This is a genomic window from Planococcus sp. 107-1, assembly GCF_021513255.1.
Classification (GTDB): Bacteria; Bacillota; Bacilli; order Bacillales_A; family Planococcaceae; genus Planococcus.
The window spans coordinates 2,419,304-2,476,974 of the sequence record NZ_CP090977.1; the positions used below are offsets into that span (position 1 = coordinate 2,419,304).

The window sequence follows — 57,671 nt, forward strand, 5'->3', positions numbered from 1 at the left end:
GATTTTGCGGCTATTGAGGATGATGCACCTGAAGAAGTGAAGCGAGACGCCAAGAAGGCGGAAGAGCTTCACTAAAATTTTATCTTAGAACAAAATAAGGCCCCGAGAAAGCCATGCTTTCTCAGGGTCATTTTTTGCTCATTCCATTAATTCGGCAATGATTTCATAAGAACGCAGACGATCTTTCTGGTGGAAAATCTGCGAATTGATGATTACTTCGTTCGCTCTTGTTTTATTGATGAAACTGCGCAGTTTTTCACGAACCACATCCGGTGTCCCGACAATCATCGATTCCGAATCCAATTTCTCACGGAAAATCGCAATTTCACGGTCCGTCCATTCCTCTTCCAAATTATCGATTGGCGGCATGAAAGTTGTTGGCATTCCGCGCATCAAAGCAAACATTTGCGCTTGGCTTGAAGTCGCTAACCACTCAGCCCGTTCTTGAGTATCGGCTGCGATCACATTGACCCCAACCATTGCATAAGGCTCTTGCAAGTCTTTCGATGGTTTGAAATTCTGATGGTACAATTGCATGGCTTGCATCGTAAAGTCCGGTGCAAAATGGCTGGCAAACGAAAAAGGCAATCCTTTCACTGCTGCAAGCTGGGCGCTATAGCCGCTTGAGCCCAATAGCCATAAAGGAATATTCAAGCCGATTCCTGGATAAGCCTTGACGCGGCCAACCGGGTTATCGGAAAAATAATTCTGCAGTTCAGCGACAGACTGCGGAAATTCATCCACATTGCTCTGCAAATTTCGGCGGAGCGCATAAGCCGTTGCCTGGTCGCTCCCTGGCGCCCGTCCCAATCCAAGATCGATCCGTCCTGGATAAATCGTCTCGAGCGTTCCAAACTGTTCAGCAATGACGAGCGGTGCATGGTTAGGCAGCATAACCCCACCTGACCCCACTCGGATCGTATTCGTATGGCCTGCAATATGGCCAATTAATAAAGAAGTCGCAGAACTGCCGATTCCTGGCATATTGTGATGCTCAGCAAGCCAGTAACGGTTAAAGCCCCATTTCTCTACATGCTGGGCAAGTTCTACACTATTTGCAAAAGACTCAGCCGTTTCGCTGCCTTCATTGATCGGCGCTAAATCCAAAACGGATAAGGGAACATTTTCAAATTTCTTTTGATTCATCTGATCTTCACTCCTTGTCACTAATATTGTAGCGATTTTGCCAAATAAAGGCATGCAATCAGCTCAGACGAGAAAAGCGCAAGCGCCCATCTAGCCCCGACAGGCTTAAGGCAGAACACACAGGAAATCCTGATTTCCGCAGTGGGCTGACTTAAGACCCCGAGGGGCTGGGCGCTGGAAACTGGACAACGAAAAGCGCAGGCAGCTCGCCAGCCGCGACAAGCGCTGGAAGCCTTAGCGGTAATGGCGGGTTTTGCCATTGCTGATAAGGCTGAAGCGACCTCGAGCGGCTAGCTGCCGGAGTCTGGACAATCAGAAAAGCGGAGCCGCCTTGACAGCCGCGACAAGCTTAGGTCCCCCCATATCCCCACGCTAATTTCTGCCACATAAAAAAGCCGACTCGGGATTTTTCGAGTCAGCTTTTGCTGGTTTCTGGGCGCAAAGCAATTACTTCCTGCAAAGAAGAAATAAACTTTACGGACAATAGCGATTGAAGATGATGAAGCTTTTTAGCATGAATCGGTTTCACTCCGCAAATAATGCTTTCTGTTCCCATCACGGAGATTGTCTGCAAAAGAGATTCTAAGCTGGTCAATCCCTGACTTGTAATTTTAGTCATTGCAGTAAAGTCCAGAATGACCATTTCCGCATCTACTTGATAAATATTTTCCAACAAGCGGGAACTGACTGCTTCCACTTTTTCTCTGGATAATTCCCCAAATAACGGTATTAAGAGCCGGTCCCTATCCAATTGGATGCAAGGAGCGGATAACTCTTGGACTTGCTGCAACAAGTCCGCAGTCCGTTCTTTTTCCAAAAATAAATCATAATCGGTTTCATTTAGACGGGAACGGAGCTGGCCAAGCTGCTGGATGACTCTCTCCATTTTACCGTCTTTAGGCACAAGTATTACAGATAAGCTAAATTGGCTGTCCCATTTTGCAAAAACATCTGCCAAAATCAGATTGCTTGGCTGGGCGATCACATTCAGTTCAAATTTTTCGACCACCGTTCCAGAAGCAAGCATCTTCTTTGCTTTGTTTGCACTCGCTTCATCCACGATTTCTAAGAATGACGAAATCTCGCCAAACAAACGCCGAGCTTCGTCGGAACAATTGACCACGGAGAGCTTTTCGTTTAACCGAAAAGCCGGGAGCGGCAATGCATCATATTGATATTCTGTATTCATCATCCGGCTCCTCTCCCGTTTTAATCCAGTGTTCCAGTTGCTCGAGGTCCTTCACTAAAATGGCGCCTTCATCAATCAGGATGCGGCTGCTTTCAAATGCAGCCGCTCGGCCACCGACGATGATTGCAGGAGCATGCGCCAGCTCTTTGAAACTTTTGATATAAGCTTTTAAAGTTGGCAGACGATAGACAAGCGCCGCTGATAAAGCGATGGTGTCTGGCTGCCAGCGATTGGCCGCTTCTATAGCATGGTCAAGCGGCATATTCGGCCCTAAATAATGGACAACCCAGTCGTTTTCACGGAAAAGGCTTGAGACCATCTTCAATCCGATATAATGTTCTTCACCCTCAGGCCCTAATACCATGACTTTTCGTTTTGAAGAATGCGTTTCTTCTCCCCGCTTATCAATTATCGAAACGACAAAATCGCAAATCGCCGTAGCAAGATGTTCATCTGCCACTGAAATGGTATTCGTTTCCCATAACTCACCGATATGGTACATGGCAGGTGTTAATAGCTGATCAAAAAGTTTTTTCCGGTTATGGCTGTCGAGAAATTGCTGAACTTGCACCAGCGCTTCCCGGTCGTTGCCTTGTAAAAAAAGTTCGGCTAATTCGGTTGGTTGGATCATCTGATCAACCTCCCTTCTTCAAATTGCTGCCTTTCAACAAATCGATCGCCTCTTGAAGGCATTGTTGCATAAATTCTCTTTCTTTCAGTTCAACTTCTGCATCCAATAATCCAATGAGTCTTTCAAAATTATCTATGATCAAGTCTGACTCGACATTTCGGCTCGTTAATACCTTTTCCAGCCATAATGTATATTCAAGAAACACCTGTCTATCGTTCAAACCATACGCCGTCTCCAAATGGTCGAGATGATGCATATTGTCTTTTTCGGTATGGTCAAATCCGCGTTCTCCAAAACGATCCCATAGGGTTGGATATGCTTCATATATTTGAATCGCGATGCTTTTGGCAATTTGCTTCTTTAAATCTTGCTTCATTCTGCCACCACCTCATACTGATGGACTTTTGGCACTATGCCGGCAAGCGCTTTGTCCGGATAATGCTTTTCGAGATCATGGATTTCCTTGAACTCATTGCTTCTTACCCATTCCATGTAGGCCTCTTTTGAATGCCATTCCAAGTGGACAGTCAATTCATTGCGTTTCTTTGTATTCTGGATCAGCCGGAAAGAATGGAATCCAGGAGCTTTATCTACTCGTCTTGAACGTTTGCGATAAATATCAATGAGGTCCTGAGTCTTCTCTTCAGGCACCACAACAGTGGATGTCACAATATACATCAGATTACCCCTTTGAAATAAAGTGTTAATATCCATTATAACCTTTCGTCTTTCGAATTAAAAGAAATCGCCCATTTGCCTATAAAGCGTTTAAATCTTAAAACGTTTTTTCCATTTAAAAGAATATTTTCACAATTTCTCTTGCAGTTTCTGGTGAGATGGTTTAAGCTTGAAGACATCGCAACATCCATAACTTCATATTATTTATTTCTTATCAAGAGAGACGGAGGGATTTGGCCCTTTGATGTCTCAGCAACCAGCCTGACGAAGGCCACGGTGCTAATTCCAAAAGGCATATGCCTTAAAGATGAGAAGAACGCGTTCCCTATAAAACGGGGCTTTCTTCTTGCTGAAGAAAGCCCCGTTTTTCTATGCATTAACCAGAACCGTTCTCTACAACTAATAGGAGGTTTTCATGATGGCAAATCATTTAGAGACTCGTTTTATCCATTCAACTGGCGTAGACAAAGAAACAGGGGCAGTCAACGTCCCTATTTACTTGTCCTCCACTTATCATCAGCCCAATATCGATGAGTTCGGACCATTCGACTACAGCCGTTCAGGCAATCCAACGCGTCAAAAATTAGAGGAAACGATTGCGAAACTCGAAAACGGCACCCGTGGATTTGCCTTTTCTTCCGGCATGGCTGCGATCTCCTCTGCTTTCATGCTTTTATCTGCCGGAGACCATGTTCTCGTTTCTGAAGATGTCTACGGCGGAACTTATCGTTTCGTCACAGAAGTGCTGAATAAATTCAATATCGACTACACATTCGTCAATATGACCGATCTCAGTGAGATGGCCGCTGCCATCCGCGAAAATACAAAAGTCATCTATATTGAAACGCCTTCTAACCCGGTGATGAACATCACAGATATTGAAATCGCAGCTAAACTTGCAAAAGCGAACGATTGTTTAACTTTTGTCGATAATACATTCATGACGCCTCTTTATCAAAACCCACTTGACCTTGGAGCAGACATCGTCTTGCATAGCGCTACAAAATTCCTTTCCGGCCATAGTGACATCATTGCCGGACTCGCTGTGACAAAAGACGAAGAGCTCGGCAGCCGGCTCGCTTTTATCCAAAACACATTCGGTTCGATTTTAGGGGCGCAAGATTCTTATTCACTTATCCAAGGCATTAAAACACTTGGTGCCCGTATGAAACAGTCGTCCGCATCAGCTCGAATTATTGCCGATTATTTGCATAGCCATCCCGTAGTAGAAGAAGTATATTACCCCGGTTTCCGTTTCCATCCGGGAAATCCGATACATGAACGCCAAGCACGTGGAGCAGGTGCAGTTCTGTCCCTGCGCCTCGCCGATAAAGCCGCAGCCAAAATTTTCGTCGACAGCTTGCAAATTCCGGTTTTCGCAGTATCGCTCGGGGCAGTTGAAACAATTCTTTCCTACCCAGCGACCATGTCTCATGCATCTATGCCAAAAGAACAGCGTGAGCAGCGAGGAATCACCGACGGTTTACTGCGATTGTCCGTTGGTTTGGAATATGCTGATGACTTGCTCGAAGATCTCGAACAAGCATTAAAAAAAGTACGCGAAGCTAGCCCACAACCTGTATTAACTAAATAAAGCAAGATACGAACCCGGACAGACATCAAGTTTTCTCATGCTTCTACACAACCTAAAAAGCCGTTCACCTTTACAAAAGATGAACGGCTTTCTTCTATATATTGTTATTCTCTGACAATAGCTGCAGTTAAATCATCTTTGTTTTCATTAACTTGATTTAGGCAAGCAGCATAGTTGGCAACGCCTGTTTCGATTGCCGCAGCAGCTACCGCTTTAGCAACTGCTGTAGCCACGCGCAGATCAAAAGGAGTTGGAATGACATAATCCTCGTGGAGTTCATCTTCTTCAATCAAATCGGCAATGGCTTCAACTGCTGCAATTTTCATCGCATCATTGATTTCACTGGCTTGCACGTCTAACGCCCCTCTGAATATGCCTGGGAAAGCTAATACATTATTCACTTGGTTTGGAAAATCCGACCGTCCTGTACCAATTACTTTGGCTCCTGCACGCTTAGCCTCATGCGGCAAGATTTCAGGATTCGGATTTGCCATCGCAAAAATAATGGGGCCTTCCGCCATGGTTCTCACCATTTCTTCAGTTAATGCACCTTCTGCAGAAACACCGATAAAAACATCCGCGCCGATAACGACCTCGTGGAGCAAACCTTCGTTGCGCTCGAAGTTGGTTATCTCTGCAACTTCTTCTTTAAACGGATTCATACCATAAGTTCGGCCTTTGAAAATCGCACCTTTTGTATCGCACATGATTACGTCGTTAAAGCCGAATTTACAAAGAAGCTTAACCACAGCAATTCCCGCAGCACCTGCCCCGTTAACGATGATTTTCGTCCCTGCAATCCCTTTTCCTATCAGCTTTAGCGCGTTAATCAAGCCGGCTAAAGTGACAATGGCGGTTCCATGCTGATCATCATGGAATACAGGTATATTCATTTCTTCTTTTAAACGCTGTTCTACGATAAAGCAAGTCGGTGCAGAGATATCCTCTAAATTCACACCGCCAAATCCAGGTTCCAATAATTTCACGGTCTGGATAATGGTTTCGGCATCTGTCGATCCAAGGCAAATTGGAAAAGCATCCACTCCAGCAAACTCTTTAAAAAGTACGGCTTTTCCTTCCATGACAGGCAAGGCAGCTTCAGGACCAATATTTCCGAGTCCAAGTACAGCGGTTCCATCTGTGACAACGGCTACTGTATTGCCTTTCATCGTGTAATCGTAGACTTTGGCGGGCTCCTGCGCTATTTCCTTGCACGGTTCGGCCACTCCAGGAGAATACGCAAGACTTAGATCGCGTCCATTTTCCACCGCCACTTTCGACCGTACTTCCAACTTCCCTTTATGCTGCAGATGCAATTGCAAAGAGTCATTTCTCAGATTCGACATCGCTTCATCTCCTTTAACACATAATGGTTCATTATAGAGTGATTTCTGGAAATTGAAAGTCTTTTTCGTAATATTCGGACTTTTGACTGAGAGTTTAAAAATTGAAAACGCTTTCTTTTCGGTATTTTGGATCACAAACAAAAAAGCCCCATTAGGAGCTTTTTAGCTTCATGTTAAGATTTTCATAAATGAAACGATTCATCGTAAATCGGTTTCATATGCAAATCGAATTTGCCTTTTACTTCCTCAATATCGTAAATGTTTCCGGGAACTTCACCTTTTTCGATTTTATCAATATGCGTCTTTACAAGATCGGCAAAATATTTTCCGCAAGCGACGTCATTGGGGTATTGCGCTTTTACTCTTTCCACAAGTTCTTCACTCATAATTTCCTTAAAGGCATAATACAAGGCTGCATTTATAAGCGTCAATGAATCTTTGCCAGCATACGAAACGAAATAATAATTGCCATACCGGTCTTTTAACAAATCCCTTTTCGCTACAACTTCCATTTCATCCACTCTCCTTATGTCCTTTGTGATTCCATACCCTTAGCCCTTCTTCAAAAAACGTTTACCCCTAGATTCTCAATCGGAGTAAGCTTTTCCTCCATAGAAAAAGCCAGTGGCACTTGCCACTGGCTCCTTTGTATTATTTACACGGAAATCAATCCGCCAAATAACGATATCAGCAGTAAACTGACCATCCCGACGGAAATGGCTGCGATAAATCCGATATAGAATGGCTTAATGCCCATTCCTTTAAATACTTTCAAATTCGTACCAAGCCCTACTGCTGCCATCGCTAGGCCGAGCATGTAAGTAGAACCGAACGAACTCCAAAAACTATAGAAACTTTCCCAAGTACCCGGATCCCATATTCCAAAAGCCGAGCCGGAAGAAGCCATTGTAGAATCACCGATTGTCCGCAACAATGACAAGAATAAAAATCCTAAAATAAACAATGGGAATAATTTATACCATTTCGGCAATTGGGCTGCCTGTCCATTTTCTTTGTTGTTCCGGTAGAACAAGAACGAAACAAACGGGATGACTGCAATGATAAAAACATTGCGGGTCAGTTTGGTGATGGTTGCAACATCTACCACTGTTGATGAATTATATAATTGATCGTATATTAAGGCTGCACCTGTGACTTGCGCAGTGTCATGGATAGCCGTTCCAAGGAATAACCCGGCTTTTATCGGCTCATCCGCGAAAAAAGCATTGGCCAAGTACGGATAAAAAAGCATGCCAAGCAAACCGAAAATCGTGATATTGGCGACTGCATAAGAAATCTCATTTTCCTTCGCTTTAATGACGGGTGCTGTCGCCATAATGGCTGTAACGCCGCAAATCCCGGTGCCTGTAGCGATTAAAGTCCCTAATCGCTTGGATTGATTCATTTTTGCTGTAAAAAATAATGTGACAAAAAGTCCTACGGAAATACATGCCACAATGAGCGGCAATCCCCATGCCCCTAATTTTAAAGCTTCGGTCATGCTCAGACGCAAACCAAGCAAAATAATTCCCGCACGCAATGCATATTTAAGGGCAAAACTGATTCCTTTAGCAAATGCATCCGGCAAACCGATAAGATTGCGGATCAGGATTCCGAGAACGATGGCTACAAAAATGCCTGATATCGGGCTAGCACCGCCTTCCGGTAAAATTCCCGCAGCCTGCAATCCGATGCCAATCCAATCCGCACCGATGATTCCTGCCATCATGACAATAAAACAAAGCACTAAACCTGGAATCAGGCGGAGAATAGATGCTTTCTTACCATTTTCAACCATAATACTTCTGCTCCTCATCTCTAACTAGTCTTTTTCTATCGTAACATTTCCAAAGCATTTCGGGGAACGAACAGGCTTCTGAAGCACACCATGAAAAAAGAACAGGAATTTCTTCCTGTCCCACCTTTGAAATCATACTTTAATTAGCCAGTTTATTAATGATGAGCTGAAAATCTTCGTCCATATTTTTAGGCATTTCTTCAACCACCCGGATATTAAATTTCATATCCTGGCTGAATGCAGACTGCAAGTTTTGATGAATCGTTTTGGAGAGTTCATTTGTATAGGTTTCCCCGGCTTCCACAAACACTTCAATCTCTTCCTTTTTATGCTGGACAAATTGCATTTTCTTTACACTTTCGGAAAACGCAATGTCGGTTTCATCCAACTGAGGCAATTGCACTTTTATATTATCCGCTATGGTTAAACAGCTTGAATCGGATTCTTTGCGGCATTCAATGATGGGCTGAGACGATCCACATGTACAATTTGCAGCCCCATTATTCAGCTCAGCATATACCCCAGTTTTACAACGGATGATCGGCGTTCCGTAGCTCATAAAATTGGTGACAATCATTTCCCCGTCTTCAGCCAATTCAATGATACCGGCTCTTGGGTGGATGTGAAACTTTCCTGTTGAGCATTCGGACATGATCGGAAATTCGTAAGAAGGGACAAAATAAGTGCGCACGGGACAGGTAAAAGCTTTTTCGATTTCTATTTGCTGAGCCGGTTCCATCAACCCACCTTGCAGAAAGATTGCTTGCGGCGAGAATGCCAGTTTCTCCTTTGTTTCGTTCAAAAAAATGGCAAGCTTATATAAGATCGGAGAAGTTCCAGTGATAAAGGCAGGTTGAAATTCATTCAGGTTTCGTATATACAATTCGGCATTCTCTTGTGTGCAATGATAGTTCGAATATAACCGAATATTTTCCGGACGGTTATCCCGCCAATAGGCTTTCTTTTGCTGAGCTTTTGGAACAATCTTTCTGGAAGTAAAAATCGCTTGTTTCATTGCCCTGGAGGCTCCACCATCCTGCTGTTTGTAAAAATCCATAAACGCATTGCGCTTTTGAATATCTTCTTTTGTGAGCAGAAACTTCAGCGGAACCCCTTCTCGGTCAATTTCGTGGGCAACGGCAGCAGCCGCGCCCTCTACTGCATGCATCTGATGAATATGCTGTTGAATGGCTTCTCTGTCCAGTAAGGGAAGTTTCGGCAAATCACCGATTCCCTGAATCGCCTTTAACTCAATCCCTTGATAAATCTTCCGATAGAATGGGCTCTGCCCGATTGAATGCTCCAGCAGTCTGCGAAATTCATTCCACCGGGCTTCTTCTCCACGTTCAACATTTGTTTTGGACATAAGTTCGCGCATCAAGGCCGCATAAGTATCCCCATATCGCTCTTCTTTCACCTTTTTGTTTTCAACGCTTATATAAAGATTTTGGAAGTATATCGGCAAATGATTATAGATAATCGATAAGAAATTTTGCAATGCACTTCCTCCTTTGCTACTGATGGTAGTCCTCATAATATTGGTTATTCTCCAATTCATGATTGTTTAAGATAACACCTAAAATAGTGGCTTTTGAGGAGATTAATGCCTCTTTTGCTTTCACGATTCTTTTTTTATCGGTTTTCCCGCTGCTCACTACCAAAACGGTGCCATCGCATTTGTTGGCTAAAATCTTCGAATCTGCAATGGTCAAAATAGACGGCGAATCGAAAATGATGACATCGTAATATTTTTTCATTTCCGTCATTAATTGTTCCAAAGCGGCAGTTCCTAAAAGTTCTGCAGGATTGGACGGGACATGGCCACATGGAAGTACTTCCAAGCCGACAATGCCAGTTCGCTTAACCGTATCCAGAAGTTCGCCTTTTTTCAGAAGCAAGCTCGAAAAACCATTGCGGCTTGCAATACCGAAAAAATGATGGACTGAGGGCCTGCGCATATTCCCATCCACCAATAGAACTTTTTTGCCCGATTCTGCGTAGACAATGGCTATATTCAAAGCAGTTGTGGTCTTCCCTTCCCCATTCTCAGCGGAAGTGAATAGAATGGTTCTTACATTCGAATGCGGCATCGTAAAATTCAAGTTTGTGCGTATGCTTCTATATTGCTCAGCAGCAAGCGAATTCGTTTTTGGTATTTCAATCGGCTTACTCCCGCTTGCCCGCTTCGTTTTCTTTTGAATCCCCATCGGGTGCCAACTCCTCCGTACTGCAAGATTTCCGCTCGCCTTTCTTAAACGAGCAGTTCCTCTTGGCAAACATCGTTTGCTTGAATGTCATTGAAGCTTCAATTCATGTTATGGGCGAATTTATAGCCGAACCCTCGAATGGTGCGGATATAAATTGGATTAGCAGGATCTTTTTCGACTTTTCTTCTCAGGTTGCTAATATGGACCTTTACCGTTTGAAGTTCGCCAGCGGAATAATAGCCCCATATTTGGTTATATAGCTGTTCAGCTGTCCAAACCCGATTCGGTTGTTGGGCCAGCAATAAGAGCAGCTGAAACTCTTTGTGATTTAAGTGAATAGGGTTGCCACCTATATACACTTGCCTTGCATCTGCATGAATATGTAAATCCCCGTAACGAAGTACTGTTAAATCGACCGTTTCCTGCGTCCATCCCGTTCTTCTTAAAACAGCTCGGATTCTTGCTTCCAGCTCGTTGAAATCAAAAGGCTTTGTAATGAAATCATCTCCGCCTGCATCTAGGCTTTGAATTTTGAAAGACAACTCTTTCCGATAACTGATGAAAAGGATAGGCAGCCTTGAACGGGAACGAATTTTTGCACAGACTTCCAAGCTATTGATGCCTGGCATTTCCGCATCCAATAAAATCAAATCCGGTTCTCTTATTTTAAGAAGTTCAATGACTTCAGAACCTTCGTTTACCTCTATGACTTTATATCCTTTCTCCTTTAAAAACGTATGGATCAACTCCCGTACCCACTTTTCCTCTTGGATTACCATGACTGTCGCGCTTATCATCCCTTTTCCTCCTATCCGAAATCCGCCAGACCGGTAATATCTAAATCATTCTAGTTTAATTAATAAAATATTCAGAAATTATAGAATCACCAATATTCCATTTTATGGACCGAGTGTAGGTTTATTCGTACAAAAATCATACCATTTTTATCATTAAAAAAGTATATTAATTTTTCGGAAAATTCAAATAAAACTATTGACCTAATTAAGAAATCGGTTTACCCTATAAAAAAGAACCTTAGTGGTTCAAATGTCTCTCATTCCTTTTCTTAGAAATTTCCTAAAAGGAGAATGCAAATGGCTAATTATCCTGTAAAGCCTAAAAAGAAAAGATACACAAAGTGGCTTTTGATTGCTCTCGCTTCTTTCGTCCTTGTAATATCCCTTGGCCTGATGGCTTTGTTTCCAAAAGCTACAAGTACCTTAGACGAAATTCACGAACCTTTAACCCGCCAAGTATCAGCTAAGCGGCCTGAAAAGATTGTATTAGAAGAGAAAGAACCGCTGTCCATCTTGCTGCTGGGGGTTGATGAGCGGGAAAATGATAAAGGGAGATCGGACACGATTGTGGTTCTTACGGTTAACCCCTCTGCCCAGTCGATTAAAATGGTCAGTATTCCAAGAGACACTTATACCGAAATAGCGGATATGGGCAGATACGATAAAATTAATCATGCATTCGCTTTCGGTGGTGCCGAAATGTCTTTGGAAACGGTAGAACAGTTATTGGATATTCCCATCGACTATGTGATGCAAATCAATATGGAAGGTTTTAAAGACATTATTGATGCTCTTGACGGAATCACCGTCAACAATGAATTTGCTTTCGATGGATTTAGCGAAGGTGAAATTTTACTGAGCGGCGAAGATGCCTTAGACTTTGTTCGAATGAGAAAAGAAGATCCTGATGGTGATTTTGGAAGGCAGAATCGCCAAAAGCAAGTTTTGAAAAGTGTTTTAGCAAAAACCGCTTCCGCCAATACCCTTTTCAATTATTCCAAAATCATGGATGCTCTAGGAGACAACGTTAAAACCAATATGAGCTTTTCAGAGATGATGGATGTTCAAAGCAATTACCGTTCAGCCATCAACTCCATTGAACAGCTCAATTTTGAAAGAGGCAGCGGAGAAATAATGAATGGCATTTGGTATTACCGAATGGATGACGGAGAACTTACGGAAGTACAAAATCTTTTAAAAGAACATCTAGAGATGGAATAAAAATAAGCAAGGCTTCTGCTGTTCGCAGAGCCTTGCTTATAATTGGTTTATTGTGGGTTAGCTTTATTCAACCTTGCCATTTGTTATAAGATCACCTTGGTTACTTTTTCGGAGCAAGCTCCACCGCTTGTCGCAGAGCTTCTACTAAACTCTTTTCATCGGCAATTCCAGTGCCAGCAATATCAAAAGCTGTGCCGTGATCAACACTTGTACGGATAATCGGCAAACCTACAGTAATATTCACTCCTGCTTCCAAACCGAGAACTTTGACAGGCGCATGCCCCTGGTCATGGTACATCGCAACCACTATATCAAAATCGCCTCGCACCGTGCGGAAAAACAAAGTGTCAGCCGGCAATGGCCCTTGAACGTTGATGCCTTGGGCTATTGCTTTTTCTACTGCCGGTATCACCTTCTCTTCCTCTTCGCCATAACCGAATAATCCATTTTCCCCTGCATGTGGATTAATTCCACAGACTGCAATTTTCGGGTTTTCAATTCCTGCTTTCGTCAACGTTTCATGAGCCAATTGAATAACATGAAGCACACGTTCCGGATTTATCATTTTAATCGCATCAACAATGCCTACATGAGTAGTCACATGAATTACTTTTAAATTTGGCGCAGAAAGCATCATCGAATAGTCTTTCGTTCCGGTCAATTCTGCTAAAATTTCCGTATGGCCAGGATAGCGATGACCGCCTTTTTGCAATGCTTCTTTATTTAGCGGAGCTGTACATATTGCGTCAATTTCCTTGTCATTTGCTAAGTTGATAGCTTTTGACAAATATTGAAATGCCGCATCTCCCGCTGCGGCTGATACTTCTCCAATTGGCAGATCAATTGGCAATAACTTTAAGTCTAAGCAATCAATCGTATCTTTTTCAAATTTAGCTTCAGAAGGATGCGATATGCGGTTTATGATTTTAGTACTGCCTGTATATTGTTTAGCACGTTCTAAAATGTCGGCATCTCCAATAACGAATGAATGGCTTGTTTCGAATACGATGTCATGCTCGAAACTCTTCAAGATAATTTCTGGCCCTACTCCAGCTGCATCCCCCATCGTAATGCCTATAACCGGTTTAGTTGTCTGCATCTAATCCTGCTCCCTTCAGATAATTCACTGTGTTCGATAATGATTCGGCAACTCCGAACCCTCCCGCTTTTGTAACGACAATCAGTTCTTTTCCATTTCTGCTCACCCGGCCAAGAGGTAATCCAGCCTCTACTTCAAAACGCAATTCCAGATCGTAAATCCCCAATACATTGCAAATGTCTTTGGCAGTGTCTCCGCCCGTCATTACGAGAGCATTAAATGCTGACAAACCCATAGCTTCTTGTACAAGATGGCCCAATCCTTTTGAAATTCCTTTAGCCGTTTGATTTGCAGAATGGCCATGGATGGTTGCCCACTCTTTTACTTTATCGCGATTCTGTTGGTAAGCGCCAACGTAAATAACTGCACTGTCCCACCCATCTTCACGTTTCAATGATTCAAGCATGGCAACTGGCTCTTGAGAATTTTCAAGCAGCATGATTGGATCTATCTCGATCATTTTAGTGCGCGATCGCTTTTTTAAAATTTCTATTTGCTCTCGAGTTTGAGCGGATAAGCTCCCCGATATAACAAGAACTTTTTCGATTGGCACCTCAAGAACGCGGTGAATTGGCTTTCATCTCCAAACTCTCCGTATAGATGATTAATCATACCAGCTGATCCAGCCCAGCCCAGGTTCAAATTTAGGTTTTTTTCAATATTTGCCAGTAAAGCGAAATCAGCTTCTTCCTTAACATCACAAACGATCCATTGAACACCTTTCGCTACTTGATCAAGCACCCATTTCTCAGGATGATCTCCATGCAGCTGTTCTGTTTTCAACACAGCAATATCAACGTTTTCACGAGCTACTAAATCGGGAATGTAACTATGCCGAACTGGCGTTTTAGGGTCTCGTCCAAACTCTGTATCGGCTACAGGTACGCCGTTTACATATAAAATACCATTTTCCACCGTTCTTCCCATGCTAGGAAAGGCGGGTGCAATAAGTATGACATCCACTTCCGCGGCATCTTGCATGGCTTTGAGTTCTGCAGAAACAGATCCTCTTAGAGTCGAATCCACTTTTTTATAAAACTGGCTGACTCCACGGGCTTTAAGCTGGTTAATCTCTTTTACAACCGTTTCATAAGCCTCGTTCTCTTCCATTGCCCGGCTATTCGTATCTACAATCCAGACATCAATCTCGTTATTCGGCCTAGCAATTTCGTTTTCAACATTTGCCAAGACGACTCGGGATTTAAGTCCTTTTTGAGCGAGCCTAACCCCCGAATCATTAGCTCCTGTAAAATCATCTGCAATGATGCCAATCTGAGTTGCCAAATTCCGCCACTCCTTTAAACTTCTTTTTTTATCAAATCTCCATTATCAAACAAATAGCCTTTTTTTTCGAGTCTCTTCACTAAAAATGCAACATAAAGCGGCAATAGAATCGCTGTTGTTACAGTCGATGCCGCTACTTGTACAGTGGCAATATCCACAACTGAAGCAAACCCGGTGCTTGCTGCTGCAATGGCGGCAGGTGTTGCTACAGCATTTCCGGCTGTCGATCCTTCCGCTGCCCCGACAATCGGATTCCATTTTAATGCTTTAAATACAAAATAACCTGCAGTACCCGTTATAAATACCGTCATTAAACCGAGTGCAATTCCTCCAAGTCCCCCTTCAATAATCGCTTTAAAGTTAATGCCCATCCCCAAAGCGAAAGCAAAGAACGGAATTAGCATAGAACTGCCCTGATCTAAGAAAGAACGCATATCTTCATCCAAATTTCCGATGATCATCCCAATCACAATCGGCAATAATACAGCGATAAAAGAAATCGGAGAAAATAGGCCATCTACAAAGCCCATAGCGCCAAAGATTGTCAATGCTACCATCGTTAAGAATGGCCCGTCATTCAATGCTAGTAATGAATAGGCAGCCCGATCCTCTTTGTTTCCATATTGGCCAACTAAAGCAACGAAAAGACCGCCATTGCTATTCGTCATTGCAGCAATGACTGCAATTGGTGCAATACCTAGCCACAATCCATTATCACCAGCCAGCATATAGGCAATCAACCCAAAAATTGCGCCGACCACCCATTTAGTTGTCAGCAATGTGGCTCCTTTTGCCAACGAAACGCCAAACGTTTTAACATTTATTTGTGCACCTGTACAAAGCAAGAAAAGTGCAATCAATGCATTTGCGCTATCAACAAAAAGAGCCTGCGTGAAACCGCCAATACGTAATAAATCTGGTGCCAATGTGTTGATTATAGCCGCCAACAACAATGGAACAACCATCATACCCCCTGGAATACGTTCAAGTGTCGCTTTAATCTTCATCCTATACCCCTCTTTTCTATAAATATAAAACTATGCGAATTTTTCATGAGTAATCGCTTTCATTTGTAACTATAAAAAGAATTGTATAATAAAGCAACAGTATTTATATAATATCTTTCTTATTTCATAAAATAGTTTAAAAATGCAACACTTTAGATAAAAAAACACAAACTCATTTATTGAGTTTGCGCCATAAAGTTGCCCGGTTTATTCCTAAACGTTGAGCAGTTTTAGTTTGATTGAAGTCTTCTTCTTTAAGAACCTGTTCAATAATTTGCTGTTCAATTTCTTTTAAGCTCTGGTTTCCATAGGAAATTTTCGGTTCTTTTGAAGAACACGCGGAATGAAAAGGGATACTTAGCAAAGTCGTTTTTTCGATAACATAATCTTTCTCGACTAAGGCTAATTTTTTCACATACATTTTTAAATCCATCAAATTTCCTGGCCATTCGGTTTGCTTGAGTTGATCCATTGCATCTTCACGGACTTTTATCGCTTGTGTACCCAAGCTTTGATGGAATTCCAATAGAAATTGGCGAACCAAAAAAGGGACGTCTTCTTTTCTTTCAGCTAAGGAAGGTAAAATAATCCGCATCGCATCGGATATTCCTGTTTCCATTAAGAATTCATTGCTGATTTTTGTACCAGCAAATATAACCTGAACGTTTTTTCCCTGCGCCCATGAAACTGCAGAACGCACAGAAACTATCTGATCATCGGTAGTTTTGCTTTTCAACTCTATCAACAGTGTGGATGCTTCCTCTATGTCAAAACGTGGGGGGAAAGTTTCAAATTCTTCCAACGAAAGATGGATAATCGCTCCGCTTTTTTGATGGAAATGATGGAGGTACCGCACAATTTCTTTTTTTCCAGTTCCTATTTCCCCTTCTAGCAACAGGGCTTCTTTGGCCATGGCAGGCTCTTCAATCAGTTTTTTTATGCCTTTCATCACTGGACTCTCGGTTACGAGAGAAGGAAGTAATGAAATATGCTCCAAATGCATCCCTGGAATAACCGCTTTATAATTTTCAGGATGTTTTAAAGCGTAGATAAACACATCGCCATCGCGGTCTTTCATTCGATCTGCTTGTATTTCAACTAACACTCCATTTTTATCAGCCATTTTAACAATAGTCTTTTCTTTCTCTAGAACTTGTTGATGAATTTCCTGTAGAGCAGCCGAAGAGAGAGGCGATTCGCTAAATGAAACCCAATTCTCAAATAGAACCCGTCCATCTTTTGAGAGAATCACTATATCCTGTTTTTTTATCTTCAAAAGGTTGCGCATCACTCGGAGTAATTGTTGGCTATCTTTTTGCGACTTAAATATTCTTTTCGCTTCTTGAAAAGATTCCAATATCGATTCTTTCCCCGATTGGAGCAGTAAGCCATTCATTCCTAGCTTTCCAGCCGCTTCAACGGTTACCACATCTCCAAGAACACTCCTGTAGCCCTCTTCTTTTAATTTTAGCAAGACCGCTTCTACTTCTGTCGCTTCTTTAAGCGTTACAACTTCCATTTCAATATCCAATAGACTCACGATAGAAGCTGCCCCTAAAGTAATATTCGAAAAACCGACTAAAGCTTTTTTTCGTCTGAGTAGCCGTTGGCGAGCATAATTGAACGCAATAAATCATAACCCGATATGTGGACATCAATAACTGGTACAGATACAGCTTCGCGAACTAAGTTCGCTGTACCGCCACGGCTAATTAAAATATCGATTCCTTGCTTTTCCATGGCCAGCGCATAATTGACACCCGCTTCCAGATTCCCGACTTGCACAATGATATCAAAATCATCGTTGCCCTTATTTAATTCCTCAATTAGCGGAACCATCGCCACATATGGCGAAATAAATCCTAATCTGATTTTTCTCATTGCGGCAGCCTCCATTTTAAGAACTCTTTTGCCATTATATCAAGCTGTTGAAAACCAGCAATAAAAAACGAATAGAAAAAGCCATCCTGCTAAAAACAGGATGGCACAAGGTAAGGCACACATAACATAAAGTTAGTGTATCAAATCGTTTTAGGGGATTCAAGGTATAATTGTGGTTATTTCTAAAAATTTTCTGTCAAATTATTCCTTGCCATCTTAAAATTACCTCTGCAATTAATGCAGATCCTAAAAAGGTTCCAAGGAAGACAGCAAAAGCGACGATTACACTTCGGAATCCGAGCTTTTTAAAATCTGCCCAGTTTGAACCGATGGATATTCCAGCGTACGCCAGAATAGGCGTTGCTAGTGCTAAGATGCTTATTTTCTCGGTCCATTCAACGAATAATGCCGATCCCGGAAACATAGGTAAAGATATGGCGATTGCTATCAACCCGATATAGCCGACTGCCGGGATATTTACAGGGATAATTTTTTCAAGCACCAAGCCAATCACGCTGACAGCTACAAGCAAAAGCATACCTGGCACCGCTTCCCATGGCAGGACGCCATAACCAAGCCAGTTGCCGAAAAGAGCCGAAAATCCGAACACAACCAAAACGAGTATCCATTCAGTAATTGTTTTAAGCATTCGGCTTGCCCCCCTCTTCTTTTAAGCGGTCTTTTTTATCTTTTCTTCTTGTCATGATTTCATACAGCTTCTCAGTCAGCGGCAAGCCGATAAAGATACTTACATATAGTCCGGTAGATAACGAAAGAAGATTGCTTGCACCGGCAAAGGCGACAATTTGATCTTCCATCTCCGGAAATGCAGCGATCAACGAACCACTAGCAGCAGCCATCATACTCCCGCTTCCTACACCGGATGCCATCGCAAAAGATAAAGGATGAAGCGGTGTAGCTGTAGCTAATAAACCAGATATTAAACCTAAAAAAGCTGCACCAAAAACGGTGCCGAAAATATAGATGGCCATAACACCGCGTCCCTCGGGCGACTCAAAACCGAATTTATTGACAATGAGCCCTACGTTCGGCTCACGTGCTATGGAATGGGTCATCCCCACAGCTTCCCTTTTGAATCCAAGCCACACTGCTAACGGCAAGGCTAAAAAGATCGTCCCTAAATTCCCAAGTTCCTGAAGTAAAAGAGCCGGCCCTGCCGCGATTATCGCTTCAATCTGCGGTCCAATCGTAAACCCGATTTTAGCAATCAGCAACGTAACCCCTAATACAATCAGCGGTTCCGCATTCTTGGAATTCTTTTCATTGATCATGGGTGTAAAATACAACCCTAGTCCGATGAAAAATGCATACAGCATAGGCAATAGCAAAATGACGCCTGGCCCTAAACTGATGCTGAACTGCCCGATAGCTTCCGTAATGCATACTAATATAAAGACAACGCCGTGCAGCCGCCAGTCTTTAAGCACAGTCAACAGATCTTTTTTCTCCATATTCCCGCCTGCCTTCTCTATGTAATCGCGGTTTTTAAAAAACCACCTTCCACTAGTCTAACTGTTTTTTCAGACAATTTATACTGAATTTTAATTTTTATTCTATTTTATTTATTTTTATTCAAATCTTTTTTTCTTATTATAAAGCTATTACGGAAATAAAAAACCGCTAAAAGCTTATGCTTTTAACGGTTTAGCTGAAAATTATTTTTTCCGGAGTTTTTCGCTTCGTATAATGCATGATCTGCATTTTTCAGGACATCAGAAGGATTGAAAGCCTCTGCAGAAGCAATGTGAATTCCAATACTCGTCGTAATCTTTAAATCAGTGTCCCATGCATTCCAGGATAATTCCATAGATTGGCGAATAAGCCCCGCTTTTTCCATAACCTCTTCAGGAGAAATCGGGCCTTTATAAAGAATGACAAACTCATCTCCACCGAGCCTTGCTGCTAAGTCACCTTCCCCAATGTTTCGGGTTAACCTTTGCGCAAATTCCTGGATGACCTGGTCCCCAACTTCATGGCCCCATTCGTCATTAATTACTTTAAAATCATCGATGTCTAATATCATTACGGCAAATTCTTCATTTTGCTCAATTTTTCTAAACATGGCTTCTTTGAGCATCCTGCGGTTTGGCAATCCGGTCAAAGAATCGTGGTAAGCGAAAAATTCAAGTTTGGATTCATACTCTTTTTGCTTCGAAATATCGCGCAAGATCAAGACTTTATGAATAAACTCCCCATCTTTATCGAATACTGGCGTACCCAAGAGCTCAGACCAAACCCAGCCTCTTGTCTTATGTTGGACACGCAATTGCATTTTACAGAGCTTGCCGGTTAAAATCGATTCTGTAAGTTTTCTGTCTAACTCTTCATTGTCTTCTGGATGGATAAGCGAAAGAAGGGCTTGGGCTTCGATTTCTTCTCTAGTCGATCCGTACACATTTAAACACGAAGGGGAGATATACATAAATTGACCACTATTATTCAATAACACGATAACATCGTGCGCATTTTCCGCGATAATTTGAAAGAGATTTTCACTTTCAGCAAACTTTCCGGCCATTTTGTCGAGCTCAGTCATATCTTTCAAAATGGCATATATCCCTACTCTATTGCCGCCGACAATAATTGGGACGAGTTTGAGCAAACAATTCACCTCATTGCCGGCGCTTGTTAAAAATCGGATGCGGCTATCTTCTAACGGCGTCGACAGCGCTTGTTCCAAGTAAAGCCGGAATCTTTCAGGATCATCTGCTGCTACATAATCCAGAAAACGGTTTTCTTTCAATTCATCGATAATGAATCCAGTCAGTTTCGACGCCGTTTGGTTCCCTTCCAAGATCCGGCCTTCCAAATCGAGAGTAAACACAGCATCCGTATTATTTTCATAAAGTGAGCTGTATCTTGAACGGCTTTCTTCTAAATGCCTCCATGTTTCACTGGCTTTCTGTTCTGCTTTTTTTCTTTTGTCACGTCTTTTACAAATGCAGAGATATGCGTGCATTCCTGTTGATCATTTAAAAGTGGCGTCAAGGCAATTTGGTAAAAGTGAATTTCACCGGAACTCAATTTATACGCATCTTCGAATTCCATTTTTTCTCCACTTTCGACTACTTGTTGATAATGGCTTTCCAAGTATTCCCCCATTTCAGAAGAGTGCACTTCACGCATATTCTTTCCAATGGCACTTGCATCGAATCCAATTTGTTTTATCGCTTCTTGATTAAAAAATTCATAAAAGAAATTCCCGCAGCCATCCACTTTTACGATGAACACCATCTCTTGTGTACTATCCATTAATACCCGTTCGATCAAAAGCTCCTCAGTTGCCCCCACAGCCTTGTTCCTCCCTAATCTTCATTCAATCGCAAATTGATACTGCTTGCGCAGATACTTCTCTTCAAAATTCTCTACTGTTAAAGGTTTATCAAAGTAATAACCTTGAAAATGGATGCAATCGTGTTTCTTTAAAAAAGCCACTTCCTCAACCCGTTCCACGCCTTCAGCGAGCAATTCGCATTCAATGCTTTTGGCTAAATGAATAAGTGATGTTAGCACCGCTTCCGACTTTTTGTCTTCTCCTATTTTTTGAACAAAAAATTTATCGAGTTTTATTTTATTGATTGGAAATTGAGTCAAATAAGCGATCATCGAAAAACCTGTACCAAAATCATCTATGGCGATGGAAATGCCTTTTGATTTGCAAAGCTGCAAGTTTTCCAAGGTACAGTCGGAGTAGGTCAATTCAGCCTGTTCTGTAATTTCAATTTCAATCAGTTCCGGTTTTATTTCGTAGCGGTCAATCAATGCAAAGAATTCTTTGAAGAATTCCGGATTGGCGAGTAATGACGGCGTCATGTTAATCGCTGTCTTTAAGTTCCACCCAAAACGCAATTGCCAATCCTTCAATTGGGTAAAAACTTCGTTTAATAGATGCGTTGTCAATGCGACAATCGTCGAAGACTGTTCAGCGACTTGGATAAATTCCAAAGGCGACAGTTCACCTAATTCCGGATGATTCCATCTGGAGAGAATTTCAACCCCCGTAATACTTCCGGTAACTCCATCAATTTGAGGCTGAAGCGTGAAATAATAGCCAAGGCCATTCAAATTTTCGAGCAGCCCTTTTTCAATTATAAGTTTTCTTTCCCGTTCTGAATTCATTTCTTTCCGATAAAATCGGAAACTTGTTTCTTTTGTTTTTTTGGCTTCGAACATCGCCGTTTCAGCGAAGGAAAGCACTTCACCTAGATTTTTTGAATCATAAGGAAAACAGGCAATTCCGATACTGGCTGTGATATTGACGGATTGTTGGTTTTCCAGCAGAAAAGGATGCATGAAAATCTCTTTCAGTTTCTCCGCGAAATCCTCAAGTTTCTCTTTGCCTTGCGGCTGGCGAACCACTATAAATTCATCCCCGTCTAACCGTCCAACTTTGCAATTCGGATCGGCCAATTCTTTTAATTTCGCAGCAACAGAAACAAGAACTTTATCGCCAGAATTGAAATTATGCATGGCGTTCACAATTTTTAAATTATCGAGATTGACAAAAAACAATGTGAACTTTGTTCTGCTGTGGATTAAGGAATTCGCCAGTTCGGACATTGCTCTGCGATTCGGCAAACCGGTCAAGAAATCGGTATATGCATATTCCCAAAGCTTTTCTTCATTTATTTTTCGTTCATTGATATTCTGAAAATATAAAGCTATTCCTCCACTTGCCAATGGATAGGCGTTCAGACGGAACCAAGTCGTTAGCGGTGCATAATATTCTTCAAAATGAACAGTGGCTCCTTGATGGATCACTTTGTCAAACTCCTTCTGGAATTTCGAACCGACAGCTTCAGGAAATAAATTCCACCAGTTCATTCCGACATTTTCTTCACGAGGGCATTTTAATACTTCTTCGCCATATGCATTCAGGTAATGGATTTTGTAATTCTCATCCAATAGCGCGAAACCTTCTGCCATATTTTCGAGCACATTTTCTGCGGTGATGGCCTGGATGCTATGAAGGTTTACCAGCCTCAGTGAAATAACCGTTCCCTTTGAATTTTCATTCAAGGTTTTCATCGGACGCGCTTTGATCGAGAACCATTGCAGTGAATTGTCTTTTAATATGACCGGTATCATATCTAAATATTCCTTTAGTTCTTTATCTATGACTTTTTGCAGCGTCTTTAATTCGTCGCCTTTCCCAAAGTCCTCGATAAAGGAAAAAAAGTTTCCGTTAGTCTTCCAGTATTTCTCGATTAATCCATGTTCTTTCCCAAACTCATTCCATCCTTCGATATTTCGAATAATCGATCCAGTTTCGTCAAGAATGAGAACGAGTTCTTTGTTAGGTTCAGTCAATTCCCTTAAGGTTTTTTTATCGTTCTCCATCTTTTAACACCGCCTTCACACATCTTGAAAAATCAAATATATACTTTATTAATAGTTATTATATACTAATTTTAAATAATTTATTGGATTATTTTTCCTATAATAAATAAAATTTCTTATACATTTCTACTTATCTATTCCCCAAAAACTTTTCACTAATCAATTACTTCCATTTTAATCTCACATTTTTCAAACTTCTTTTCTGTTTTCATTTTATTTCCTTCTATATAATGAATACAAAAGGAGTGAAGGCGATGTGCTTAATCAATTTTAGTTTTCATGCTCACCAGCGCTACAAACTGGTCATTGCCGCTAACCGCGATGAGTTTTATAAACGGCCAACAGAAAAAGCGCATTATTGGAACGATGAACCAGACATTTTGGCTGGCCGTGATCTCTTGCAGATGGGCACGTGGCTTGGCGTCACAAAAACGGGTAGAATTGCAGCCCTCACTAATTTCCGGGATCCTTCTATGCCAGAAGCGGGAAAATTATCACGAGGTGCCCTTGTCCGGGATTTTTTAGCAACTGACGAAGCGCCCGAAGTTTTTATCCATTCTTTAGCTGCCGAAGACTATACGGGATTTAACTTAATTGCTGGCACAGCGGATGAACTCTTCTACTACAACAATATCGATAAAAGGCTTTCTGCGATCCATAACGGCGTACACGGACTAAGCAATCACTTTTTAAATACTCCCTGGCCGAAAGTAATTAAAGGCAAAAATCAATTGGACCGGTATCTCTCAGAACACGAAGAGCTTGATTTAGGCCTGATTTTTGAACTGTTGGCGGATGCAGAACAAGCTGACGAAACAGATTTGCCCAATACAGGCGTTGGCTTGGAATTCGAAAAAATGCTCTCACCGATGTTCATTAAAACCGCTGACTACGGAACCCGCTCTTCAACCATCGTGGCTGTGGATGTGGAAAATAACCTTACCTTTGCAGAACGCGTCTATAAGGACGGGGTATTGAAAGAAGAACAAGTTTTCAATTTCAAGATCAGTAATCTCTAGCATTTAAAAAGGAGTTGTCCCAAATTACTTTTGGGACAACTCCTTACACATTCCCGCATTAAGTTTTCTTATCCTAAGGAACCGGTAAGGCTATCCAGCAGCCGCTGATACGCGGGGAGTTCTTTTTCCCATTCTTGTTCTCGGACTATTCCCTTCTCATCCAATTGCGCTTGGATTACATCGAGACACACATGCCAGCCGGCAAGGTCTTTTGCGGTGTGTGGCGTCAGTTGGCGAATCGTTTCGATTAAGATGAGTTGAGTTTTGCCTTCCAACGGCTGCACCTCAAAATGGACTTCGTCTTCTCCCCACTCAAATCCCAGGATGCTTCCTTCTTTATAATGCAAAATGGCCATTTCTTCATAAGATCCATTGCCGAAATCGAATCGAATGGCGCCTCCTTCCTTCAACTCCTGAATCGATAATTCTGGAAACCATTGCTTAATCTTTTGGTTGTCGACCAGCATTTTCCACACAGATTCTGGTGCATGCGACAATATGCGCGCAAATGTAGCTGTATATCCATGCTCATCTTGAATAATTTCTGCTCTCATCCATTTTCCTCCTCGATTTAGATGCTTTATTATTCCTTACCCTTGTAGAAGGGATTTTCTCCAAAAGCCCTAAAATTTTTTGAAGCCGATAAATGAAAGAAAATCTGGGTATACAGCGTTTAAGGAGTTGAATAATATGAGACTGGGTTATGCTTGTATGAATACTGAATTGAAAACCGTGTTCCGGACTTTGCGTGTTGCAACAGCGGAAGCTGAAGGCATCGCGAAGATTAAAGACTTAACATTGAAAAACATGCAGACGACTTTGGAGATTCTCCAATGGAATCTTGAACATGATATTTATTTCTACCGCGCTTCAAGTTCGATGATTCCGCTTTCCACCCACCCCATCAATGATTGGATTTGGTGGGAAGATCCTGATTTCCTATCGATTGCCGCTCAAATAAGAGAGATTGCAGAAACGCATGAGATGCGTGTTTCGATGCATCCTGGCCAATACACGGTCCTGAATTCCCCAAAGCCCGAAGTGGTGGAGAAATCCGTCCAGGATTTGGTGTATCACGACCGGCTTATTGCATTGTTAGGAGGCAATGACTTGATTGTCCATACAGGCGGTGCCTATGGAGACAAAGAGCAAGCAAAAATGAGATTCGCTGAAAACTATGCTTTATTGCCAGCTAGCATAAAACAGCGGCTCCGTTTAGAAAATGACGACAAAACATTTACTGTCCGCGATGTCCTGGACGTCAACAAATTATGCGGTGTCCCGATTTGCTTTGATATTCATCACCATAATTGCAATAACGACGGGAATCCTGTTGATTACGCCGAAATCTTGGCAACTTGGGATGGCTTCGGCACACCCAAAATCCATATCAGCACTGGCAAGGAAGGATTTACAGACCTGCGCCATCATAATATTGTCACGAAAGAAGACTTTGACGAATTGCTGCTGCTTCTAAAAGGGACAGATGCGGACATCATGTTTGAAGCCAAGATGAAAGAACAAGCGGTCCTTCCTTTTATCGAACAATTAACGGGTAAAAAATCGTAAAAATTCCGGAGAAAACCTTCTCCGGAATTTTTCATGAACAGCCGAACATTTTATCTAGACAATGTGATTTGATCTTGGTTGATGTTTTCTTTTAGCTTTTTTAAAACACGCTCCCTCCTTTTTTTCATGCCAGCTAGCGAGAGCCCTTCCCGAGCTGCAAGTCTAGTTAAGCTGTTTCCTTTAACGAAAAGTTCTTCCAATAGTCTTCTTTCTTCATTTTTTAAATAGAGGGCATCTATCCATTCCGGCAATTCATCTTCTTCTGATGAAACAGCTACGTCGTCAAATTCATGATTTTGCTGCACAAGATTTCGTTCAATGTATTTCGTCTCTTTTTTCAAATGATCAAGCATCGCGCCATGAATGGTCCGATAAGCAAATGTGGTGAAACTTCCTTTTGATTCGTCGTAGCGGATACTCGCTTGCCAAAGTGCAATTTTTCCTATCTGGCGAAAGCTTTCAAAATCTCGGTATATATGCAGTTTTCGAATGAGCGCGGTAATCATTGGTGCATATTGAACAGCTAATTCTTCGTATTCTTCCAAGTTCGAATCCTTCTGGATATCCTTTTGTATTCCCGGGTATTTCCAGAATAGCTGTTGATTTTTCCAGCAGCAAAATCGGATTTATGGCGTTAAAGCCTTCATATCGCTCTTCTCAACAACTCTAGAGCCCTATACTGCCAAGCAAAACTTTTGTCCTTAGCCGATTCCAAGAAATTCCGAACAATTTTCTTTTCAATCAATTGGCAAATCAAACTCGAATCTCTTTAAAAAACACTGCATTGGAGATCGGGAACATCTTCCCATTCTTCCAATGCAGTGTTTTTAAGCGATTTCATCACGCAAAATCAAAAAGGATATTTCGATTTCCCATTTGGTTAAATCCGGCTCCGTTTCAGGATCCGTTAAATACTGTTCGAAGCGCCCGTTCCAAATTTCAGTATCTCCTTCAAAGCGTTTATCAAAAGACAAACCTTCCTTTAGCGCCCATTTTTCCACTTCAAGCACGGAATCCCGGAGCCTATCTGGATGCCCTTTATGGATGGCTCGAACGTAAGACCCTTCAGGAATCGAACTGGCAATTACCCGCTCATCGCCAATCACCATCCTTTCTAATGGGACTCCGACTTCCAGATCAAATTCATTATTGCCCTCTTCCAGACACCAATACCGATAGAACGGCGCTCCTGCTGGCATTAAGTTTTTGTTTTCCAGCCACTGAAAGAGCTCCGGCACTAAAGCAGTGGTCCTACTCCACTCCTCCATTGCCGCTTTTACAGGGATTGCTGCATACGGCTGTTCAATTCTATATTCCACGCTTGGTCCAGATAATAAATACGATGCCATTTATAACCTTCCCTTCCTTAAAACGCTTTTATTGAATATGAAATACCGCTACTTTTTTGCTATTTCCTCTCTATTTACCCTATTTTCTTGATGTAAACGCTAGAGGCACTCAGCACCTTTTGCAGACACAAAATAGACACAGGATAAGAGTTCCTATAAATTGACTCTGTTTTTTCCAAGCTTTATCCTAAAGTATGACCGAAGGGTTACTTAAAATGACCAACTGGTTTTAAGGAGGGTTGTCATGGACAAACGGCAGGAATTGATGAATCATGCTGTACATTTCTTTTCCATCAAAGGATTTCATCAAACATCTGTCCAGGAAATAGCGAAGGCGGCGGGAATCTCAAAAGGGGCTTTCTATAAGCACTTCGATTCGAAAGAAGGTATATTCGTAGAAATCCTCAAGCAATATCACGAAGATTTGACAAGAGATTTGAATAGCACCGACTTTGAGCCTGGCTTGACTAACCGTGAATTTTTCAAGAAAAAACTATTATTGGAGATCGAACGGACAGTTATGAACAAAGAATTCTTTTTAATGGTCTTCAAGGATTTTCCGGCAAATGATAATGAACTTATGCAAAATCTGCTGCAAGAACTTCGGATCGCGCAGCTAGTCTTACATAAATACAGTTTGCTTGAAGTCTACGGGAATAGAGCCGAACCTTTCATCTACGATCTTGTGACCATCTTTGAAGGGATTAAAAAGGAATATTATTTCTATTTGATTTTTGAGAACCGGCCTATCGACAAAGAGCTGCTGGCTGAATTCATCGTTTCAAGCCTCGATGCCATCGTCAACCACTCTGAGAAACTTAACCCTGTCCTTACCGACTTCACCTCTTCTATTTCTCCACTGGAAGAAGCTTTCAACCAATTGGAAGGGCAGATCAAACAAACTTCTTCCAAAAGAGAAGAGCATCTCTCTGCTTTTCTCATGCTGAAAGAAGAAATGGGCAAAAAAGATTCCAAGTCATTTTTGATCGATGCCCTACTGGATTATTTAAGACAAGAAGAATCATTAGCAACCGAACTTTCAACTTTAGAGAAGTTCATTTGAAGGAGTGTATGGATTGAAGAAAATTATTGATTTTTCATTGAACAACAAGTTCGCTATTTGGATCTTGACGATCATGGTTGTTGTTGCCGGCCTTTATGCAGGCTTGACTATGAAACAAGAATCCATCCCAAGCATTACCCTTCCTGCCGTGACCGTCGTCACGACGTATCCGGGCGCTGCACCGGATGAAATAATGGAAGAGATTACAATTCCTATGGAACAGCGGATTCAAAACATGAGCGGTGTCGAACTGATGACATCCACTTCGCTTGCCAATGCTTCCACGATCCAAGTCCAATATGCTTTTGAAGTGGATATGGACGAAGCGACACGCGAATTGGAAGATGCTTTATCACAGATTTCCATTCCGGAAGCTGCAAATGAACCGCAAGTATCACGCGTCAGCTTAGATGCTTTCCCGGTTCTTGCATTAAGCGTCAGTAAGCCTGGCAGTTCGTTAGAAGAATTGACTGCAGACGTAGAAGAACATGTCCTTCCAGCTATCGAAGGCATTGAAGGGCTATCCGAGGCGCAAGTTTCTGGGCAGCGCGTCCAGAAAGTGACGATGACTTTTGATAAAGCTGCTTTAGCGCAGTATGGATTGACGGAAGAAACGATCCAACAATTGATCCAAGGTTCGAATCTCACCTTCCCGTTAGGATTGACGAATTTCGATGGCGAATTGAAAAACTTGGTCATCGATGGCAATGTGACGACTGTTGAAGATTTGAAGAACCTTCAAATTCCAGCAGTCCCTCAATCGGCACAAGCACCTTCGGGTGATGCCGCTGGAGCTCCAGGAGCACCGGGAGCTGCGCCTGAGGCACCATCTCAACCGGCAGCACCTTCCACACCTGCTGCTGAAGTGCCTGCTGCAGCTGCAATCCCAACTGTCGCATTAAGTGATTTAGCGGAAATTGAAGTTGTCAGTGAAGCGGAATCCATTTCACGGACAAACGGCGAAGAGTCGATCGGCCTTTCGATTGTAAAATCTCCGGAAGCCAATACAGTGGAAGTTGTAAATGGCGTAAAAGACGTCATCACTGATTTGGAAAAAGACTTTGACTTAACCGTTGCCACCACATTTGACCAAGGAGAGCCGATTGAACAATCGGTTGAAACGATGCTGAGCAAAGCCCTTTACGGCATCTTGTTTGCCGTTGTTATCATCTTGCTCTTCCTGCGCAGCTTTAAAACAACATTAATATCGATCATTTCGATTCCTCTATCTTTATTGATGGCGATTTTCCTACTGAATCAACTCGATATTACGTTAAACATTATGACACTCGGCGCTTTGACCGTCGCAATCGGACGTGTCATTGACGACTCGATCGTAGTCATTGAAAATATTTACCGCCGCATGGCATTGCCTGGCGAAAAATTGCGCGGCAAAGAATTGATTCGTGAAGCAACACGCGAAATGTTCCTTCCAATTTTCTCTTCTACTGTCGTAACGATCGCCGTATTCTTGCCGCTGGCGCTTGTCAGCGGACAGATCGGTGAATTGTTCTTGCCATTTGCATTGGCAGTAGTCTTTGCACTTGCCGCATCTCTGCTCGTTGCAGTTACAATCGTGCCGATGATGGCCCACTTGATGTACGGCAAACAATTAAAAAACTTGGATGCCAACAAATCAGTTACTAAAGAACACAAGCCTGGGAAAATGGCAGCTGGCTATAAACGCATCTTGGAATGGTCGTTGAACCATAAGATCATCACATTCGGCGGAGCTGCTGTGCTTCTCGCAGCGAGTCTTTTCTTAGTGCCGGTAATCGGTGTAAGTTTCTTGCCTGAGCAGGAACAGAAACTGGTAATGGCTACTTACAGCCCAGAACCTGGACAGACGCGTGAAGACGTTGAAGAAATTGCCCTTAATGCAGAAAGCGCAATCGGAGAACGCGATGGCGTCACTTCTTATCAATACTCGCTTGGCGGTGGAAATCCATTGACAGCGATGGGCGGCGGCGGAGATAATTCCGCGTTGTTCTATATTGAATATGATTCTGATTTTGAAGAATTCAGCGAAGAAAGCACAAACTTAATCGAAGAGTTGAACGAAAATACAGAAGCAGGCGAATGGAGCAGCCTCGACTTTGCCGCCATGGGTGCAACAGGACTTGAACTGTTCGTCTACGGCGATAATATCGAAGACATCCAATCCGCTATTGACCAAATCCAACCTATCATGGAAGAACATGATGAATTGGAAAACACAGAGTCCAGTTTGACTGAAGCTTACGATCAATTTACTTTAGTCGCAAATCAACAGGCGCTAAGTGAAAAAGGGCTGACTGCAGCTCAAATCGGCATGGCATTAAGCAATGTCGGTGAAGCACCAATCTTAACTACCGTAAAAAATGAAGACAAAGACATTAATGTTTATATCGAAACAGAAGAAACAACGTATGCAGGAATTGACGACGTGACTAACGTGCAAATTCCGACAGCACTTGGCACGACTGTTTCGGTCGGCGATGTAATGGAAGTCGAAGAAGGCAAATCACCGGATACCATTAACCGCAGAGACGGCCAAATGTACGCTTCATTGACTGCAGATGTGCTCGGAAACAACGCAGCTGCCATCACTACTGAAATTGATGAAAAAGTGGCGGACCTTGATTTGCCTTCTGGCGTTTCAATTGACCACGGCGGCGTTACCGAACAAATCAATGAATCATTCAGCCAGCTTGGCTTAGCAATGCTTGCTGCGATTGCCATTGTCTACTTCGTTCTTGTCGTAACATTCGGCGGAGCACTTGCTCCATTCTCAATCTTGTTCTCGCTGCCTTTCACAGTTATTGGTGTATTGGTCGCGCTATGGATTACAGGAGAGTCGTTGAGTGTCAACGCATTGATCGGTGTCCTGATGCTGATCGGCATCGTAGTGACGAACGCAATTGTCTTGATTGACCGGGTTATCCACATGGAAAAAGCCGGACTTACGACACGCGAAGCGCTTCTTGAAGGCGGCGTCACACGTCTCCGTCCGATCTTGATGACGGCCCTAGCAACTATTGGCGCATTGATTCCACTGGCTATCGGCGCTGAAGGCGACGGCGGTGGATTGATATCCAAAGGACTTGGCATCACCGTAATCGGTGGACTTGTCAGCTCCACTTTATTGACTTTGGTAATTGTACCGATTGTCTATGAAGTGACAGCGAAATTCCGTAAAAAGCAAGTCGATTAAACGAACTAGCTTAGCCCCTTTCTTATGAAAGGGGCTATTTTTTTAAAAAAACATGGACGAATAAAGGCGAAAGCACCTCGCATCCAAGTTTTCGCACCTCAACACGTCAACTTCGCACCTCACACACAAAAAACATCCAAAAGTCCGCTGAACTAAAAAATTTAGCAGGCATTCTCTTTCTTCTTCCATGATGACAACCTTTTCCATCAATCATGGTGTGTTCTGTTCAATTAAACTCCGAGAAAATAACTAGTACTTTTTAAATATATTTTTTATAATATAGATAAATAAATGATATTTTATTGATTAAAAATGATATAATATAATCATAAAATAGAACAAAATAATATTTTAAGTTATTACTAAAATTATTCATTCCAAACTTATACATACGCATTCAACTAAAATGCGTTATGAAAAAAGGGGTGGACAATGTGAAAAGCAAACTTCTCAAAATTGCCGCAGCCTTCTTATTAATTCTTTTTACCGCCCTCTCATTCTCACCATCTGCTGAAGCAGCCAGCTCTAAATTCATTTCAAAAGCCACTACCTCAAGCAAAGTTGTCGCTTTGACGTTTGATGATGGATCTGACGGCACCAATATCCAAAAAATCCTCAATACTTTGTCGGCGAATAAAATCAAAGCGACATTCTTTCTGACGGGATCCGGTGCAAATAATCATCCACAAGCCATCAAAAATATTGCAGTGGGCGGCCATCAACTTGCCAACCATTCCTACTCTCATCCCGACTTCACAAAATTGACTGCGTCTCAAATAAAAGCTGAACTGGACAAAACAGAAGCTGCTGTCAAAAAGATCACGGGCAAATCCACGAAGCCTTTGTTCCGTGCACCGTTTGGAGCTTCGAACGCAGCCGTCTTTGCGGCAGTTGGAAATGCCGGATACACCCATACAATTCAATGGAATATTGATACTTTGGATTGGAAAGGCGTATACTCTACAGCCATCACCAATAAAGTCGTCAATAATATCGTGCCGGGTTCCATCGTCTTAATGCACACGGGCGCTGGGGCATCCGGAACTCCGGGTGCGCTTCAAGGCATCATCACCAAATTGAAAGCAAAAGGCTATTCTTTTGTGACAGTCTCTCAATTGCTGAAACTGCCTTCCGCCCCTCCACCTGCTGCCGGCAATAAGTATACGGTCAAAGCGGGAGATACGCTTTACAGCATCGCGAAACGGTACAATGTCACAGTAAATGCTTTGGCTTCCGCCAATAAGATATCAAGCCCATATATCATCCGGGTCGGCCAAGTATTGATCATCCCAGGCAAGGCTGCACCTCCTGTTGCTTCGGTGAAATATACCGTCAAAGCTGGAGACACGCTTTATAGTATTGCGAGAAAATATAATTCAACTGTAGCTAAAATTGCCGCAGCCAATAAAATCCCAAGCCCTTACCTTATAAAAGTGGGACAAGTCTTGACGATCCCGAGATAATTTTTTGACAAGCAGCCATTTCCACTGGCTGCTTTTTTGTTTGAATCTTTTTCCTCTTCGTTTTGAAAATCACCTCTTTCAGCCTAAGTAAAATACAATAATTCCAATATAATGTACGCTATAATTGAAGCTGGATTCAATATTGCAGAAGAAAAGAGGAATGCCGGTGCGAAAAATTCTATTTTCCATCTTTGGGCTCATCATTATAGTAGCGTTACCTTTCGCTTTCTGGTTTTTACAAGAAAAAGAAAATTTGCAAGTCGCCATTATCGACAAAACGGTGCCTAACGAATCCTACCGTGAACACCACGGTTTGACATGGCTCTTAAATCATATGGGCTATTTGAAAAATGATGATTCAGCTTATCAAGCAGGTGTAGACTATTTTGGCTTTAAGCCGGATGAACAAAACGAATCCTATGAGTTAAATGAAATTCCGGAGGATTTCGGCGAAACGGATTTTATTTATTTAGCCGATACTTACGGAGTCTACCAAGAAGATCTGGCTTGGAATGAACAAAGCCAGGAAGCAGAAAATGCTCCTTCATTGGTCTATGGAGGACTCGAAATGGCCGAATGGCAAAGCATCCAAAATCAGGTTGATGCTGGAGACAGCGACCTTGTGGTGGAATTTAACACGCTCGCCTCCCCCACTTCCACGGAAGTCAGGGACACGGCAGCAGATTATTTAGGGATTCAGCCGACTGGCTGGAGCGGCCGGAAATTCAATGAATTGGATGAACAGCAAGAGGAAGTTCCGAAATGGGTTATTTCCCGTTATGAAGAAGCAGGAGATCGCTGGAACTTTGCCGGCGCAGGTTTTGTCCTGGCAAATGATCAGTCTGGTGAGATCCTCGTACTCTCTGAACAGGAAGGGCTGATTGGCGATGATGGGATTCAACTGGATTTCACAGAAGCCGGGCAAGAGCTGTTTTCAATGGAGGATTCTCCTGAATTCACTTATTGGTTTGATATCAATGAAGCAGCTGAAAGCAGCATCTTAGCCAATTACAAATGGGACCTTTCGGAAAAAGGAAAAGCATTATTAGCTGAAAATGGAATTCCCTCGTCTTTCCCAGCTATCGTCCATCAGCAAAAAAATACGGCAGAGACGTTTTATTTTGCGGGAGATTTTGTGGACATTGCAGAAGTTCCGAGCTTTTATCAATTTGCCGGATTTGCGAAAGTGCGGTCTTGGCTATCGTTTGAAAGCATCTCTGGAGATACGAGCTTCTTTTGGAAAACTTACGCTCCGATGATGAAGAAGATTCTCGAAAACACCGCTTCCCCTGAAACGGTTGCCGCAGCTCCGGAATTGGCAAGCGATGAAGGGATCGCTTATCCTGCCCGGGTCAATGGCCAGGATTTCCAAGTCTATGAAAACGGCGAATGGGAGAACTTCACTGTCAAAGGGGTTAACATGGGGATGGCAAAACCGGGAACTTTCCCAGGGGAAGCAGCAATTACCCGGGAAGAATACGATCGCTGGTTTAAACAGATCGGTGAAATGAATGCCAATGCCATTCGGGTTTATACATTGCATCCCCCTGCTTTCTATCAAGCTTTGAAAGCCTATAACGAGCGAGCAGACAAGCCAATTTATGTGTACCATGGCATCTGGATTGACGAAGAGCCGCTAGCTGAGAAACTTGATGCTTTCGATCCGGAAATCACGGAAAGGTTCCAAGCGGAAATTCGGACATTGGTTGATGTCGTCCACGGCAGCGCAGAAGTGGAACCCCGTCCCGGCCATGCTGCCGGAACATACGATGCGGATATTTCACCTTACGTGATCGGCTGGATTGCCGGCATCGAGTGGGATCCGGTAATGGTGGATCAAATGGTGAACAAGTATCCAGATCTCGGTGAGTTTGAAGGAAAGCATGTTTATACAGAAGGCGCCAGCCCGATGGAAAATTGGATTGCGCAGCAGCTGGACATGCTTGCTTCATACGAATTGGACAATTATCAGAGCATGCGTCCATTAAGTTTTACGAATTGGGTGACTACGGATAATTTAGAGCAGCCTTCAGAGCCAAGTGAAAAAGAAGATATTGCAGAAATCGATCCCAACCATATCAAAATGACAGGGCAAACTGAAAATGTCGGGATGTTTGCTTCTTATCACATCTACCCTTACTATCCTGACTTCTTGAATTTAGAGGAAAAATATACGGAGTTTATTGATCATCGCGGCGAGAAAAACAACTACGCCGGCTATTTAAAAGACTTAAACGACTCGCATGAAATGCCAATATTAGTAGCCGAATTCGGTGTGCCCGCTTCCCGCGGAAAAACGCATGAAAATCCATCCGGATGGAACCAAGGCTTCATATCCGAGACGCAGCAAGGCGATATTGCCCAGCGTCTTTATGAAGATATTCTAAATGAAGGCATGCTTGGCGGACTTGTGTTTACGTGGCAAGACGAATGGTTTAAGCGGACTTGGAATACCATGGATTACGACAATCCGGATCAGCGTCCATTCTGGTCGAATGCCCAAACAAACGAGCAGCAATTCGGCATCTTGAGTTTTGACCGCCATAAAGTGAAAGTTAATGGCGTGGATGACTGGGAAACGGGTGAAACGCTTTATGAAAAAAATGAGGGGCCAATGCAGTCGATCGAAATGGACCATGATGAACGCTACCTCTACATCAAAACCACTTTCGATGAAGCACATAAAGCCTGGTGGAACCTTCAGCAATTCCATTTGTATTTCAATATTCGCGACGGCAAAGGAATTCCGGTAGAAACTGGTGCTGCTGCACCATTCAATGCTGATTTCCATTTGCAGATTGACGGTAAAGAATCCGCCCATCTATTAGTTGCAGGAGATTACGATTCGTTCTACTACGATTATGCAGAGAGGCTTGAAATGATTCCGGAATCGAAAGAAGACATTTCGACCGTCTTCCATCCGATCCGTCTTGCTTTGAGCAAAGAATTTACACGTCCCGATACCGGGGAAGTCTTCCCGTTCTCTTCTTATGAAACCGGCGTGCTGCAATTCGGAGTTGCAGATCCGGAAAGTGAAGACTACGACTCATTGAACGATTATTTCTATTCGGAAGAAACCGGTGTACTGGAAATCCGGATTCCATGGATGCTGCTCAACGCCAAAGATCCGGGCCGAAAGGAATTTGCGGGTGATTTCTGGAAAGAAGGCCTTGAATCTTCCATTACCGCAGAACGGATCGCAGTTGCAGCAACATTGACCGATCAGGATGAGAAAATCGTTGATTCATTTGCTGGCAAAAATCCTGCGGAGTACACGTGGGAAACTTGGGAGCTTCCTGAAACAAATGAACGTTTAAAACAATCCTATTACATCCTCCAAGAATTCTTTGGAAAGATTGAATGAAAAAAGGAGTTGTCCCAAATATAATTGGGACAACTCCTTTTTAGGTAGGCGTATCGTCTGAGAAAACGCCTTTTCGTTCCATGTCTCCCCATGCGTGCTTTTTGCGGAGCGAATAAACCAAGCCTTGCACGCGCCAGAAGTTGGCCAAAATCCGGTACCAGAATATTTCTGTCAGTGCATAGATGTATAAAATGAAAATGCTTTTGACATCCGGATATTTATGATATGTCCATTCTTCTAGCAGCACGGCAAGAGCTGATAAAAGGGAGCCGTATAAAATCATGACGAGAAGCATCACTAACGCAATCTCGGTATCAACAAATGAAAACAGCAGTCCGCTGATAATGATGCCATAGCCGATGACTTCAAAAACGGCACTCAACAGCTCGATGAACAAATAATAAGGCATGGAAAACATGCCGATGCCTTTATATTTCGGATTGAACAGCATTTTCCGGTGGATCCAAATCGTTTCCGCTAATCCGCGCTGCCAGCGGATGCGCTGTGCCCGCAAGGAAGCGATTGTGCTCGGTGCTTCTGTCCAGCAAACCGGATCTTGGATATATTCGATGCGCTGATTGGATTTCTCCTCTTTGATCGAACGATGGATCCGGACGATCAATTCCATATCTTCGCCGACCGTTTTCGTATTATAGCCGCCGACTTTAATAACGCGGCTTTTCTCGAAAACACCGAATGCTCCAGAAATGATCAGTAAAATATTCGCGCGGCTAAAACCTAGGCGGCCAATCAAAAAGGCCCGGAAATATTCAACGATCTGCATCACTTCCAACGGCCGTTTCGGCAATTTGATTTCTGTGACTTCGCCTTTTACGATTTTACAGCCGTTGGCAATCCGGACCGTTCCACCCGTTGCAGTTACTCTGCCGCTTGAATCGATGATCGGCTTCATGGTCTTCAATAAGGCGTCTTTTTCCAAAATGGAGTCGCCGTCAATCGCAGCAAAATAAGGGTATTGCGAGAAATTCACCCCAGCATTCAATGCATCGGCTTTTCCCCCATTCTCTTTTTCGATCAAATAGAGATTCGGATGCAATTGGGATTGATAAGCAGCCGTCAGTTTGCCGGTCTTAAAATAGCTTCTCGCAGCCAATTCGATTCGCTTCATTTTAAAGACATCCATTAACTTTTCACTCGTTTTATCTGTCGAACCATCATTGACCACGATGATTTCGTATTGTGGGTAGTTTAATGCCAGCAAAGACCGAACGGTGCTCGCCACTCCCGCCTCCTCATTATAGGCCGGAACCAAAATAGAGATCGGATAGGTGTCTTTATTGATCATGATTTCTTCAATTTGTTCCGTCCGGTTCAATTTTTTCTCCCGGTTGATTTTTGGGCCGGCTACCATAAAAAGTACGAGATAAATACTGCCGGCTGCCAACATGTAAATAATGATGCCGAAGGATATTAGTTCAACCACATTCATCGATTTCCTCCCCCTTTCTTTGTCAGCATATGTCTTGCAACATCACGGGCGTAGGCGTCTTCGCTGGTTGAAGCAATTTCATGCAGCAAGGCATTGCCATCTTCAAACTCCTGAAGATTATCTGCTGCTGAAAAGCGCACCCACCAAACAGGGTCCGTGAATAAGTGGATAAGCTGTTCTTTAAAATCGCTCAATTTGCAAGCTCCGGCCAATTTCGCCGCATACATGCGTTCTTCCCAAAAGATGGAGATAAAGAACGCTGATAACTTTTGGGGTTCTGAAATTTTGCCGTAATGCGTCAAACTCTTCATCGCTTTGATCCGCACTTCTTTTCGTTCGTCCGTCATCATTTTTTCGACAAACGGGAAAAAGCGTTCACTTTTCCGTTCGCCGTTTAGCATAATAAATGCATATAGAAGGTTTTCAGGTGCATCATCTTTCATAAACATCCTGGCCATGATTCTTTGATGAAGTTCTTCGTCCATTCTCATCAATAATTCTTTGGAAAAGCCGATAGATAAGGTCTTTTGTTCGAACAACACATCCACTACTTTTGGGTCCTGCAAGATGGCGGCGGCCCGAAGGCATTGCCAATATTCATCGTCCTGTTTTTGTAAACCTTTGAAATGTGCAAATACATCTTCCTTTAAAGATGCCATCCGAAAATCCTCGATGAAATAAAGGGAATTGATCCGTTCAGCCCATCCCCCATTTTTCAGGATGGATTTATAGCGCGGAGCCAAATGGCGTTCTGCCAATTCCGTAATTCGTCCTCGCTCTTCTTGGTCTTTATAAGTCTCTTGAAAACCGATGAGCATTTCTTCTAATGCAGCTTGTCTGATGGATTTGTTTGAAGGAAGTTGAGGTTCCAACCATTTTTGTTCGGGAGTTTCGATAAACTTTCTGTAAATCGGCATGACTTGGCTTTTAACCCATGCTATTTTCCGTTGCCGTTTAAGTGCCTTCTGTTTGCCGAAAATTAAAATAGCCAACAATATCAATTGCACTGCTAGCAATCCCATAACTATCCAGAGGAATGTCTGTACCATTCTCATACGCCCCTTCTTTTACACGGCTCATACTTTTTCATACCCTATTATTCCTAAAATAAGTTAATTAGTTTTGACAAATTGTAAATATCAAACAATAGCAAGCTTAATCTTACAACATACAGCTAGAAAAAACAGATGAAAAAAGCCCCCTATTGGTTATAATAGGGGGCTTTGCATTTAATTCTCTAAACTTTTTATCCATCTATCGTAACCGATCCCTTTTAAATGGATGCCGTCAATTGTGATTTCATTTTCCAACTGCCCATTTGCTCCTTCAAATTCCGGATGCAAATCCACAAAACCAAGCTCATATTCGTTAGCCAATCTTTCAAGAATTTGATTGAATTCATCGACTGTCTCATTGGACAGTTCATTATTGAAATCTTTGTTATTGATGGGCAAAATCGACTGCAGGACAAGCCGGCTTTTTGACAGATCAAACGATTCGATGATGTTACGCATATTCTTTTCATAAGTGGCTGAATTTGTCCCTGCCCCAATATCATTAATGCCGATCATTATGTATACTTCTTTCGGATTTCGATCTACGACTTCCGCAATCCGGTTCAGGACGCCTGTTGAGGTATCTTCTGCGATTCCTCGATTCAATACTTTCTCTTTTGGATAGTATTCCTGAAATTCTCCATGGTCGGTGATGCTGTCACCTAGAAAAATTTTATCCGGCGCCTCCGTATCCAGTGATTCAAAAATCGCTTTTTTCTGCAGGTAATAATCTGGAAATTTTTGATCCGAAGCCAGTGAATCCCATTGTTCTTTGATAAAACCGATTCCTCCTTGTTTTGCCAGGATGAATCCCGCAATGCCGACAAAGGCAAGATTCAACGCTACGGATATGCTTAAAAACACTTTAAACTTCTTCATGCTGTCCACTTCCTGTTTCTCTAGTTGCTTTTCTTCGCACAATAGGAAGTATTTCCTTCTTAGCCAGGCTTTAAACCCGGCTAAGCAGCTCTTGGCCTTGAAAAGAACTTGCGGTAAAGTTTCAGGAAAACGATGGCGAGCACAACCAAGAAGACAATCGCTAAAACGGGCACAATTAAAATTAAAATTGGTACAGTTGTCGCCGTTGCATCTTCAATTCCCGCTACCACCGGACTCATCAGCACGGTTTCACTTGCTCCTTTGACGGATGCCACTGCAGCATGTGAAGCGCTGGCAATGCCCCCGCCTCCAATAATGGCGATGCTCCATTCCAAAAATGGACTCATATCCCCGATAAATGATGCCGTCAATAAAATTCCTGCAAGTGCTGCGAGAGGCGTCTCCAATACTTTCATGAATGAGCCGACGGCCGGAATGTAATTGACCGACACTTCCAGAACCGTCGCTATGGCAAATGCGATCAGTGCCGGAGTACTTCCGATCCAACTAAACCCTTCTGAAAGCGATAGCCAATCAGCCCGCACGAATATGCCGGTAATCAATAAGGGCGTAAAAACCCGGAAACCTGTAGTGGCACTTAAAGCCAATCCGATGCAAACTGCAAGTATCGTCTCCATCCTAATCCTCCATCCTTTGAAACGCTTTGTTCTTACTATACCTGAAAAGCGTCTCTTCAAACTTTTACTTGGAACAACTCGTAAGAACAAGTAAAATAATTAGAATTTAATGACATGGAAGGAAAAAAGATTATCATTGCTACTACGGTAATAAATGATTTGAATCCTCATTTGCCCTATTCATCCCAGAAACACTCCACCTTATAGTTAATCCCATCAAATCGAGAAAGAGAAGATTAAGAAAGTATACGGACCAGACGATTTACTTTGACCAAGGAGGATGTTTGTATGCATTATGTGGTGACTTCAACCTTGCCTGCTGAATTTGCAGGGCGTACAAAAGCATTATTGAAAAGAACTCGCTTGCTCAGCGAACAAGGGCAGCTTCCGATCGCCATTATTTCAACCAATTATAATCCGAATTACAAAAGCGTCTACCGCCTTTATTACAAAAACGGCTATATCCCTAAGCAAGTGAAATTAATGAATATCTATGACTTCCTATCAAAAAGAACTCATGAAGTGCCAGAAATTGAACACCCGCCTGAAGAAAAAGGATTAACTCGCTATGAACTGGAAAAAAACAAGGTTTACCGCTTTTTCGATAATGGAAAATATGTTTTATACAAAAATTATGAAAGTCCAGGCAATCGCTTGAAATTCATCGATATCATGGATCCCCACCACCGCATCCGAAAAATACGGAAAGAGTATAATCTTGCCGGACTCTGCCATAAGGAAATCATCTACAAACAAGGGACAACCTATATCTTAGAAGAGATTTTCTTAGATGAATCCGGAAAAGCCTATCTGAATAAAACTTATAACGGAACGGCAGAACAAAAACTGATACGCATCTATCTTTTCCAAGAAGGAGAGGCATTTGGATTCAAAACGGAAAAAGAATGGATTCGCCATTGTTTTGAACAAATGATTGAGAAGCATTCCACCGTCATTTGCGATGCCCGCTTTTTGGATCGCCCTTTACTGGAAATGGACGTGCCAAAAGTTAAAAAAATCCTGCTATTCCATAACTCACATTTGAACAGCAATGATGTAGCCGACGTGAAATCGTCCTACCGCTACGCACTTGAACATTTGGATGATCTAGACGAAATTGTGGTCTTAACGAACAAACAACAGGCGGATTTAGCTGAAGTCGTACCGGATACTCAAAAAGTAAAAGTTATCCCCCATTCCGTTGAACTGAAAAACTTGGGCTCCTCTTCAAAAAGAGAAAATAAGCTGGTGTTTATCGGGCGTTTGGATGAACAAAAACAGGTCCACCATTTGATTGAAGCTTATCGCTTAAAGCGGGATGTGCTGCGTGCACACCCACTCGAAATATACGGCGATGGCGATTACAAAGAACAGCTGAAGCAGCAAATTAATGACGCCGGGCTTCAAGAACAAGTAAAATTGATGGGGAAAACCGCCACTCCGGAAAAAATATTTGCACAAGCAAAAGCTTCTTTTCTAACGAGCCGTTTTGAAGGCTTCGGATTAGTGATGATCGAAAGCTTAAATAATGGCTGCCCAGTGGTCGCTTATGACATCAAATACGGGCCGAGCGACTTGATTGTTTCCGGACAAAACGGCCTCTTGGTCCCACCTGACGATATCTATGCTTTATCCGAAGCGATGGCAGAAGCCGTAGAGACGGAGTTTCCTGATGTCCGGCCCGCAGACCGTTTCAGCGACGAACAATTCCTCGAAAACTGGCTGTCTCTTTTAAAAGAACCGCGGCCCGGCCAGCCCCTTCAGCAAATTTTTCAAACGGGCTTAGTGGAACGGGTAATCGAGTGAGGCGACTCATTGGATTACCATTCTTTTTTGTTATCTTGCCCATTTAATATCCGGCATTTTCAATGCCACATCATTCACTACAAACGCTACATAACTATTTGCCAGTTTGCGCCTTTCGTGCTTGCTTAAATAAATGTCCATGCAGAAGAAATAATCGCCATTTTTATATTGAGTGGTCAGCCCGGTGCCGGAGATGGACCATTCGCCAACAGCTAAAAAGACCTGCTCCACCTCATCTAAAAATCCATCGTATTTCGAGTGGACATGCACACAAATGCGCACTTCATCGCCGTTCTGATAAAAAACCGCTTCCTCAACCGAAAGCTTGTCTGAGATTTTATCGGGTTCTTTAAAAATTGCCGAGAAATTCCCATGCTTTGTGCGATAGGGCTTAACATCAAAATAGCCGATTTTAGCTGTTCCGAACAAACCGAACGAATCTTCAAAATAGCGGGCATCCGCCATTAGACGCGTCTGGACTTTGTACCCCTCGTAATCGCTGACCAATGAAAAATCAAAATAATGCGGTTCTTCAATTTCCCGTACAAATGACAAATCGAGTATGGCATGGAAATAGCCGTGTTTTTCTTTTCCTTCCGGCACTGTCAACAAAGGCGATCCTGAGCTCTTCTCTGCTAGTCCGAGTTTTGCTGGAATCCGGTAGACTTCTTCCGTATCGCGCCTGCTCATCAGCACCGTCAAAAAAGGATTCTCGGGTAAAAAGCGGCTATGGTATTGATGCCCTTCAATGATGAAGTTCTGCCCTTTAATATAAGCATTGATGACACAAGCTGTGTATTTATTGGCTTGTGTAAAACTGATTCGCTCGTCAATCGCTATTTTAAAAGCGGCATTAGTGGCCGGGTATAATTCTCCTCGGTAAACTTGCAGATCTTCCTGCTTTTTCTCGCTGTCGAGATAATCCATTAACTCATTTGCTTCCCCATGCTCCAATAAGCGGAATTTCACTTTTTGGATAGGCGTGAAGAATTGAAAGCTTTCGCCTGGTCCATAATCTTTCAATAAAGGCGCTAAACTGGCGAGATGTTGTTTTTTTCTGGAGTAATCCAGTTTTTTATTCACTTCATACATGACTTCGAAATTCATTAGCCGGTCCCAATACTGCTGAAGCCCGCGATTGATTTTGCTTTCTTCCACGTTAAGCGAAACGATCGCTTGAAGCGCTGCCTGAATAAAACGGAAGACTTTCGAAAATGGCCTTTCCTGCTTTGTCAATTGGACTTTAATGGCATCTGGATTGCGGTCGCATAATAACAGTCATAGTCTTTTACGATGGCTATGCCATTCGAACAGATATAAGCAGGGACCGTAAACGTATGGGCCTCGCCAATATTGGTTTCTTCAAAAAAACGGATCTGGTGTTCATGAAGCAAAGAAACTTTGAACATCTTCAATGAGCTGATAGTCGTTAACGCGTTGGATCCGTAAAATGAGAAAAACTCCGGATTTTTTGAAAAAATCGCTTCCGGGACGCCTCGATTCACCCCTTTGTATTTTCCGACAACAATATCGCTATCGTATTTTTCTCCTACCGCCACCATTCGTTCCAGCGCTTCTTCCCCTAAAAAATCATCTGCATCCACAAAGTAAATATACTGGCCATTCGCTAGTTCAATCGCTTTATTCCGCGGACCGCTCGGAGAGCCTGAGTTCATCTGATGCTCTACGTGAATATTCGGGAATTCTTTCTCGTAGCGATCCAGGATGGCGCCGCTTTGGTCAGTAGAACCATCGTCTATACAAATAATTTCCAGAAATTGCTGGTCTAATGTCTGATTCAGGATGCTGGCAATGCAACGTTCAATAAATTGTTCGTCGTTGTATACGGGAATAGCTACAGTCACTTTAATCATGCTTCCCCCTCTTTCCTCTCCTAATTAAGCAATGGCTTGCTATAAATTATACCAGTTATCTGAAAATTTAATCAATTTAAAAAACCACTGCCGCTTTCTCTTAAGGCAGTGGTTTTTAATGAACTTATTTCAATAAATCAGGATAAGCGGTTTCGGCTACCAGTTTCACGGCTTCTCCTATTCTTGGCCCCGGCCGTGAGGTGATATCTGAATCCAACAAGAAGACTTGCTCATTTTGGACAGCCGCAATTTCCGACCAGCTATCGCGGGCTTTGATTTCATCTACAGCGTTCTCCACATAGGATACCGTTGTAAAAATCAGTTCAGGATTCCGGTTCACCACTTCTTCTTCAGAAAGTTGCGGCCAGCCTTCCAAATCTGCAAATACGTTTTCCACTTGAGCGTGGTTCATAATTTCCTGTTGGAAAGTCTTATCGCCCGTTGTATAGATTTCAGGCAACGGGCTGATTTCGATGTAAGCTTTTTTCTTTTGCTCAACTTCAGCGAGCTTGTCTTGGACGTCTTTAATTTCTCCTTGAATGGAAGCAATCAGTTCTTCGCCTTTTTCTTCCACTCCCATTACTTGCGCGATTTGTTCGATGTCGCCATATACATCTTCAAACGAAGCGGCGGATTCGATGACGAATACCGGAATATCCGCTTCTTCTAAAACCTCGAGTCCGGTCGGTCCGCCAGTCGAATAAGCGAGGACAATATCCGGATCCAATTGGATGATGCGTTCTGCATTGAATTTCACAGAATCAGAAACCCGCTCAACTTCCAAAGCTTCCTCCGGGTAGTTATCAAAATCCGTGGCCCCGATCAATTTGTCTCCTTCTTCTAATGCATAAAGGATTTCCGTATTGCTCGGAATAAGCGAAACGACGGTTTCCGGAATTTCTTCCAACTTCACTTCATTGCCTAAATCATCTGTCACTGCGTAAGACTCAGCCACTTCCGTTTCCGTGTTTGCATTGTCTGCAGTATTAGTTGTTTCCGCACTTTCCTCACTTTGGCAGGCTCCGAGAAATACAGCCAGTGCAAGCGTTCCACTCAATAAATAAGATTTTTTCATTTGCTCTTTTCCTCTTCTTTCTTTTTCGGTCTCGTTGGATAGGATTTGCTGATGAACGGAATCTCTTCCACCCCGTGTTTGCGATTGGTATAAACTGCCATGACAAATAAGACGTTAGCGAGCAATTGCGCATAATCAAATAAAATCTCGGGAACTTCCCCGCTCCAAACTCACTTTATGCAATGCCCTAACTGATTTTTTCGCTTCGCTTCGGCACACATGCAAGCTACAGGCAGCCTGACTCCCTTGTGGCAAGACAAAATTTCCGATACTGTCTTCCACCTCTGCCACGTAAGAATCGTATAAACTGCTCAGTTTTTCAAGGTCTTCTTGGTCAATCGCTATTTTGCCACGCACCGAACCGTTCAAATGATAGGCCATAGGCTGTAAATAACGAAGATCCCGCTCTACTTCCGGAATGTCTTTCGTCAACGAAATGGCTTCACCAATGCGTGTCGTGAGTGAATCGGTGCGAATTTCAAAATCCACTGTGGATGCGGACTCCCGCATGAATGGATAGCAAATATAGCGCATTTCTTTTTTCATTCATATCACCTCTTCTCCTGCTTTACTCAGTGGTAATCTTCCGCATCGCACTTCAGATAAACAGCAAAAAGCCGCCCTCATAAAAAGGGCGGCACCATAACAATTAAACGGCTCGTCTATAAAGCCGCAATTGAAAAAGTTGCCGTATGATTCCCTTATCTTCCGAAGAGTAAAAATACGTTCAAAAAAAGGTAGGTCTCCTGGCTTGTGCATCGTTTTACTCTAAGAACCTTCCCGTCGGATGATCACTCATCTAAGACAGTGGCATTTTCTTATTTCATACGCACTTACAGTTGCGGAAACAGCTCCGGATTCGCACCGGATTCCCTGTTATACTGACGAATCAGTACCTTTTTTCTGCATGATTATTCACTTGTTTCAAGTGTAGCATAATTTATTCCTCAGGAAAGCCTAATTTTCCGATTAGAAAGCGCTTCCAGATATTTGAATAATATGACTTTTACTTCTGCTCTCGCTTATTAATCGTTTATTGGTTAAACTAATAATCAGATAAGTCGAAAATATGAAATAGGAATGAATTTTACGACCGACAACTAAGGGGGATTATTAGATGAAAGAAAAGATTCATGAGCTTCTGAGAAAAGAAAACTATGCATTCGATAATGAAAATTGGAAGTCCATCGAAAATGTTCCTTTTCTTTTAAATGATGAGACCACGATGTTGTTGAACAAGATTAAATTGAACATGGGGATGGCTAAAGGCATCTATATTTTCTGTGACTCCAATCAAAACATCCTCTATATCGGAAAAGGCGCACCAATCTACAACCGCATACGCCGCCATTTCGCAAAACTGAAAAAGACAAATCATGCCCCTCACGGATTTTCCCAAGAGATCCAGGCACCTATCACGATTCATTGGGTCGAAATCGAACAGCCTGAAAAAAGGGAAATCGTTGAGCATATGCTGGCATATACCTTAGAACCGGTGTACAAGAAATGGTACGTAGGATAAATAGAAAAAAGCCTGTAAAGGACGCTTACTGTCTTTTACAGGCTTCTTTCTATTTTAGAGTTTTCATTTTTTCATTAAGCTTGGCAAATAGCTCTTCTACCTTCTCTGCCGGCAAAGTTTCATACAAATCACCTAGGCTGACTTCATAGGAGCTGCCCCCGTTTTCCAATGTTTTAAGGTAGCTTGTAAGCCCGATTCCCGTTTCCTGATGAAGCTCAGCAAGCAGCTCTTCCATCGTGTCATTGGCATAGCTGAAATGGACATGGAACATATTCGATACAGGCTCCACGGGCAGAGTGGTAATCCCTTCACAGCTATTGAAAAAGCCGGCCAGTTCTTTTGCATGTTCATGATACATCGCCATCTTTTTAGATCGCTTGTCAAAATAATAGTCAGCGGAAAGGATATACGGATACAGCGAAATCAAATCGCCGCCGTGGCGCCGTTTCCAAACTTTTGACTGAGCCATGAACTCTTTATCTCCTGCCAGTATCGCTCCTGCGATGCCGCCAATTCCTTTATAGAGCGAGATATAGACACTGTCAAAAAGGCCGCAGACTTCACTTGCGGTTTTACCGTAATAAGGCAGCACTTCCAGAAGCCGCGCCCCGTCCAGATGCAGTTTGATCTCGTTCTTGCGGCAATAAGCCGAAATCTCTTCCAAAGTTATGTAGCTTGGCAATTGCCCGCCAATTTCACGCTGCGGCAACTCCAACAGCACACAGGCCACTTTCTCGTCCATTTGGAGGACATCTTCTAGCTCAATGACGCGATCCTTATCAGCGAGCAGCACAGACTCGATTCCATGCAATTCTTGAAGCCCTTTTTCTTCGTGGATCTCCAGATGGCTCAATGGATGATAAGCTACTTTCCGAATGCCTGCCGCGTCGCACCAGATACGCAAGGCAATTTGCTGCGCCATTGTCCCGCTCGGGAAAAACACCGCATTTTCTTTTCCTAGCAGCTCCGCCATCTTCTCCTGAAACTCTTCAATAACCGTTCCTTGGCCGTAAATATCGCTTTCTACATTTCCATCAATACCCTCAAATGCCTCTTTCAGCACCTTCACATCACGCTTGCCGTGGCCAGCCAACTGGTGCTCACTCTCGAGAAAACTTCGCTTCAACCGTTCATTGGATGTCATTGTCTTGCTCCTGTCTCTATTCAGAATACTTGCGCTTTTATCCACTATATCATTTTTAAGGATGCCAGCAAATCGCTGGAAATCGGGAGAAGCCAATACCATTCATGTAAGAACCAAGTACACCCCAAAAAAACCGCTCTGATCTTAATCGATCAGAGCGGTTTATCTATGAATTTATTAGTTTACTGCGGCTTTAAAAGAAGCACTTGAACGGCTTCCGCCAACTTCAACCGGATGTACAGCTTCATATAGAAGCCCTTCCAGCTCGTTATTGTAAGCTGTTGCCTGTTCCTCAGTCCAGCCAAGCACTTTGCCCATATAAGCATTTACAGCCGCTTTATTGGCGTGTACCCAGTTGATATCGAAGAACAATGCACCTGTACGGCGGATGAAGAAATCAATCGGTTTGTAGGCTGCTTCGTATTCCAAAGCGTAGCGCAGCATAGCGAAAGCGATTGGGTCGATTCCCTCTTTAGCCGCTTCTTCGTTTCCGGTAAATAAGAAATTGAAGACTTGGTCAACATTTGATCCGTAGCGTTGAACCAATTTGCGTGCAGCTTCCGGAGAAAGGCCGCGGCTCACACCTAAACGCACCCGATCTTCAGAGAACTTCACGAACCCTTTTGACCCTCCAACTTCGCCGCCTGAAATCGGCAAATGTTTTGTGGATACTTTTTTGAATTTCAAGCCATGCTCTTTTTCCAATTGCTCAGCTACCATATCGACGATGCTTTCGCCCATTTTACGGTAGCCGGTCAGTTTACCGCCGGCAATCGACAGCAATCCTGAATTTGAAACAAAGATCTCATCTTTACGTGAAATCTCTGAAGGGTCTTTGCCTTCTTCGTGAATCAACGGACGCAATCCAGCCCAGCTTGATTCGATATCTTCCGTACGGATTCCCACTTCCGGGAACATGAAGTCGATCGCTTTCAAGACATAATCGCGGTCTTCTGTAGTCATCGTCGGATGAGCAATGTCCTGTTTGTAAACTGTATCTGTTGTACCGACATACACTTTCCCTTCACGCGGAATCGCGAATGCCATCCGGCCATCCGGCATATCGAAATAGATCGCTTGTTTCAACGGGAAGCGGCGGCCATCGAATACTAAGTGAATTCCTTTTGTTAATTGCAATGTCTTACCTTGTTTAGAATGGTCTTTGTCGCGCAATGTATCCACCCATGGGCCTGCTGCATTGACGATTTTCTTCGCATAGATTTCGTGGATTTTACCATCGACCTGGTCTTCCACACGGATGCCGACCACTTTGCCGTTATGGTAGATGAAGCTTGAGACTTTTGCATAGTTCATAGCCAAAGCGCCTTTTTCAACCGCTTTTTTCATGACTTCCATCGTTAGGCGAGCATCGTCTGTTTTGTATTCTACGTAGTAGCCGCCGCCTTTAATGTCTTTCTTTTTCAATAAAGGTTCACGGCGCAAAGTCTCTTCTTTTGACAGCATTTTACGGCGTTCATCTTTCTTGACTCCTGCTAAAAAGTCATAGACGCGCAAGCCAACATTTGTACTAAGCGGCCCAAAAGTTCCACCTTTATAAAACGGCAATAGCATCCATTCAGGAGTCGTTACATGCGGTCCATTTTCATAAACGATTTCACGTTCTTTCCCTACTTCTGCCACCATTTTCACTTCAAATTGCTTCAAATAGCGTAGCCCACCGTGAACGAGTTTGGTAGAACGGCTGCTTGTGCCTGCAGCAAAATCCTGCATTTCCACGACCGCCACTTTCATGCCTCTCATTGTTGCATCTAGCGTTGTTCCTGCACCTGTAATCCCACCGCCGATCACGATTAAATCAAGAGGTGTATTTTTCATTTTATTGTACGTGTCTGTTCGGTTTAAGCTGGAAAATTTCATCATATACCGCTCCTTTAGTTTTTTACAATTTTTGGAAAGGAAACAAAAGAGACCAAGCTACAGTCGCAGAATTTCTTCAGCTGAACTGGCTTGGTCTCTCGATATCTCCGGCCAAATATTAACTTTTACTTAAGAATTAACAATTGATTTTGCTTCAGGTTTTTTAAATGTACGAGTTGCAGCTACTGCATTTTTCCAACCTTCGTAAAGTTCTTCACTTTGCTCAGCTGGCATCAAGCTCGTAAACGTTTCTTCCACTTTCCACTGTTTCGCGATCTCTTCTTTGTCTTTCCAGAAGCCTACCGCGAGTCCTGCTAAGTAAGCAGCACCAAGTGAAGTTGTTTCTTGAATGACCGGACGTTCTACCGGTACATCAAGTATATCACTTTGGAATTGCATCAGCAAATCATTTGCAACGGCTCCGCCGTCAACGCGCAATGTCTTAAGTTCGATTCCGCGTCTTTGATCATGACATCTACCACGTCTTTTGTTTGATATGCCAATGATTCTAGCGTCGCACGGATGAAGTGGGCTTTCGTTGTTCCGCGAGTCAAACCGAAGATGGCACCGCGTGCATCTGTATCCCAGTAAGGTGTTCCAAGGCCTACAAATGCAGGTACCATGTAAACGCCGTCTGTTGATTCGACTGAAGCCGCGTACGCTTCGCTTTCAGGTGCGTTATCCAAGATTTTCAAACCGTCGCGAAGCCATTGGATAGCGGATCCAGCAACGAAAATACTGCCTTCAAGAGCGTATTCCACTTTGCCGTCTACTCCCCAAGCAAGTGTTGTCAATAAGCCGTGATCTGAAACCACACCTTTTTCACCTGTATTCATCAACATGAAACAGCCTGTGCCGTATGTGTTTTTCGCCATGCCTTTTTCAAAGCAAGCTTGGCCGAATAAAGCGGCTTGTTGGTCGCCTGCAATTCCGGCAATCGGCACTTCATGTCCGAAGAAATGATAGTCGACTGTGTTTGCGTAAACTTCAGAGGACTGGCGCACTTCCGGAAGCATGCTTTTTGGAACCGTCAAGATTTCCAAAAGCTCATCGTCCCATTCCAAATCGTAGATATTGTACATCAATGTACGGGAAGCATTGCTGTAATCCGTAATATGCGCTTTTCCGCCGGATAATTTATAGACTAGCCACGAATCGATTGTACCGAACATCAAGTCTCCGTTGTTCGCTTTTTCACGAGCACCCTCAACATTGTCCAAAATCCATTTTACTTTTGTTCCAGAGAAGTAAGCATCGATCAATAAGCCCGTTTTCTTGCGGAATGTGTCTTCCAATCCTCTTTCTTTCAAATCTTTGCAAATGCCATCAGTTTGGCGCGATTGCCAAACGATTGCGCGATAGACAGGTCTGCCAGTGTTGCGATCCCATACGACTGCTGTTTCGCGTTGGTTCGTGATTCCGATTCCGGCAATTTGATCCGGCGTAATATCTGCTTTTCTTAAAACTTCTGCGATACAAGCAAGCACGGAAGTCCAGATCTCATTGGCATCATGCTCTACCCAGCCTGGCTGCGGGAAAAACTGTTCGAATTCCTGCTGAGCAGAATTGACGATTTCACCTGCATGGTTGAACAATACTGCACGCGAACTTGTAGTGCCTTGGTCAATAGATAAAATATATTCTTTAGTCAAAACGATCTCCTCCTCCGGAAATTAAGAAACGATTTTTTGTTCTAATTTATCAGCTACTGTTGAGCCTTTTCTCAATTCTACACTTGCTGCGCCGAATAAAACCAGCAGGAAGATTGCACTAAGCGCCCAGAAAAGCAAATTGAATTCGCCTAGGAACATTGCTTTATAGAATACTGCTCCGTAGATACCGCCGAAAATTGGTCCGACGATCGGCACCCAAGCGTAGCTCCAATCTGAACTTCCTTTGCCTGGAATCGGCAATAATGCATGGGCAATTCTTGGCCCTAAATCACGAGCCGGGTTGATCGCATATCCTGTAGGACCACCTAAGCTTAAGCCGATTGCAAGGATCAATGCCCCAACGATCAATGGGTTTAAGCCTTCTGTAAATTCGTTTGCTCCGATGAACAATAAGCCCATTACTAAAACAAATGTCCCGATGATTTCTGAAACCAAGTTCGAGAATGGCTTACGTACAGCAGGGATGGTTGCAAATACACCAAGTTTCGTCTCTTGGTCTTTCGTACGCTCCCAATGCGGCAAGTAATTGAAAAAGACGATAGCTGCTCCGATGATCGCACCGATCATCTGCGCCAAAATATAAACTGGAACTTTTGACCAAGGGAAGTCGCCGACTGCCGCAAAGCCAAGTGTAACTGCTGGATTCAAGTGAGCTCCGGAGAAATTGCCGACAGCGTAAACCCCCATCGTTACTGCTAAGCCCCAAGCGATTGTTACAACGATCCAGCCGCCGTTTTCTGCTTTAGAATCCTTTAATGCGATACCAGCTACAACTCCAGCACCAAAAATAATCAAAATCATGGTACCAATTACTTCAGCTAAAAATTCCGTCATTTTTCAACACTCCTTTATAATTTTGTTTAAGAACCGAAAAGAAAAAAAAGACCTCCACTGAAATGAGCAGACTTCTACTTAAGAAGTACTCATATCAGTGCAGGTCTCCATTTCTCCAACACAGCTCTTAACTTGTTAATCCTAAACTATCACTTACTGAAAGCGCTGTCAACATCAATTTTTTAAAAAGTTTCTGGATTTGACATATTTTAATCCAGAAACTATTTTAATCTGCAAAGCGCCTTTATTTGTCCCATAATTCGGGTTGGGAAGTCGAAATCGCTACAGCGCCGCCTTTATAAGCAAGGCTTATATCTTCTTCAGTCCGGATCAAACCGCCAGCAATTACAGGGATCCCCGTTTTTTCTTTCACTTCTTTTATAACCGAGGGAATGATTCCAGGAAGAATTTCAATGTAGTCCGGTTTCACTTGATTGATCAGATTGATATTGTTTTCAAGCGCTTGGCTATCCAGCAAAAAAAGCCGTTGGATAGTCATCAATTTGTTTTTTTCGCCAGCGTAATCACATTGCTGCGCGTAGAAACGATGCCATCCGGCTTGATTTCCCTTACCAAGTATTCGATTCCATACATATCCGCTTTGAGCCCTTGGATCAAATCGACATGAAGAATCACTTTTTTATCCGCTTTTTTCGCTGCTTGCACAAGCGTCTTCAGCTGCGATAAACGCACTTCCAAATAAATGATGTATTCATGGTCGCTTTTCAATAAGCGTTCAAATTCTTTCATATTGCGCAACGCCGGCAAAACGCCTTTTAATTCATCCACGAGTTAAATTCCTCCTTTCATCGAAAACTGCTTGAGATATCCATTCATTCCATTATCCACTCCTTTGCAGTGCCTATCAACAGTTTTTCAAATCCTTTTCTGTCTATTAGCTGCTCCATTGAAAATCCCTGCATCGCAAAGGAGCGATGCAGGGATTTTCTTGGTACTCAATAGGCATCTTTAGAGCCAAACAGCACCAACACTGTTTTTAGTATCAATTTAATATCAATCAAAGTATTGCGTTCACGAATGTATTTCAGGTCAAGATAAACCCATTCTTCAAAGCCGATATTGCTGCGGCCATTTACTTGCCAGTAGCAAGTGAGGCCAGGGGTCACACTGAGCCGCTTCATTTCATAAAGCGTGTATTTCTCGACTTCATCCGGCAAAGGCGGCCGCGGACCTACTAGGCTCATTTCGCCTTTAAGTACGTTCAACAGCTGCGGCAGCTCATCGATGCTGGTCTTCCGGATGAAACTTCCCACTTTTGTTACCCGCGGTCATGCTTGATCTTAAAAACCGGTCCAGAAACTTCATTTTGCCGCAGCAGCGCTTTCTTTAATTCTTCTGCATTGCAGACCATGGAACGGAATTTATACATATAAAAAGTTTCTCCATCTTTACCTACTCTTTTTTGCTTGAAGAAGACCGGTCCAGAAGAATCTTCCGCTTTTATCAAAATGGCGACCATCAGGAATAACGGACTTAAGCAAATGATCCCAACAAGTGCTCCAATCATATCGATAAACCGCTTCGTGAATAAGTATGCATAATTTTCATTGGTTGTGACCTCTTCAAAAGTCAGATGCGGCATCTCATTCATCACCGGATCTTTTGTTTTTTCAGGAGTGGAAATTGACAATAAAATCACCACTTTCGCCTAGAAGTTAAATTTCCAAATTCACAGAGAGGCAGTTTCAATAATTTCAATTACAGAAGGTCTTCCAATTGAATGATATTCGATTCTCGCTTGCTTCATCGAATCGAGTGAAAAACAATTTCTGCCGTCGATGACGAGCGGCTGCTTCATTCGTTTAAATACAGATAGATCCATGCTCTTAATTTCATCCCACTCCGTTAATATCAATACAGCGTCACAGCCGACTACAGCTTCTTCAACTGAATAGGCGTAATCGACAAGCGGATCTAAAATTCTCTTGGCATTGTCGATCGCGATTGGGTCATAGGCGATTACGCTTGCGCCTAAACTCAATAATTCATTTGTCACTTGGATAGAGGCAGCTTCTCTCATATCATCCGTATTCGGCTTAAATGCCAACCCAAGTATCCCGATTTTTTTCCCATACAAGTTGGAGAAACAGCCTTTTAACTTATTCACTAAAATCCGTTGCTGTTTTTTGTTAACGCTGACAACGCCTTTCAGCAATTTAAAATCATATTCGAAGTCTCCAGCAATCTGGATAAGCGCTTTTGTATCTTTCGGAAAACACGAACCGCCGTAACCGATTCCAGCCTTAAGGAATTGGCTGCCGATACGCTGATCCATTCCCATGCCAGCTGCAACGTTTTCAATATTTGCGCCAACCAACTCACAAATATTCGAAATTTCATTGATAAAGCTGATTTTGGTTGCTAAAAATCCATTGGAAGCATATTTAATCATTTCTGCACTTTTAATGTCCGTTTTATAGATTGGAATTCCGAACGGCTTATTTATTGTTTCCATCACTTTGAAAGCATGTCCGGTTTCAGCACCGATGATGATACGGTCGCCATGAAATGAATCGTGGATAGCGGATCCCTCTTTTAGAAACTCAGGATTCGATACGATATCCACCCTTACCGGATGGACCAAATTCTGTTTGATTACTTGCAGCAATTTATGATTTGTACCGACTGGAACGGTGCTTTTCGTGACAACCGTGACATGGCTCGTAATGTGTTTAGCTATATCGATTGCCGCCTTTTCAACGTAATCCAGGTTTGCAGCACCGCTTGGTTCTTCCGGGGTACCGACGGCAATATAAATCACTTCCGCATCTTTAAAGGCTTCTTTATGGCTAGTAGTGAATTCCAAACCATTCTCCAAGATGTTCTTGTTCATCAGCTCACTGAGTCCAGGCTCATAAATTGGAGAGATCCCTCTCTTCATTTTTTCTATTTTCTTCTCATTAATGTCTACACAAGTGACTTGATGCCCGATTTCGGATAAGCTGACACCCGTCACTAATCCGACATACCCTGTACCGACGACCGAAATCTTCATTCTCATTCCCCCAGGCTAGATTAATGATGCGGCTGATTTTTGGCTGAGCAATTCTTTCATAATTTCTTCAAGCGGTTTGGAAAACTCTTCATTATCCAGTGCAAATTCAATGGTCGTCCGGATAAAACCGAGCATTTCACCAACGTCGTAACGTTTGCCTTCAAAATTGTAGGCAAAGACATTTTGAATTTCATTTAACTTTTGGATGGCATCTGTCAGTTGGATTTCTCCACCAGCTCCTAATTCCTGCTGGTCCAGGAAATCAAAAATTTCCGGCGTTAGAATATAGCGTCCCATGATCGCCAAATTTGATGGCGCTGTTCCTTGTTTCGGTTTTTCCACATAATTGCTGACTTGATAACTGCGGCCGTCTACAGCAACCGGATTGATGATGCCGTAGCGATGAGTTTCAGTGTCAGGCACTTCTTGGACGCCGATAACCGAAGACTGCAAGCTGTCGTATTGGTCCATCAATTGCTTCAAGCAAGGTTTTTCGGCCTTCACCACATCATCTCCAAGAAGGACGGCAAATGGTTCATTGCCGATAAACTTCCGTGCACACCATACTGCATGCCCTAACCCTTTCGGTTCTTTTTGCCGGATGTAGTGAATCTCTACTTTTGAGCTAGCCCGGACTTTTTCCAGCAATTCGTATTTGCCTTTTTTGAAAAGATTATCTTCAAGTTCAAAATTTTTATCAAAATGATCTTCAATCGCACGCTTTCCTTTGCCGGTAACGATAATGATATCTTCGATGCCAGAAGCGATTGCTTCTTCTACGATGTATTGAATCGTCGGTTTATCAATTAAAGGAAGCATTTCTTTCGGCATTGCTTTAGTAGCTGGCAAAAATCGCGTTCCAAGGCCAGCTGCTGGAATAATGGCTTTTGTCACTTTTTTTGTCATTAGATTCCCTCCTGAGATTAGCAATCAATTATATCTTCACTTTCCACTAGTCGTGTTGAGATGTTCAAAAGCCTGAGAATAAGGATGCAGATGTTTTTATCGGATGTTTCATTCCGCGATTGAAACGGATATTCATAAGTATTTGCTAATTCTTCAAGGGAAATTCCATATTTAACCCAATTACATAACCCCACAAATTAACTAATACTTTATACCCATCCAAACTATAAATATCAATTTATCACTCCTTTTATGGTTATATATAATTACTAATATTCTTAATAATCGATTTATTTAATCATTTTAACATCCATAGTCCTAAATAGGAAGCTTTTTCAGTGAATATATTACATTTTTCTAAATTTTCTAGTAAATTAGAATACTTATAATGTGAATATAAAAAAAAGCTAGAGCGCTTGCCCCTTACAGGACATACACTCTAACTGCTCTCACTTATTATTTTGTTGAACTTCTTTTTCCTTTGGAATTTCTCTGTTCAATAATTCCTCGCGGTGCTTTTCTGTTATTTTTTCTGCTCGTGAGCTTGTTTTTGCAAAAGAAAATGCAAAGCCGATCACTACTGCTATTCCACCTGTTAACGCCATCCACATAATTGATTCCTCTTTTTATCCGCATATGTATTTTTCAACTTTTCCGACTCCCTACGCAATTTCAACATCATGCCATTAATTTCATCTTCTAAGTTTACCATCTAAATGGGAACTTTTAATGAATATGGCAAAAATTTTCCGAAAAATTTTTGTCATTTGAATTTTAAATGCTTCCATTAGAAAAAGCGATTGCAAATTCCAATCGCTTTTAATAGATTATTCAGAAATTAAAGCATAGAATAAGAGACCTTCCTCTTTACTTCAATCCGATAGCGGCATTTGAAGTATGTGAAACGATCATTTCCATCTCGCCGCTAACATAATAATCCTTAATAGTAGCAGGCAGAATAAAATTATCCCCTTTTCTTAATGCCATCCTACAGTCTTCGGTTCCAAACTCTCCAGACCCTTCGATAACACTGACCATCAGAAACCCCGCTGCTAAGCTGGCTTCCATCTTCCCCTTTAAGAGCCAATGATAGACAGTGAAATACGTTTCCTCTATTAAACGTGTAGAAACCAGGTTCCCTTTGTCTTCACGCAATTTCTCGCACAAAAAATCCTGATGCGGATACATCGTGCATGTCAAAGCCTGCTCTAAATGAAGTTCCCGCTTGAGGCCATGCCGATCCGTCCGGTCATAGTCATAAACGCGGTAGGTGATATCGGAACTTTGCTGGGTCTCCAAAATTACAATTCCTTTGCCAATGGCATGCAGCGTTCCGCTCGGCACGTAAATAAAATCCCCTTTTTGGACTTTCATGGTCTGAAGAAGATTTTGCCATTCTCCATTCTTCACCATTTCTTGAAATTCCATTTGGCTTTGCGCTTTATGGCCGATAATAATTTCCGCATCTTCATCACAATCCAATATATACCAGCACTCTGTCTTACCGCATGGTTTCCCGACGACTTCCCGAGCATAATGGTCGTCCGGATGGACTTGGACAGACAAATTATCGTTTGCATCCAAAATTTTGACCAATAGCGGAAATTCGTCATCAGAAGCGCTGCGTCCAAACAAATCCGGATGCTCTTTCCAAACCTCTGA

Annotated in this window: 50 protein-coding genes, 4 pseudogenes and 2 riboswitches (2 of these 56 running past the window's edge); of the genes and pseudogenes, 11 read left to right on the forward strand and 43 right to left on the reverse strand. The window is 42.6% G+C overall.

The window, feature by feature from the left end:
* Positions 1-75 carry the 3' portion of a hypothetical protein gene (locus tag L0M13_RS12670; RefSeq protein ID WP_235196839.1) on the forward strand. 93 nt of this gene lie to the left of the window's left edge, so 75 of the gene's 168 nt are visible here — the last part of the coding sequence; its start codon lies off the left edge, out of view; the stop codon is at positions 73-75.
* Positions 76-138: 63 nt separating this feature from the next.
* Here the strand turns inward: L0M13_RS12670 and L0M13_RS12675 are convergent, their stop codons facing one another.
* The 5 genes from L0M13_RS12675 to L0M13_RS12695 form a co-directional block, all read right to left on the reverse strand.
* Positions 139-1,146 carry an LLM class flavin-dependent oxidoreductase gene (locus tag L0M13_RS12675; RefSeq protein ID WP_235196840.1) on the reverse strand — a complete coding sequence of 336 codons (1,008 nt, stop codon included), beginning with the start codon at positions 1,144-1,146 and terminating at the stop codon, positions 139-141.
* 415 nt (positions 1,147-1,561) lie between these two features.
* Complete coding sequence (locus tag L0M13_RS12680) at positions 1,562-2,335, reverse strand: STAS domain-containing protein (RefSeq protein WP_235196841.1); 774 nt, start codon at positions 2,333-2,335, stop codon at positions 1,562-1,564.
* Positions 2,313-2,966, reverse strand: coding sequence for a cobalamin B12-binding domain-containing protein (locus L0M13_RS12685; protein ID WP_235196842.1), 654 nt, complete (start codon positions 2,964-2,966; stop codon positions 2,313-2,315). Before L0M13_RS12685 ends, L0M13_RS12680 begins: the two co-directional genes overlap by 23 nt.
* A 4-nt stretch (positions 2,967-2,970) precedes the next feature.
* Positions 2,971-3,342 (reverse strand): hypothetical protein, encoded by a 372-nt coding sequence (locus tag L0M13_RS12690; RefSeq protein WP_235196843.1) that lies wholly within the window; start codon positions 3,340-3,342, stop codon positions 2,971-2,973.
* Positions 3,339-3,644: an antibiotic biosynthesis monooxygenase family protein gene (locus L0M13_RS12695; protein ID WP_235196844.1), complete on the reverse strand. Its 306-nt coding sequence runs from the start codon at positions 3,642-3,644 to the stop codon at positions 3,339-3,341. The genes L0M13_RS12690 and L0M13_RS12695 overlap by 4 nt, the downstream gene beginning before the upstream one ends.
* A gap of 208 nt (positions 3,645-3,852) precedes the next feature.
* A riboswitch (SAM riboswitch) is annotated at positions 3,853-3,958 on the forward strand.
* 104 nt (positions 3,959-4,062) lie between these two features.
* Here L0M13_RS12695 and L0M13_RS12700 point away from each other — a divergent pair.
* Entirely contained in the window at positions 4,063-5,238 is a 1,176-nt protein-coding gene (locus tag L0M13_RS12700; RefSeq protein WP_235196845.1) for an aminotransferase class I/II-fold pyridoxal phosphate-dependent enzyme, read from the forward strand.
* 104 nt (positions 5,239-5,342) lie between these two features.
* Here the strand turns inward: L0M13_RS12700 and L0M13_RS12705 are convergent, their stop codons facing one another.
* The 6 genes from L0M13_RS12705 to L0M13_RS12730 form a co-directional block, all read right to left on the reverse strand.
* Positions 5,343-6,584 carry an NADP-dependent malic enzyme gene (locus L0M13_RS12705; protein ID WP_397443485.1) on the reverse strand — a complete coding sequence of 414 codons (1,242 nt, stop codon included), beginning with the start codon at positions 6,582-6,584 and terminating at the stop codon, positions 5,343-5,345.
* A gap of 182 nt (positions 6,585-6,766) precedes the next feature.
* A complete protein-coding gene (locus L0M13_RS12710) occupies positions 6,767-7,096 on the reverse strand; it encodes a hypothetical protein (protein WP_235196847.1) in 330 nt (109 codons plus the stop codon).
* A 143-nt stretch (positions 7,097-7,239) separates the two neighbouring features.
* Positions 7,240-8,382, reverse strand: coding sequence for a YeiH family protein (locus tag L0M13_RS12715; RefSeq protein WP_235196848.1), 1,143 nt, complete (start codon positions 8,380-8,382; stop codon positions 7,240-7,242).
* A gap of 139 nt (positions 8,383-8,521) precedes the next feature.
* Positions 8,522-9,880: a phenylacetate--CoA ligase family protein gene (locus L0M13_RS12720; RefSeq protein WP_235196849.1), complete on the reverse strand. Its 1,359-nt coding sequence runs from the start codon at positions 9,878-9,880 to the stop codon at positions 8,522-8,524.
* A gap of 16 nt (positions 9,881-9,896) precedes the next feature.
* Positions 9,897-10,589 (reverse strand): CpsD/CapB family tyrosine-protein kinase, encoded by a 693-nt coding sequence (locus L0M13_RS12725; RefSeq protein ID WP_235196850.1) that lies wholly within the window; start codon positions 10,587-10,589, stop codon positions 9,897-9,899.
* Between the two features lie 98 nt (positions 10,590-10,687).
* Positions 10,688-11,386, reverse strand: a complete 699-nt coding sequence (locus tag L0M13_RS12730) for a response regulator transcription factor (RefSeq protein WP_235196851.1) — start codon at positions 11,384-11,386, stop codon at positions 10,688-10,690.
* Between the two features lie 297 nt (positions 11,387-11,683).
* Between L0M13_RS12730 and L0M13_RS12735 the strand changes: the two genes are divergently transcribed.
* Entirely contained in the window at positions 11,684-12,607 is a 924-nt protein-coding gene (locus L0M13_RS12735) for an LCP family glycopolymer transferase (RefSeq protein WP_235196852.1), read from the forward strand.
* 100 nt (positions 12,608-12,707) lie between these two features.
* Here the strand turns inward: L0M13_RS12735 and pdxA are convergent, their stop codons facing one another.
* The 11 genes from pdxA to L0M13_RS12790 form a co-directional block, all read right to left on the reverse strand.
* Positions 12,708-13,706, reverse strand: coding sequence for a 4-hydroxythreonine-4-phosphate dehydrogenase PdxA (gene pdxA / locus L0M13_RS12740; RefSeq protein WP_235196853.1), 999 nt, complete (start codon positions 13,704-13,706; stop codon positions 12,708-12,710).
* The gene (locus L0M13_RS12745) at positions 13,693-14,259 is read right to left on the reverse strand and encodes a nucleotide-binding domain containing protein (protein ID WP_235196854.1); all 567 of its coding nucleotides are present in this window, start codon (positions 14,257-14,259) and stop codon (positions 13,693-13,695) included. Before L0M13_RS12745 ends, pdxA begins: the two co-directional genes overlap by 14 nt.
* Entirely contained in the window at positions 14,196-14,990 is a 795-nt protein-coding gene (locus L0M13_RS12750) for a four-carbon acid sugar kinase family protein (RefSeq protein WP_235196855.1), read from the reverse strand. Before L0M13_RS12750 ends, L0M13_RS12745 begins: the two co-directional genes overlap by 64 nt.
* A gap of 14 nt (positions 14,991-15,004) precedes the next feature.
* Positions 15,005-15,997: a 2-keto-3-deoxygluconate permease gene (locus L0M13_RS12755; protein ID WP_235196856.1), complete on the reverse strand. Its 993-nt coding sequence runs from the start codon at positions 15,995-15,997 to the stop codon at positions 15,005-15,007.
* A 172-nt stretch (positions 15,998-16,169) separates the two neighbouring features.
* Entirely contained in the window at positions 16,170-17,537 is a 1,368-nt protein-coding gene (locus L0M13_RS12760) for a PrpR N-terminal domain-containing protein (protein WP_235196858.1), read from the reverse strand.
* A gap of 38 nt (positions 17,538-17,575) precedes the next feature.
* The gene (locus L0M13_RS12765; RefSeq protein ID WP_235196859.1) at positions 17,576-17,878 is read right to left on the reverse strand and encodes a PrpR N-terminal domain-containing protein; all 303 of its coding nucleotides are present in this window, start codon (positions 17,876-17,878) and stop codon (positions 17,576-17,578) included.
* Positions 17,879-18,074: 196 nt separating this feature from the next.
* Positions 18,075-18,527, reverse strand: a complete 453-nt coding sequence (locus L0M13_RS12770; RefSeq protein ID WP_235196860.1) for a hypothetical protein — start codon at positions 18,525-18,527, stop codon at positions 18,075-18,077.
* Positions 18,520-19,350, reverse strand: a complete 831-nt coding sequence (locus tag L0M13_RS12775) for a DUF3100 domain-containing protein (RefSeq protein WP_235196861.1) — start codon at positions 19,348-19,350, stop codon at positions 18,520-18,522. Before L0M13_RS12775 ends, L0M13_RS12770 begins: the two co-directional genes overlap by 8 nt.
* 185 nt (positions 19,351-19,535) lie before the next feature.
* Complete coding sequence (locus L0M13_RS12780; RefSeq protein ID WP_235196862.1) at positions 19,536-20,858, reverse strand: sensor domain-containing protein; 1,323 nt, start codon at positions 20,856-20,858, stop codon at positions 19,536-19,538.
* Positions 20,774-21,190: a PAS domain-containing protein gene (locus L0M13_RS12785; RefSeq protein WP_235196863.1), complete on the reverse strand. Its 417-nt coding sequence runs from the start codon at positions 21,188-21,190 to the stop codon at positions 20,774-20,776. The genes L0M13_RS12780 and L0M13_RS12785 overlap by 85 nt, the downstream gene beginning before the upstream one ends.
* Before the next feature lie 21 nt (positions 21,191-21,211).
* On the reverse strand, positions 21,212-23,239 hold the full coding sequence (locus tag L0M13_RS12790; RefSeq protein WP_235196864.1) for a bifunctional diguanylate cyclase/phosphodiesterase: 2,028 nt from the start codon (positions 23,237-23,239) through the stop codon (positions 21,212-21,214).
* Positions 23,240-23,493: 254 nt separating this feature from the next.
* Between L0M13_RS12790 and L0M13_RS12795 the strand changes: the two genes are divergently transcribed.
* Positions 23,494-24,258 (forward strand): NRDE family protein, encoded by a 765-nt coding sequence (locus L0M13_RS12795; RefSeq protein WP_235196865.1) that lies wholly within the window; start codon positions 23,494-23,496, stop codon positions 24,256-24,258.
* A 68-nt stretch (positions 24,259-24,326) separates the two neighbouring features.
* Here the strand turns inward: L0M13_RS12795 and L0M13_RS12800 are convergent, their stop codons facing one another.
* Positions 24,327-24,812: an SRPBCC family protein gene (locus L0M13_RS12800; protein WP_235196866.1), complete on the reverse strand. Its 486-nt coding sequence runs from the start codon at positions 24,810-24,812 to the stop codon at positions 24,327-24,329.
* A gap of 136 nt (positions 24,813-24,948) precedes the next feature.
* Here L0M13_RS12800 and uvsE point away from each other — a divergent pair, with 136 nt between their 5' ends.
* Positions 24,949-25,827 carry a UV DNA damage repair endonuclease UvsE gene (gene uvsE / locus L0M13_RS12805; protein ID WP_235196867.1) on the forward strand — a complete coding sequence of 293 codons (879 nt, stop codon included), beginning with the start codon at positions 24,949-24,951 and terminating at the stop codon, positions 25,825-25,827.
* Between the two features lie 50 nt (positions 25,828-25,877).
* Here the strand turns inward: uvsE and L0M13_RS12810 are convergent, their stop codons facing one another.
* Positions 25,878-26,372: a sigma-70 family RNA polymerase sigma factor gene (locus L0M13_RS12810; protein WP_235196868.1), complete on the reverse strand. Its 495-nt coding sequence runs from the start codon at positions 26,370-26,372 to the stop codon at positions 25,878-25,880.
* Positions 26,373-26,654: 282 nt separating this feature from the next.
* On the reverse strand, positions 26,655-27,176 hold the full coding sequence (locus L0M13_RS12815; protein WP_235196869.1) for a GyrI-like domain-containing protein: 522 nt from the start codon (positions 27,174-27,176) through the stop codon (positions 26,655-26,657).
* A gap of 244 nt (positions 27,177-27,420) precedes the next feature.
* Here L0M13_RS12815 and L0M13_RS12820 point away from each other — a divergent pair, with 244 nt between their 5' ends.
* From L0M13_RS12820 to L0M13_RS12835, 4 genes are all read left to right on the forward strand, one after another.
* Positions 27,421-28,239, forward strand: a complete 819-nt coding sequence (locus tag L0M13_RS12820) for a TetR/AcrR family transcriptional regulator (protein ID WP_235196871.1) — start codon at positions 27,421-27,423, stop codon at positions 28,237-28,239.
* A 13-nt stretch (positions 28,240-28,252) separates the two neighbouring features.
* Complete coding sequence (locus tag L0M13_RS12825) at positions 28,253-31,432, forward strand: efflux RND transporter permease subunit (protein ID WP_235196872.1); 3,180 nt, start codon at positions 28,253-28,255, stop codon at positions 31,430-31,432.
* A 434-nt stretch (positions 31,433-31,866) separates the two neighbouring features.
* The gene (locus L0M13_RS12830) at positions 31,867-32,895 is read left to right on the forward strand and encodes a LysM peptidoglycan-binding domain-containing protein (RefSeq protein ID WP_235196873.1); all 1,029 of its coding nucleotides are present in this window, start codon (positions 31,867-31,869) and stop codon (positions 32,893-32,895) included.
* A gap of 160 nt (positions 32,896-33,055) precedes the next feature.
* Positions 33,056-36,259 carry a hypothetical protein gene (locus tag L0M13_RS12835; protein ID WP_235196874.1) on the forward strand — a complete coding sequence of 1,068 codons (3,204 nt, stop codon included), beginning with the start codon at positions 33,056-33,058 and terminating at the stop codon, positions 36,257-36,259.
* Positions 36,260-36,299: 40 nt separating this feature from the next.
* On the opposite strand, the gene L0M13_RS12840 is transcribed toward L0M13_RS12835, so the two are convergent.
* The 4 genes from L0M13_RS12840 to L0M13_RS12855 form a co-directional block, all read right to left on the reverse strand.
* Entirely contained in the window at positions 36,300-37,709 is a 1,410-nt protein-coding gene (locus tag L0M13_RS12840) for a glycosyltransferase family 2 protein (RefSeq protein ID WP_235196875.1), read from the reverse strand.
* Positions 37,706-38,758, reverse strand: a complete 1,053-nt coding sequence (locus L0M13_RS12845; protein ID WP_235196876.1) for a HEAT repeat domain-containing protein — start codon at positions 38,756-38,758, stop codon at positions 37,706-37,708. The genes L0M13_RS12840 and L0M13_RS12845 overlap by 4 nt, the downstream gene beginning before the upstream one ends.
* A gap of 180 nt (positions 38,759-38,938) precedes the next feature.
* Positions 38,939-39,643, reverse strand: coding sequence for a GDSL-type esterase/lipase family protein (locus tag L0M13_RS12850; RefSeq protein ID WP_235196877.1), 705 nt, complete (start codon positions 39,641-39,643; stop codon positions 38,939-38,941).
* A gap of 80 nt (positions 39,644-39,723) precedes the next feature.
* Entirely contained in the window at positions 39,724-40,281 is a 558-nt protein-coding gene (locus L0M13_RS12855; protein WP_235196878.1) for a DUF4126 domain-containing protein, read from the reverse strand.
* A 288-nt stretch (positions 40,282-40,569) separates the two neighbouring features.
* On the opposite strand from L0M13_RS12855, the gene L0M13_RS12860 reads away from it, so the two are divergent.
* A complete protein-coding gene (locus L0M13_RS12860; RefSeq protein WP_235196879.1) occupies positions 40,570-42,087 on the forward strand; it encodes a glycosyltransferase in 1,518 nt (505 codons plus the stop codon).
* A gap of 30 nt (positions 42,088-42,117) precedes the next feature.
* Here L0M13_RS12860 and L0M13_RS12865 read toward each other — a convergent pair whose 3' ends face one another.
* From L0M13_RS12865 to L0M13_RS12880, 4 genes and pseudogenes are all read right to left on the reverse strand, one after another.
* Positions 42,118-43,323: a hypothetical protein gene (locus tag L0M13_RS12865; RefSeq protein WP_235196880.1), complete on the reverse strand. Its 1,206-nt coding sequence runs from the start codon at positions 43,321-43,323 to the stop codon at positions 42,118-42,120.
* Positions 43,320-43,961 carry a glycosyltransferase family 2 protein gene (locus L0M13_RS12870; RefSeq protein WP_235196882.1) on the reverse strand — a complete coding sequence of 214 codons (642 nt, stop codon included), beginning with the start codon at positions 43,959-43,961 and terminating at the stop codon, positions 43,320-43,322. Before L0M13_RS12870 ends, L0M13_RS12865 begins: the two co-directional genes overlap by 4 nt.
* Before the next feature lie 124 nt (positions 43,962-44,085).
* Positions 44,086-45,036, reverse strand: coding sequence for an ABC transporter substrate-binding protein (locus L0M13_RS12875; RefSeq protein ID WP_235196883.1), 951 nt, complete (start codon positions 45,034-45,036; stop codon positions 44,086-44,088).
* Positions 45,033-45,582 (reverse strand): annotated as a pseudogene (locus L0M13_RS12880) (hypothetical protein). Before L0M13_RS12880 ends, L0M13_RS12875 begins: the two are co-directional and overlap by 4 nt.
* A gap of 172 nt (positions 45,583-45,754) precedes the next feature.
* A riboswitch (cobalamin riboswitch) is annotated at positions 45,755-45,951 on the reverse strand.
* Positions 45,952-46,153: 202 nt separating this feature from the next.
* On the opposite strand from L0M13_RS12880, the gene L0M13_RS12885 reads away from it, so the two are divergent.
* Positions 46,154-46,558 carry a GIY-YIG nuclease family protein gene (locus L0M13_RS12885; protein WP_235196884.1) on the forward strand — a complete coding sequence of 135 codons (405 nt, stop codon included), beginning with the start codon at positions 46,154-46,156 and terminating at the stop codon, positions 46,556-46,558.
* A 49-nt stretch (positions 46,559-46,607) separates the two neighbouring features.
* On the opposite strand, the gene L0M13_RS12890 is transcribed toward L0M13_RS12885, so the two are convergent.
* From L0M13_RS12890 to manA, 10 genes and pseudogenes are all read right to left on the reverse strand, one after another.
* Positions 46,608-47,702, reverse strand: coding sequence for a threonine aldolase family protein (locus L0M13_RS12890; protein ID WP_235196885.1), 1,095 nt, complete (start codon positions 47,700-47,702; stop codon positions 46,608-46,610).
* A gap of 177 nt (positions 47,703-47,879) precedes the next feature.
* Complete coding sequence (locus L0M13_RS12895) at positions 47,880-49,580, reverse strand: glycerol-3-phosphate dehydrogenase/oxidase (protein WP_311195569.1); 1,701 nt, start codon at positions 49,578-49,580, stop codon at positions 47,880-47,882.
* A gap of 129 nt (positions 49,581-49,709) precedes the next feature.
* Positions 49,710-51,232 (reverse strand): annotated as a pseudogene (gene glpK, locus L0M13_RS12900) (glycerol kinase GlpK).
* Between the two features lie 21 nt (positions 51,233-51,253).
* Positions 51,254-52,087 carry an MIP/aquaporin family protein gene (locus L0M13_RS12905; protein WP_235196887.1) on the reverse strand — a complete coding sequence of 278 codons (834 nt, stop codon included), beginning with the start codon at positions 52,085-52,087 and terminating at the stop codon, positions 51,254-51,256.
* Between the two features lie 244 nt (positions 52,088-52,331).
* Positions 52,332-52,837, reverse strand: a pseudogene (locus L0M13_RS12910) (glycerol-3-phosphate responsive antiterminator).
* Positions 52,838-53,043: 206 nt separating this feature from the next.
* Positions 53,044-53,699 (reverse strand): annotated as a pseudogene (locus L0M13_RS12915) (sugar transferase).
* Positions 53,700-53,777: 78 nt separating this feature from the next.
* Positions 53,778-55,103, reverse strand: coding sequence for a UDP-glucose dehydrogenase family protein (locus L0M13_RS12920; RefSeq protein WP_235196888.1), 1,326 nt, complete (start codon positions 55,101-55,103; stop codon positions 53,778-53,780).
* Between the two features lie 15 nt (positions 55,104-55,118).
* Positions 55,119-56,009 carry a UTP--glucose-1-phosphate uridylyltransferase GalU gene (gene galU, locus L0M13_RS12925; RefSeq protein ID WP_235196889.1) on the reverse strand — a complete coding sequence of 297 codons (891 nt, stop codon included), beginning with the start codon at positions 56,007-56,009 and terminating at the stop codon, positions 55,119-55,121.
* A 449-nt stretch (positions 56,010-56,458) separates the two neighbouring features.
* The gene (locus L0M13_RS12930) at positions 56,459-56,620 is read right to left on the reverse strand and encodes a hypothetical protein (RefSeq protein WP_235196890.1); all 162 of its coding nucleotides are present in this window, start codon (positions 56,618-56,620) and stop codon (positions 56,459-56,461) included.
* A 256-nt stretch (positions 56,621-56,876) separates the two neighbouring features.
* Positions 56,877-57,671 carry the 3' portion of a mannose-6-phosphate isomerase, class I gene (manA, locus tag L0M13_RS12935; RefSeq protein WP_235196891.1) on the reverse strand. Its footprint extends 183 nt past the window's final position, so 795 of the gene's 978 nt are visible here — the last part of the coding sequence; its start codon lies off the right edge, out of view; it ends in the stop codon at positions 56,877-56,879.

Excerpts from the sequence above, each read along its gene's own strand:
- L0M13_RS12675 (WP_235196840.1), bottom strand. The coding sequence starts at position 1,146 with ATGAATCAAAAGAAATTTGAAAATGTTCCCTTATCCGTTTTGGATTTA.
- L0M13_RS12680 (WP_235196841.1), bottom strand. The coding sequence starts at position 2,335 with ATGAATACAGAATATCAATATGATGCATTGCCGCTCCCGGCTTTTCGG.
- L0M13_RS12685 (WP_235196842.1), bottom strand. The coding sequence starts at position 2,966 with ATGATCCAACCAACCGAATTAGCCGAACTTTTTTTACAAGGCAACGAC.
- L0M13_RS12690 (WP_235196843.1), bottom strand. The coding sequence starts at position 3,342 with ATGAAGCAAGATTTAAAGAAGCAAATTGCCAAAAGCATCGCGATTCAA.
- L0M13_RS12695 (WP_235196844.1), bottom strand. The coding sequence starts at position 3,644 with ATGTATATTGTGACATCCACTGTTGTGGTGCCTGAAGAGAAGACTCAG.
- L0M13_RS12700 (WP_235196845.1), top strand. The coding sequence starts at position 4,063 with ATGGCAAATCATTTAGAGACTCGTTTTATCCATTCAACTGGCGTAGAC.
- L0M13_RS12705 (WP_397443485.1), bottom strand. The coding sequence starts at position 6,584 with ATGTCGAATCTGAGAAATGACTCTTTGCAATTGCATCTGCAGCATAAA.
- L0M13_RS12710 (WP_235196847.1), bottom strand. The coding sequence starts at position 7,096 with ATGGAAGTTGTAGCGAAAAGGGATTTGTTAAAAGACCGGTATGGCAAT.
- L0M13_RS12715 (WP_235196848.1), bottom strand. The coding sequence starts at position 8,382 with ATGGTTGAAAATGGTAAGAAAGCATCTATTCTCCGCCTGATTCCAGGT.
- L0M13_RS12725 (WP_235196850.1), bottom strand. The coding sequence starts at position 10,589 with ATGGGGATTCAAAAGAAAACGAAGCGGGCAAGCGGGAGTAAGCCGATT.
- L0M13_RS12730 (WP_235196851.1), bottom strand. The coding sequence starts at position 11,386 with ATGATAAGCGCGACAGTCATGGTAATCCAAGAGGAAAAGTGGGTACGG.
- L0M13_RS12735 (WP_235196852.1), top strand. The coding sequence starts at position 11,684 with ATGGCTAATTATCCTGTAAAGCCTAAAAAGAAAAGATACACAAAGTGG.
- pdxA (WP_235196853.1), bottom strand. The coding sequence starts at position 13,706 with ATGCAGACAACTAAACCGGTTATAGGCATTACGATGGGGGATGCAGCT.
- L0M13_RS12755 (WP_235196856.1), bottom strand. The coding sequence starts at position 15,997 with ATGAAGATTAAAGCGACACTTGAACGTATTCCAGGGGGTATGATGGTT.
- L0M13_RS12765 (WP_235196859.1), bottom strand. The coding sequence starts at position 17,878 with ATGAGAAAAATCAGATTAGGATTTATTTCGCCATATGTGGCGATGGTT.
- L0M13_RS12770 (WP_235196860.1), bottom strand. The coding sequence starts at position 18,527 with ATGCTTAAAACAATTACTGAATGGATACTCGTTTTGGTTGTGTTCGGA.
- L0M13_RS12775 (WP_235196861.1), bottom strand. The coding sequence starts at position 19,350 with ATGGAGAAAAAAGATCTGTTGACTGTGCTTAAAGACTGGCGGCTGCAC.
- L0M13_RS12780 (WP_235196862.1), bottom strand. The coding sequence starts at position 20,858 with ATGCACGCATATCTCTGCATTTGTAAAAGACGTGACAAAAGAAAAAAA.
- L0M13_RS12790 (WP_235196864.1), bottom strand. The coding sequence starts at position 23,239 with ATGGAGAACGATAAAAAAACCTTAAGGGAATTGACTGAACCTAACAAA.
- L0M13_RS12795 (WP_235196865.1), top strand. The coding sequence starts at position 23,494 with ATGTGCTTAATCAATTTTAGTTTTCATGCTCACCAGCGCTACAAACTG.
- L0M13_RS12800 (WP_235196866.1), bottom strand. The coding sequence starts at position 24,812 with ATGAGAGCAGAAATTATTCAAGATGAGCATGGATATACAGCTACATTT.
- uvsE (WP_235196867.1), top strand. The coding sequence starts at position 24,949 with ATGAGACTGGGTTATGCTTGTATGAATACTGAATTGAAAACCGTGTTC.
- L0M13_RS12815 (WP_235196869.1), bottom strand. The coding sequence starts at position 27,176 with ATGGCATCGTATTTATTATCTGGACCAAGCGTGGAATATAGAATTGAA.
- L0M13_RS12820 (WP_235196871.1), top strand. The coding sequence starts at position 27,421 with ATGGACAAACGGCAGGAATTGATGAATCATGCTGTACATTTCTTTTCC.
- L0M13_RS12835 (WP_235196874.1), top strand. The coding sequence starts at position 33,056 with ATGCCGGTGCGAAAAATTCTATTTTCCATCTTTGGGCTCATCATTATA.
- L0M13_RS12840 (WP_235196875.1), bottom strand. The coding sequence starts at position 37,709 with ATGAATGTGGTTGAACTAATATCCTTCGGCATCATTATTTACATGTTG.
- L0M13_RS12845 (WP_235196876.1), bottom strand. The coding sequence starts at position 38,758 with ATGGTACAGACATTCCTCTGGATAGTTATGGGATTGCTAGCAGTGCAA.
- L0M13_RS12850 (WP_235196877.1), bottom strand. The coding sequence starts at position 39,643 with ATGAAGAAGTTTAAAGTGTTTTTAAGCATATCCGTAGCGTTGAATCTT.
- L0M13_RS12855 (WP_235196878.1), bottom strand. The coding sequence starts at position 40,281 with ATGGAGACGATACTTGCAGTTTGCATCGGATTGGCTTTAAGTGCCACT.
- L0M13_RS12860 (WP_235196879.1), top strand. The coding sequence starts at position 40,570 with ATGCATTATGTGGTGACTTCAACCTTGCCTGCTGAATTTGCAGGGCGT.
- L0M13_RS12870 (WP_235196882.1), bottom strand. The coding sequence starts at position 43,961 with ATGATTAAAGTGACTGTAGCTATTCCCGTATACAACGACGAACAATTT.
- L0M13_RS12875 (WP_235196883.1), bottom strand. The coding sequence starts at position 45,036 with ATGAAAAAATCTTATTTATTGAGTGGAACGCTTGCACTGGCTGTATTT.
- L0M13_RS12885 (WP_235196884.1), top strand. The coding sequence starts at position 46,154 with ATGAAAGAAAAGATTCATGAGCTTCTGAGAAAAGAAAACTATGCATTC.
- L0M13_RS12890 (WP_235196885.1), bottom strand. The coding sequence starts at position 47,702 with ATGACATCCAATGAACGGTTGAAGCGAAGTTTTCTCGAGAGTGAGCAC.
- L0M13_RS12895 (WP_311195569.1), bottom strand. The coding sequence starts at position 49,580 with ATGAAATTTTCCAGCTTAAACCGAACAGACACGTACAATAAAATGAAA.
- L0M13_RS12905 (WP_235196887.1), bottom strand. The coding sequence starts at position 52,087 with ATGACGGAATTTTTAGCTGAAGTAATTGGTACCATGATTTTGATTATT.
- L0M13_RS12920 (WP_235196888.1), bottom strand. The coding sequence starts at position 55,103 with ATGAAGATTTCGGTCGTCGGTACAGGGTATGTCGGATTAGTGACGGGT.
- galU (WP_235196889.1), bottom strand. The coding sequence starts at position 56,009 with ATGACAAAAAAAGTGACAAAAGCCATTATTCCAGCAGCTGGCCTTGGA.
- L0M13_RS12930 (WP_235196890.1), bottom strand. The coding sequence starts at position 56,620 with ATGTGGATGGCGTTAACAGGTGGAATAGCAGTAGTGATCGGCTTTGCA.